This is a genomic window from Alcanivorax sp. P2S70, assembly GCF_000475295.1.
Lineage (GTDB): Bacteria > Pseudomonadota > Gammaproteobacteria > Pseudomonadales > Alcanivoracaceae > Alcanivorax > Alcanivorax profundi.
The window spans coordinates 115,344-173,014 of the sequence record NZ_AXBZ01000076.1 but is presented as its reverse complement, the minus strand read 5'-3'; the positions used below and the strand labels follow the sequence as shown (position 1 = coordinate 173,014).

Sequence of the window (57,671 nt, the reverse complement as noted above, 5' to 3'; positions counted from 1 at the left end):
CTGCTCACGATCCGGAAGCCGTCTCAGCGGCCCCGAATTCCGGGAAGGCTGCGTATTTTAAGCAAATCCGCTTGTTTTTCAAGCAGCAAAACGGCCTGACCGCCAACAAAAAAGGCGGCCACAGGCCGCCCTTTTCGCTGATCCGGCCTTACTCCCACTCAATCGTGGCTGGCGGCTTGGACGAAATATCGTAGGTCACCCGGCTGATGCCAGGGATTTCATTGATAATGCGGCTGGAGACCAGCTCCAGGAATTCGTAGGGCAGGTGTGCCCAGCGAGCGGTCATGAAGTCGATGGTTTCCACCGCACGCAGCGCGACCACGTATTCGTAGCGGCGGGCGTCGCCCACCACGCCCACGGATTTGACTGGCAAAAACACCGCAAAAGCCTGGCTGGTCTTGTGGTACAGCCCCGCCGCTCTCAGCTCTTCAATGAAGATATGGTCCGCCAGACGCAAGGTGTCGGCGTATTCCTTCTTCACTTCACCAAGGATACGAACCCCAAGGCCCGGACCCGGGAAGGGGTGGCGATAGACCATGTCGTAGGGCAGGCCCAATTCCAGACCGATCTTGCGCACCTCATCCTTGAACAGCTCACGCAGAGGCTCCACCAGCTTGAGCTTCATGTCTTCCGGCAGGCCGCCCACATTGTGGTGGCTCTTGATCACGTGCGCCTTGCCTGTCTTGCTGGCGGCGGACTCGATCACATCCGGGTAGATGGTGCCCTGGGCCAGCCAGTTGGCGTTCTTCAGCTTGCCCGCTTCTTCATCGAAGATGTCGATAAAGGTATTACCAATGATCTTGCGCTTCTTCTCCGGGTCGGCCTCTCCGGCCAGCTTGCCGAGGAAATTGTCTTCCGCGTCCACACGGATCACTTTCACGCCCATGTTGTCGGCAAACATTTCCATCACCTGGTCACCTTCCTGGTGACGCAGCAGGCCGTTGTCCACAAACACACAGGTAAGCTGCTCACCAATGGCCTTGTGCAGCAGCGCCGCCACCACTGAGGAATCCACGCCACCGGACAGACCGAGGATCACCTCGTCGCTACCCACCTGCTCGCGGATGGTCTCGATAGCGTCGTTGATGATATTGCTGGGGGTCCACAGGGCTTCACAGTCACACAACTCGCGAACAAAACGCTCGAGCAGCCGACCACCCTGCAGGGTATGTGTCACTTCGGGGTGGAACTGGATGCCATAGAACCGCTTTTCATCGTTGGCCATGCCGGCAATCGGGCAGCTGCCGGTAGTGGCGATCACCTTGAAGCCGTCCGGTGTCGCACCGACACGGTCCCCGTGGCTCATCCACACATCCAGAAATTCACTGGCATGCTCTTCATGGTCGACAATGCCATCGAGAAGGCGGTTACTTTCTGCCTTTTCCACCCGGGCGTAACCAAACTCGTGTTTCTCACCCGCGACCACCTTGCCACCCAACTGCTCGGCCATGGTCTGCATGCCGTAGCAGATACCCAACACCGGCACGCCAGCATCAAACACCGCCTGCGGTGCACGCGGGGTTTCAGCCGCTGTCACCGACTCAGGGCCACCCGACAGGATAATGCCCTTGGGCGCAAACTCGCTGATCTCTTCTGCGGTCATGTCAAAGGCACGAATTTCACAGTAGACCCCGATTTCACGCACACGACGGGCGATCAGCTGGGTGTACTGGGAACCGAAGTCCAGAATAAGGATGCGCTGGGCATGAATGTCTTGCATGGGGTTCTATCCCGCGGTGGTTGCCGGCGGCTGGCACCGGGCCTTGTTGGTTACGGGTCGGACGTCGGATGTCTGACGTCGGACGCTTTAAAAAAACAAAACGGCCGGAGATGCCTCCGACCGATTCTGGCGCCAGACGTCCAACCTCAGACGTCCGACCCCTTTCAAGTCACGATAGACCTCGAATCACCCAACCGGATAATTCGGAGCTTCCTTCGTAATCGTCACGTCATGCACGTGGGACTCTTTCATCCCGGCGGCAGACACTTTCACGAACTCGGGCTTGGTGCGCATTTCATCGACAGTGGCGCAGCCGGTGTAGCCCATGGAGGCACGCAGGCCACCCATCAGTTGGTGAACGATGGCGCTCATCGGCCCCTTGTAGGGCACCCGGCCTTCGATACCTTCTGGCACCAGCTTTTCAATACCGGCCGCCGCATCCTGGAAATAGCGGTCGGATGAGCCAGTCTTGCCCGACATGGCACCCAACGAGCCCATGCCACGGTAGGCCTTGTAGTAGCCCCCCTGGTACAGCTCGACTTCACCCGGGGCTTCTTCCGTTCCTGCCAACAGGGAACCGATCATGATGGCGCTGGCACCCGCCGCCACAGCCTTGGCAATATCACCGGAGAAACGAATACCGCCATCGGCAATCAGCGGCACGCCGGTACCGTCGAGGGCAGCCGCCACGTCAGAAATGGCAGAAATCTGTGGCACGCCGATACCCGCAACAATACGGGTGGTACAAATGGAACCCGGGCCGATACCGACTTTCACCGCATCGGCACCCGCCGCCACCAGGTCTTTTGCCGCTGCCGCGGTGGCAATGTTGCCGCCAATAACCTGCACATCCGGGAAGTTTTTCTTGACCCAGGCGACACGGTCGATAACGCCCTGGGAATGACCGTGAGCGGTATCCACAACGATAACGTCGACACCGGCTTCAACCAGTGCAGCCACACGCTCATCCGTACCGGCGCCCGTGCCCACTGCGGCCCCCACGCGCAAGCGGCCCTGAGAGTCCTTGCAGGCATTGGGATATTTGCGGGCCTTCTCGATGTCCTTCACGGTGATCATGCCGCGCAATTCACCCGCATCATTGACCACCAGCACTTTCTCGATACGGTTCTTGTGCAGCAGCAGCTGGACTTCGTCCGCACCGGCACCTTCCTGCACGGTCACCAGCCGGTCCTTGCCGGTCATGATGTCTTCAACGTGCTGGTCGTAGTTGGTGACGAATCGGGTATCACGGCTGGTGACAATGCCTACTACCTTATCGCCTTCGACCACCGGTACCCCGGAGATATTGTTGGCTTCGGTCAGGCGCAGCAGCTCGGCCACGGTGGCCTTCGGACCAATGGTGATCGGGTCTTTAACAACACCGGATTCGTATTTTTTCACCATGCGCACATTTCGCGCCTGGTCTTCCTGATCCATGCTCTTGTGGAGAATGCCGATGCCGCCTTCCTGGGCCATGGTAATGGCCAGGCGGTGCTCGGTGACCGTATCCATGGCTGCAGAGACCAGAGGAATGTTCAAAGAGATGTCCCGCGTCAATTTGCTTTTCAGGGACACATCCTTGGGCAGCACATTGGAATGGGCGGGTACAAGCAGAACGTCGTCGAACGTCAATGCTTCTTGCACGATTCTGAGCATATTGCACCGTAGGAAGTGAGAGGGTTTCCGACTCGAACCGCTGATTGGGGTTCTGTCAGACGCACCCGGAGTTAAGGAGGGGACCCGGGTGCCGCCGGTCAAGGCGGCCAAACCTAGGCCACCCCCGGAAATTAAGCGGGCGATTATACGTCATTTCAGCCCTTGTACACAATCCGGACAGTAGCGGGCGGCGGCGAAAGTCGCTACTCTCCCGCGATGAGTTTTTCATCGCGCACCGACCCCCTTTCCATCAGCCAGCTGAACCTGGAAGCCCAGGGACTGCTGGAAGGCTCCTTTCCGCTGATATGGCTGCAGGGGGAATTGTCCAACTTCTCCCGGCCGGCTTCGGGTCACTGGTACTTCAGCCTCAAGGATGCCCGCGCCCAGATTAACGGGGCCATGTTTCGAAACCGTAACAGGCTGCTGGATTTCCAGCCGCAAAATGGCCAGCAAGTGCTGGTACGGGCCAAAGTCACCCTGTATGTCCCGCGCGGTAATTTCCAGATTGTGGTGGAACACATGGAGCCCGCCGGGGAAGGCGCGCTCAAGGCCCGCTTTGACGCCCTCAAGGCCCAGCTGCAGGCAGAAGGCCTGTTTGCCCAGGAGCGCAAGCAGGGCCTGCCGGACTGGCCACGACAGATTGGCGTGATCACCTCCCCGTCCGGCGCTGCCATCCGCGATATTCTTCAGGTCCTCAAGCGGCGTTGCCCTTCGATCCCGGTGGTCATCTATCCCGCCGCTGTCCAGGGAGCCGATGCCCCTGCCCAGCTGACACAGGCGCTCAACACCGCGGTCGCGCGCAATGAGTGCGACGTACTGATCATCGGCCGTGGTGGCGGCTCCCTGGAAGACCTTTGGGCGTTCAACGACGAAACCCTGACCCGGGCCGTGGCCGCTTGTCCAATTCCCATCGTCTCGGCGGTTGGCCACGAAGTGGACACCGGGCTGACGGACTTTGCTGCTGACCTGCGCGCCCCGACCCCATCCGCTGCCGCGGAGCTGGTGAGCCCGGACCTGTCTGTGGTCAGCCAGCGGTTTAACGCCCTGCAACGTCGCCTCAAATGGGTCATGGCCCAGCAATTGCGTACACCCGGCGATCGCCTGCGGCACCTGCGCCAGCGGTTGCGTTCCCCGCGCCACTCGCTGGAGCAAAGCAGTCAGCGCCTGGACGAACTCCACGCTCGCCTGCAGCGCCAGATGCAACATCGTCTGGACCTGCTTGGCAGTCGCCTGAAACCCAGCCAGCAACGACTGGCAAGACTGTCCCCTCAGCGAGTGCTGGCCGAGCGACAGCAACGGCTGGACAGCCTGAATAAACGGTTACCCGCCCCGCTGTTGCGACAGTTGCAGCAGGAGCAAGTCCGGCTGGGAGGCCTGGGAAAACGGCTGGATACTGCGAGTCCGCTGCGAACGCTGGCGCGGGGCTACAGCATTACCTTCAAAGGGGAAGAAGCCGTGCGCTCCGCCGCACAGCTGCAACCCGGCGACACCATCACCACACGTCTGACAGACGGAGAGTTCAGCGCCCGGATTGAGTACGTTCAAGGGTCAGATACGGGGTCAGCACACGACTGAGTTGCTGACGGCGGAACGGCTTGGCCAGATGGTCGTCCATGCCTGCAGAAAAGCACCTCTCGCGCTCTTCTTCCATGGCGTTGGCGGTCAAGGCAATGACCGGAATAGGCGCCCGGCCCTGCTCCCGCTCCCACTGCCTGAGCTGGCGAGTTGCCTCCATGCCGTCGAGCACCGGCATCTGCACATCCATGAGGATGCAGTCGAAATCCCGTTGCTTGACCCTGTCCAGCGCCTCTTTACCATTGAGGGCCGTAACCACCGTGACCCCCATCTGCTCAAGAATGCGGCGAGCGACCATCAGATTCACTTCGTTATCTTCGACCAGCAACACCAGGCCGCTTAGAGTGCGCGGCTCGGCTTCACCGCTGATCAATACCACTTCATTCTGCTCAGGCATGTCTTGGCGGAATAGCAACCGCAGTGACAATGTGAATGTGCTACCACCGCCATCCGGACTTTCGACAGTCAATTGCCCTCCCAGCATCTCGCTGAGCCGACGGGCGATGGCCAGCCCCAGCCCCGTCCCACCAAAACGTCTGGAGGTAGAGGAATCCAGCTGGGAAAATGCCTTGAACAATTGCGCCTGTTTTTCCTGTGGAATCCCAATACCGGTATCTTCCACTGAAAGCTTCAGATCCAGCCAGTCTGGCTCCACCAGCGCCCCTTTCACCCTTACTGTCACCCCACCTTCACTGGTGAACTTGATGGCATTGGAGATAAGGTTATTAAGCACCTGGCGCAACCGGGTCGGATCGGTACGTACCACCCGTCGCTTGATCAGATCAGCGGTCTCGAGATGCAAATAAATACCTTTTTTCTCAGCCAGATACCGAAAGGTTGAAAGACAATTTTGTAGCAGCGGCATCAATTCGAAGTACATTGGATCAAGATCCATGCGCCCCGCTTCAATACGCGAAAAATCGAGAATATCGTTGATTACGTCCAGCAAATGCCCCGTGGACTCAAGCGCGACCTGGGTGTATTCATGCTGTTCCTCACTCTGGCGAGTTTCTTCCAGTAATTGCAGCATTCCCAACACGCCATTCATGGGGGTGCGAAGTTCGTGACTCATCATCGCCAGAAAATCACTTTTCGCCTGACTGGCACTTTGTGCCTGCTGGTGAGCCGCCTTTAACTCCTCAATAGCCAGCTGCTGATCGTCTCGTGCCGTTTCCAAACTGCCGGCCAGTTGATTGATATCATCCTGCAGCTCACCAAGCTCGCCATGCAGTCGGCTGGTGCCCCGGACGTGATAATCCCCGTGACGCAGGGTTCGCAGCAACCCTGAAAGGTAGTTGATTGGAGAGGCGATCTGGCGCGCAAGATACTGGGCAATCCACAGACCGAGCAAGGTCGCTGAAAGAGCGGGGATCAGACTCGCCAACAGAATTTCTTTTTGTCGTGCCAGCAGGCGGGCATTGGACATACCAAGTACCACAGAGCCTATCCGCACAGGTTCCAGGCTATCATCCAGTGCCAACCTCAACGTGTCGGTTTCCGCCACAGGTTGTTGGTAGATGCCAGACTGGAACTCCATGATTCCCTGGGTCCGGGGCTGATCATTTCGCCCTTCGTAAAGCAGCACTTTGCCCTTTTCGTCACGAAAGACCACGTACTGAAGATCCGCTTGCTGCATTGCCAGCTGTGCCTGACGGCGCAGGTCTCCATAGTTTCCCGCCAGCACCCCATATTCAGATGAGGAAGCGATTTGCTGGGCCATAAAGCTGCCCAACGCTTGCAAGTCCCGATCTGCATCTTCGAAACGCTGCCAGGTCAGGGCGACCAGCAGCAAACCCAGCATAAACAGCGCAGGGACGACCCCCAGGATCTGTAACTGCTTACGGATACCAGCCTGCGTCTTCATGGCAGCATCTCCTGGGCATCACGCAAGGCTTCGGTGTTGCTGTACCGCATATCAAAGCTGCCAGCCACGTGTTCATTAACAATCACCGAAGGGGTATGCACAAAACCCGATCGCCGGAACCGCTTACGCTGTCGAAATGACTCCAGATGAACCAGTGCTTCCGCCACCAGATCACCCCCGCTCGCGTAAAGACTGGCCACACTTCCCGCCTGGACATAGCTTTGCTCCGGGCCAAAAACCGGACGGCGCAAACGGTAACTGGTCAACAGGATCAGTTTGGCAGCTGCTGGCCCAAAGAGATCCTCGTCCACCGGCAACAACAGAACATCCAGTTCCGGAAGTGTCTCGCGCAACAAGTCGCCCAACTCATTTTCCGGAGACACCAACATGGGGAAAAGACTTAATCTGCCGCTGTAATCCTGCAGCGCGCCTTGTGACCACGCGCTGTTGGGCCCAAGAACCACCCCAACCTTGCGAGCCAGAGGCATCATCACTTCCAGCATTGCAAGCTGGTCATCAAGTGCCACGCCCGCCCAGATCGCAGCACAATGGCACCCCTTGCGTTCGACTTTTTCTGCCAGCGCACGGCTGACAAACACACCCAGGACGGGCTTCCCCTGCTCCAGCGCACGCGAGAAAGCCTCATCGCCCAAGGCAATGAGCATGTCACTGTCTTGCTCGGAGGCGACCAGAACGAGAGGTTGTCCAGCCGCCTGAAGGGCCTGAATAAAGCCAGAGCGGAAATGCCCTTGCGCTCCTTCGACATACACCGCCAGCGGGGGCGTTTGGGCAAACAGGGACGAGGGCGCCAGCACCAGCAGTAGCGCTATCAGCCAATCACGTCCCTGCCGCATCAGATCTTCATCTCCAGCTCCAGCCACATCCTGTCTTCCTGGTACTGGTTTTCCTCGAAGACGATCGGCTCCTTGTTCAGCGCATGCTGAATCACCGCCCGCCACTCCAGCTCCGCCGGACCGGCGCGGTGGCGAAAGCGGATTTGCAAATCCGCCCGTTCGTACCGATAGTCATTATAATCATTGGCGAAATAGTAAGCTGTTGACACCCCCCACTGAGACGCCAGCTGCCACGCCCATAAAGCGCTGCCGGAATCCCTTGCCGCAATTCGGGTTTCTGTCTTCTTGTTGGTATGGGTATGAATGTGCGCCCCGGTCAGCCGGAGTAGATGGTTTACCGTGGGCCGAAAAGTCAACTGAGCCTCGGTGCCCTGATGTTTTACCCAGCCTTCATTATTGGGTTCAAACTCAAACGGGTTCAGGGCGTGACTGAGCAGGTCGGTGAGTTCTTCCTGAAAATAGCGAACGTCCAGCTCCAGAAACCGGAACTGTCCGTAGTATCCGATTTCCTCCGAGCGAATTTTCTCCGGTTTGAGGGTGCCAGGGCTGCTCTGGGTGATGAAGAAGTAGGAGGGGGACCAGCCCAAAAGGGCCTCCGGATTACTGGCAAACGGCTCGGACATATCCAGAGCCTGAATATTGGTGATTGCCTGATCTTCATAGATATCCGGTGTACGTACCGCCCGGGAATAGACATATCGCAAGGTATGGCCCGGTGCCACTCGCCAGCTGACCCCTCCTCGGGGACTGAAATGCTCACCATTGATCTGGTCTCTTTCCCAATACCCCCCAAGATTTAGCGTCAAGGGACTGAGCACATCCACAGCCAGATTGCCAAACAGCCGGTAGCTGACATTATCTTCCGTTCCCGAAAGATAGGCCTGTGAACTCACCCGGTCATGGCGGACATTGGCACCACTCACCAGGCGCATTCGATCGTTGATTTGCCAGGTATCCTGCACTTCCAGATCGTAGCGTTCTTCCTGCAGGTCCAACTCACTGTCGGCACAGAAATTCACCCCCGCGACCCCCTGCAGCGAACCATAGCGGGACAACACCGGGCCACTGGTGGGCACCGCCGCAAAAGTTGCCGCTGTATCCCCCCCGTTCTGCGAATACAGCTCACGTAATTCCTGGGAGAACAATAGTGCCCCGCCAGGCCCTTGCTGACCGGTAAACGGATCCAGATAACAGACCCCGAAATCCGTGACTTCCTTGTTGTATTGGCCGTAGGTGCTGATCTTTAACTGATGTGTGGCAGAAAACACATGCTGCCACTCCAATCCGAGAAAGGCCCGCTCACCCTTTTGAACCGGTTCCCGTGTATAGCGCCCGATATCAGCGACGCCGCTCTCCTGCTGACGCTCGAGGCGACTCTGGCTCCCCCCGACCTGCAGTGCAAAGGTATTGTGCGAATCAGACTCCCAGACCCATTCTGTATTCAGCGTTTCAATCCGCTTGCGGTCCGGACGCGTTTCCCCTTCAAAGGGTTCATCGTAGCCATCATCTGCCCGACGTGACACAGAGGCTCGCCAGGCAGTGTTGTCGCCATGCCCTACAGCAGCAGCACGGCCATCCAGGATGCCATTATTCCCTCCCCGGACAGAGACCGTATGCTTGCTGATATCCCGCGGATCACGGGTAATGATATTCACCACCGCCGTGAAGGCATTGGCGCCATAGGCCGCCGCTGCCGGGCCCCGTGTTACCTCAATGCGCTCCACGTCCCGGATATCAACCGGCATGTCATTCCAGTTAACACGGGAAAGCCCCGGCTGATACTGACTGCGTCCATCCAGCAACACCAGCATGCGCCGCGAATCCCGGGCCTGGGTACCGTGGTATGCCACTGTGGGCACATTGCCATCCACTTTGATGGCCGTCATGCCGGGCACCAGCTTCAGCACTTCATAGAGTTCACGGGCACCACTGGCCTCAATCAGGTTGCGGTCAATGACCGTCACGCTGGCCGGGGCTTCGGACTGAGGCTGGCTGACCCGCGCTGGCGTCAGCACCATGGCAGGCATGTCGGCAAGAGGCATCATAGGCTCCATGGCCCAGAGACTAACCGGCATCAACATGCCAGTTGCGACGAACAGCCCCTTCCCCCAACGTTTGATGATCAGCCCTCCACTGGCCTGCCGGTCACTTCTTCATGCGTTTTATCATGCGGCGACGTTTATGCACCTGACGCTCGGTGAGCTCATTCTTGCGCCCCTCGTAGGGGTTAGATCCAGACTTGAATTCCAGCCGGATGGGGGTACCTTCCAGTTGCAGGGCTTCACGGAAGCGGTTTTCCAGGAAGCGCTTGTAACTGTGGGGCAGCGACTCGGTCCGGTTACCGTGCAGCACAATGGTGGGCGGGTTATTGCCCCCCATGTGGGCAAAACGCAGCTTGGCCCGGAAACGACCATTGCGTGGCGGTGGGTGCCCTGCCGTAATGGACTCCATGATCCGTGTCATTTCATTGGTACCCACCTTGATAAAGGCACTATCCCAGGCTTTTTCCACCATGCCCCAGAGGTCACCCACTCCGGTGCCATGCAACGCTGAGATGAACTTGATTTTGACCCAGGGAGCAAATTCCAGCCGGCGCGCAAGCTCGACGCGCACCCGCTCCTTATGATCCGCATCAAGGCCATCCCATTTGTTCACTGCAATCATAAGCGCACGACCGCTATCGAGAACATAGCCCAAAAGGTGAAGATCCTGGTCGGTAATCCCCTCCCGGGCATCAATGACAATGACCACCACCTGCGCCGCCTCCACCGCTTGCAACGCCTTGATGACGGAAAATTTTTCCACCATCTCGTAGACCTTGCCCCGGCGGCGCACACCGGCCGTATCAATCAGCGTGTAGGGCTTGCCCATGCGCTCAAAGGGAATTTCGATCGAGTCACGGGTGGTCCCCGCGTGGTCAAACACGACGACCCGCTCTTCGCCAAGCATACGGTTGATCAGGGTGGACTTACCCACATTGGGTCGCCCCAGCACCGCAACACGGATGCTGTCATCCTGCCGGGGCCTCTCGGCTTCCTGCTCAGGATCAAGCGGCTCCAGATCCGGAAACGCCTCCATGACGGTTTCAATCATGCTGCGTACACCACGCCCATGAGCGGCAGCAATAGGCAGGACATCACTCATGCCCAAGGCATAAAAATCTGCCATGGCAGTATCGGCATCAATGCCATCCGTCTTGTTGACTACCAAATAGGTCGGTTTCGGCAGCTTGCGTAGCTCTGCAGCAATCTGCTCGTCCGCCGCCGTCAGCCCGGCCCGGCCATCCACCATAAACAGCACCAGATCCGCTTCCCCTACCGCTCGCAGGGACTGGTCTGTCATGGGGGCATCAATGCCATCCTCGTTCTCACCAATACCCCCGGTGTCTACCACGGTATAAGGGTAGTCGCCCATGCGCCCGTCACCGTACTTGCGGTCGCGGGTCAGCCCCGGGAAGTCCGCCACAAGGGCATCACGGGTACGGGTGAGTCGATTAAACAGGGTGGATTTGCCCACATTGGGCCGCCCCACCAGGGCGATGACCGGTTTCATAGGTGTCTCTGCAAGGGTATTTGGGCGCTATGGTAACGCGAAACGTGTCTGTACGCTTTACGCAAAACGCCCCGCAGGAGCAATCCAGCGGGGCGCTTTGCGAATGTTGACCGGTAAGAGCCTAACGGGGTGTCAGCTGATAGGCGGACAGTTTGCCATCGTAGCCCAGCACATAAAGGATGTCGTCATAACTGACAGGGGTGCCGGCAAAGCCATCACCGTCATGACGTTTACGCGCTACAATGCTGCCATCATCTGCGTTCAACCAGTGGATGTATCCTTCGTAATCTCCCACAGCCACCAGCCCATCCTGGAAAGCGGTACCGGTAAGACGACGGCCATACAGCCCGTCCTGCTTCCATAGCACCGTTCCACCGCGCTGATCTACCGCACGCACGACCCCTACGTCATCGGCTACAAACAGGCTACCGCTACCACTGGTACTGATGTTCAGGGCACTGGACATGTCCTTGTCCCAGTATTGGCGGCCATTATCCTGATCCATCACGCTAATGCGTCCCTGGAAGGTAACAGCAAATACGCCCCCTCCTTCCACAATCAGGTTGCTGTCCACATCGATCAGGCGATCCAACTCGGAGCGGCCGGTCGCCTCAGCAATCCGCTGCTCCCAGACCGGCGCACCAGAGGCAAGATCCAGCGCCGCGACCTTGGCGTTGGCAAAGCCGGCATACACCCTGTCATTCGCAATAGTAGGCTGCGCCAGCCCACGCAAGGTGAGCGTCGGGACCGGGGTTTCAAAATCCCAGCGCTGCTCACCGGTAGCTGCATCCAGCGCGACCACATGGCCATCCTGGGTCTGGAAAATCGTCAGACTGCCATCGCTGACAGGAATGGCCAGCACTTCGCCAGACAGCTGGGTGCGCCACAGCTCCTCACCGGTTTCGGCATCCAGTGCAACCGCCATCCCTTCTCGGGTACCGTAAAGCACCATGCCGTAGCCGGCATAGAAGCCACCGGCAATACGATCACCGGTTTTCTTACGCCACTGACGCTTGCCTTTATCCCGGCTTACCGCATAAACATCGCCAAAGACATCGCCGGCAATGACCTGCAGCGCAGTCACCGCCGGACGCAGCGAAAGCTGGCTATCTTCAACACCATCTCCTACCCCCTCACTCCACAGCCGCTTGACCTTGTAGCTGGCCTCGAAGTCAGGCAAATCGTTGGGTTCAATGGCATTGGGGTTAGAGCTGCAACCAGCCAGCACAAGGCTGGCCAGCATCAGGGGAAGAAGGAAGTATTTCATTTAGCTCTTCAGGTCATCCAGTTTCATTTGCACACGGTCTTTTTCACCACCATCCTGGAGCACAGCCAGCGCTTCCTGGTAACGCTGTATGGCCACCTCAGTTTCACCCTGGCCCTTGGCCAGATCACCCCGAAGTTCAAGTGCCATACCGTTAAAGGCCTCAGGGAAGCGCTTGTCCAGTTGAGCCTGCGCCTTGTCCCACGCTTGCTGGTGAAGATGGACACGGGCGAGGCGCAGGGAAGCCGTGTACTCAATAGCATCCGTAGCACCGTTGTCAGCAACCGCTTGCAGCAGTTCAACCGCCTGCTCGAATTCACTGGACTGCACCGAAAGCGCGGCTTTAGCCAGACGGGCATAGTCTGCGTAAGCGGTCTTCGGATAAGCGTCAATCAACGCATCAGCCTTGGTGACGATGGCTGCGCTATCCTGCTGTGGCGCGACCAGCTCCTGGAGCATTTCCTGATATTGAGCAGACGCCTCAGCGGACTGCCCTGCACTGTGGTCCTGCCACTCCCGCCAGCCAATCAAAGCGGCCACAGCCAACACGATTGTGATGATGGCCGCGGTACCATTTTGCTGCCACCAGTTCTTGAGCAGTTCCGCCTGCTCTTCTTCGTCACGGATGTAATCTACCACCCTGATCTCCTTTCGTTTTTATTGCCCGGAAGCATTCTTCCCGGCGCTTGTTTATTTCATTTCGTCTGACGTTCACATCAACGCAAGAGGCTTCAAGCAGCCGGTTTATGCGACGAGGCGGCAGAAACCCTGTTTTGCAAGCACCGCCAAGGTACCGGATTGGCGATGTAAACACCCCGACCGACCATCGCGCCCTGCTGTCCGCTGCCGTTGTCTATGCCAGAAACGATGTGACTGCGTTGGCCACATCGCCTTGAGCAACCTGTACCTGCTCACCCTGACCTCGCAACGGCTTCACCGTCACCACGCCATCAGCGAGCTCATTTTCACCAATAATCAAGGCGACCGCTGCACCGCTGCGATCCGCTTTTTTCATCTGGCTTTTGAAGCTGCCACCACCGCAGTGGAGCTGCACCCCATGGTCTGGCAAAGCATCACGCAGCGCCTCAGCCAGCATCATGGTCGGGGCGAGCACATCGCCCATCGGCATCACATAGACGCCAACCGGCGCCGACAGTTCCGGGCGGTTCTGCTCAATCAGCAGAATGAGTCGTTCTACACCCATGGCAAAACCTACCGCCGGGGTCGGTTTGCCGCCCAGCTGAGCAACCAGCCCGTCGTAACGCCCCCCCGCACACACGGTACCCTGGGCACCGAGTGCATCGGTAACCCACTCGAACACAGTCTTGCCGTAATAATCCAGGCCACGCACCAGATACGGGTTCACTTTATAAGCAATGCCGTTGGCATCGAGCAAGGATTTCAGGCTGTCAAAGTGGGCTCGGGCATCGTCATTGAGGTAATCCGCCAGCTGCGGAGCCCCTTCCAGGACCTTGCGGGTGCCAGAATCCTTGCTGTCCAGTACCCGAAGCGGGCTTCTTTCGATACGCTTGCGAGAGTCCTCGTCAATCTCAGCCACGTGTTCCTTCAGGTAGGCCACCAGGGCATCCCGGTAGCGGGCCCGGTCACCCGCATCACCCAGTGAGTTCAGCTCCAGAGTGACCTTGTCAGCAAGGCCCAGAACTTTCCACAACCGCGCGGTCATCAGGATCACTTCAACGTCGATGTCCGGCCCGTCCATCCCGAAGGTTTCCACTCCGATCTGGTGGAACTGGCGATAGCGTCCAGCCTGCGGGCGCTCGTGACGAAACATGGGGCCGGTATACCACAGCCGCTGAACCTGATTGTAAAGCAAACCATGCTCTTCGCAGGCCCGCACGCAGCTGGCAGTACCTTCCGGGCGAAGGGTCAAACTGTCACCGTTGCGATCGTCGAAGGTGTACATTTCTTTTTCGACAATATCGGTTACTTCACCGATGCTGCGCTTGAACAGGTCTGTCTGTTCCACAATAGGCATGCGAATTTCCTGGTAGCCATAACTGGCCAGCACATCTCGCACCTTGCCTTCCAGCCACTGCCACAGGGCTGTCTGCTCCGGAAGGATATCGTTCATGCCTCGTATGGAGGTGACTTTCTTACTCACAACATGTCCTTAACACTTGCTGCCAGAACCCCTTCGCAGCCATGCACTGAAGCGCACCTTTTACAATGAGAGCGATCGCGTAACCGCGAGGTCCTTCGGCGTTTGTCATTCACTACGCGCAATGATGCCTTTGGCGTCATCCTCACGCTGTTTTTTCACCTTGGCACGAACCATGCGTTCCAGCTCATCCACCAGGTCTTCTTTGCTGACATGATGGCTCTTCTTGCCATCCTCATAGGAGAGATTATTCGGTGTACCGCCGGTCAGGCCCACATCGGCTTCGCGGGCTTCGCCCGGTCCGTTCACCAGGCACCCGATCACGGCCAGATCCACAGATTCGTTGATGTCTTCCAGCCGTGCTTCCAGTTCGTTCACGGTTTTAATGACATCAAAGTTCTGTCGTGAGCAGCTGGGGCAAGCAATGATGTTTACGCCTTTCTTGCGCAGGTTCAGGCTCTTGAGAATATCGAAACCCACTCGAACCTCTTCCACCGGATCTGCCGCCAGCGAAATTCGGATGGTATCTCCGATACCTTCCATAAGCAGGGATCCCAGCGCAACAGCTGATTTAACTGTACCGGAACGGAAAGTCCCTGCTTCTGTCACCCCAAGATGCAAAGGCTGTTCAATCTGAGCAGAAAGCTTGCGATAAGCCTGCAACGTCATGAAGACGTTAGACGCCTTAACACTGACTTTGAAGTCCTGGAAATCGTGACGGTCGAGAATGTCTACATGCCTCAGAGCAGACTCCACCAGGGCATCCGACGTAGGCTCGCCATACTTGCGCTGAAGCTCTTTTTCCAGTGAGCCCGCATTCACACCAATACGGATCGGTAACCCCTTGTCCTTGGCACACTGAATCACGGCCTTGATACGGTCTTCCCGGCCAATATTACCCGGGTTGATGCGCAGGCAGTCGACCCCCTTTTCTGCCACTGCCAATGCGATTTTGTAGTCGTAGTGGATATCCGCCACCAGCGGCACATCCACTTGTGCACGAATTTTACCAAAGGCGTCGGCCGCTTCCATACTGGGCACGGATACCCTGACAATGTCCACCCCCGCATCCTGCAGCCGACGAATCTGGCCAACCGTGGCGTCCACGTCACAGGTTTCGGTATTGGTCATGCTTTGCACAGAGATGGGGGCGTCACCACCTACCGGCACCTTGCCGACAAAAATCTGCCGGGTCTTGCGGCGCTCAATTTTGACTTCGGGTTCCATGATGTTTCCTGGTCTCGCGAATCAGGGAAGAGTGATGCGGACAACCTTACCGGGTGAATCCGTCGGCAAGGTGACAGCCTCGCCATTGAGGTACATATCCGAAACGGCGCCGGCATTGCCCAGCGTCACGTTGAACGGCGCCTGGCCATCCAGCTGCAAGGTCCCACCTCCCAGCTGCTCACCCTGTCTCAGGGTGCGCCCGGACGCGTCCTTGATTTGCACCCAACAATTGGTCGAAAAGGCCAGAATCAGGCGATCGAGGCCGCTCTCGGCCAGCATGGAATCGTCTACCGCCTCGGTTTCTGCCTCGGGCTCAGGCTGTGCCCCTTCCTCGGTGTCATCAACCGGAGAAAGCGCCTCGCCAAGATCAGGATTCGTATCGCCAGCACCGGCATTGCTGCTGTCCACACCCTGCAGGCTATCGCCATCCGCATCCAGATCCAGTGACGAGGATTCCGCCGTTTCCTGCAGAGCCGTTGGCTCAGGTGGCACTACATCATCCGCACCTTCCGGCCAGGCAAGCAGGCCGGCCACAATCACCATCAACAGCAGCACAAGCCAGACCCAGGGCCGCGCCAGCAACGCCGGCTTGCGAGGCATGGATGGCAACTCCAGCGGCTTGTTGAAAGCATCTTCGTTAATCATTTGCTGGAAGGTATTGGCCACCTCATCTGCCGGCAACCCCAACAGACGAGCATAGTTTTTCAGGTAACCCTTAACAAAAGTTGCCTCTGGAAGACGCTCGTAATCATCCGCCTCCAGCGCCAGCAGATAAGTCTGCGAAAGATGCATGCGCTTGGCGGCTTCCGCCGTAGTCCAGCCCATGGCTTCGCGAGCCTTGCGGCAACGTTCACCAGGAAGCACAACCATGTCTTCGCTCATTGTTCACCCTCCGCTTTGGCTTGCTTCCAGTTCTGCCACTCACGATACTCCGGTGAGCGGCGATAGAGGTTTTCAAGCGCCAGCTCGTAGCTGGATTGCTGATCCTTGAGGCCGCGGGCACTGGCAAGCTGAATGCCCAGCCACAACGATCGGGCCGTCTGACGGTTGGTCCGCTGCAGATACTGCTTGTAGTAATCCCAGGCCAAACGGGCATTGCCTTCACTGTAATAAAGGTCAGCCAGCTCCAGATTAGGCACCACGGCACGAGGGTTCAGGCGAATCGCCTTGATGAAGGCCTGTTGCGCTTCCTCATCACGGCCCAATTCACGATAACAGCGCCCCATGTTCTCCCAGGCACTGGCTCGGCCATCGTAACCGGGATCATTGGCAGCCTTCTCGAACTTGTCGAGTGCATCCTTGAACTCACCGCGGGAAAACAACAACGTGCCGTAATTATTCAATGTCGGTGAATATTTGCGATTGGCACTGAGCGCTTTTTTATAGTGGTATTCTTCCCGCTCAGGATCCTGTTCATACTTGTACAGCAACCCCATGGCGTTATGTGCGATCGCACTGTCGTCATCAAGATCTATCGCCCGGGAGAAGTGCCGGCGCGCCTCAGCGGGGTTGCCTTGCTGAAGATACTGAAAACCCGCGGCCACCCGACTGGTCACCGCTTCGTCAATGTTGACATCCTGCTTGCCCGTTTCCACCGTTACACAACCGGTGTTCAAAAGGCCTGCCAGAAGCAGACCCGCAAAACCACGAAGATAGAGAGTCATTAGGCTTGCGCTGTATTGTTATCCGAGTTTTCGGAGCGGTGAAATATGGATTCTTTCCAGCGCTCACTGCGCCGGGTCCGGTCTTGCACCTGCCCCACCAGCTGACCACAGGCGGCATCAATATCATCGCCACGAGTCGTCCGTACCGTCGTCAACAATCCATTGTCATTCAGATACTTATGGAATTCCAGAATATCGCTCTTGCGTGAACGCTCGTACCCGGCATGCGGGAACGGGTTAAAAGGAATCAGATTCACCTTCACCGGAATACCGTTAAGCAGTTTAACCAACTGGCGGGCATGTTCCGGTTTGTCGTTCACATCCCGGAGCATCACGTATTCCATGGTAATGGTGTTGTGCTTGTGGGAAATGTTCTTGGTGTAACGCTTGCAGGCCGCCATCAGCTCCTTGAGCGGATACTTGCGATTCAGCGGTACCAGTTCGTTACGCAGCTCATCATTGGGGGCGTGCAGGCTTACCGCCAGCGCCACATCCAGATCCTGACTGAGCTGATCCATCTTCGGAATCACCCCGGAGGTAGACAGCGTAATGCGTTTCTTGCCGATGCCGTAACCAAGGTCATCCTTCATGATGCGCATGGCGGTCAGCACGCGGTCGTAATTCAGCAGCGGTTCACCCATGCCCATCATCACCACATTGGTAATGGGGTGCTCACCCAGGTTACGACGCGGGCCGAAAGAACGGGCGGCCTGCCACACCTGACCGATAATCTCGGCGCTGGTCATGTCTCGCTGAAAGCCCTGCTTGCCCGTGGAGCAGAAGCTGCAATCCACGGCACAGCCCACCTGGGACGACACGCACAGGGTGCCGCGACGACCATCGGGAATAAAAACGGTTTCCACGGCACCGCCGTTGTCCAGTGCAAACACCCACTTGCGGGTGCCATCACGGCTGATGCTTTCGTGGCTCACTTCCGGGCCGCGAATTTCGGCGACCTCGGCGAGTTTCTGGCGCAACGCCTTGCCCACATCGGTCATTTGCTCGAAGGAATCCGCCTGATGGTGGTGGATCCATTTCAGCACCTGCTGGGCACGAAACTTCTTCTCACCCATATTCAGGAAGAACTCTTCCATTTGCGGGCGATCAAGACCGAGCAGATTGACTTTCTGTTGGACAGTCATGGCATTCTCCAGTCAGGCAATTTCCAGTGCCTGTATACAAGTCTGCCACGGCCGGGGCCGTGGCAGACAGAGCTACACCGCTGAAATTAGCGGGTGCGCGGGCACAGTTCTTCGTCGGAGAAGAAGTAGGCCACTTCACGGGCGGCAGACTCGGTAGAGTCAGAGCCGTGTACCGCGTTCTCGTCAATGGTCTGAGCGAAATCAGCGCGAATGGTTCCAGCCGCAGCGTCTGCCGGGTTGGTAGCGCCCATCAGGTCACGATTCTTGGTTACAGCGTCTTCGCCTTCCAGAACCTGAACAACCACAGGGCCGCTGGTCATGAAGGACACCAGATCCTTGAAGAACGGGCGCTCCTTGTGCTCGGCGTAGAAACCGCCCGCCTGCTCGTCGCTCAGGTGTACCATTTTCATGGCAACCACTTTCAGGTCAGCCTTTTCGAAACGGGCAACGATGTCGCCGATTACGTTCTTGGCCACGGCATCAGGCTTGATGATAGAGAGGGTGCGCTCAACAGCCATCAGTCTGTTCACTCCAGATTTGCGTTAAATGGTCCTCGGAAACCCAAACGGCTCCCCGGGGCAATGACAGGGGTGATCGGCAGACTGGCAAAGCAGCCCACGCAGCAACCCCCTGGAACCGGCGGATTATACGCAAGCAGGGCGAATTATGATACCGTTGCCGCCCGTCGGACACGCACCGCCCCGCCGTCACCGGGCCACGGCCTTTCAGCCCCGCCTCCATTCGACAGCGCCCGCGAAAGGCGTATAATACCCGACTAAATTACTCTGGTATTCACTTACACTTCTGGACCGCAGGCGCTGATCTATGAGCCAAGCCGAACTGGACAAGCTGATTCGCTCCAATTACGAGGCCGGTTTCACCACCCAGGTGGACACCGAGACCCTGCCCCCGGGCCTGAGCGAGGATGTCATCCGCTTTCTGTCTGCCAAGAAAGGCGAGCCGGAATGGATGCTGGAATGGCGGCTGGACAGCTACCGCAAATGGCAGGAAATGCCCTCCCCGAGCTGGGCACACCTGAAGCACCCGCCCATCGATTTCAACGAGGTGTCCTACTACTCCAAGCCGAAAAGCCTGGATGACGCCCCGAAGAGCCTGGACGAAGTGGATCCTGAGCTGCTTGCCACTTATGAAAAACTTGGCATTCCTCTGCATGAGCAGGAAATGCTGGCCGGGGTTGCTGTGGACGTGGTATTCGATTCCTCCTCGGTATTCACCACCTTCAAAGAGAAGCTGGCCGAGGCCGGGGTGATCTTTTGCTCCATTTCCGAAGCTATCAAGGAACACCCGGAGCTGGTGAAGAAGTATTTGGGCTCTGTGGTTCCCCAGGGCGACAATTTCTATGCTGCCCTGAACAGTGCGGTGTTCTCCGACGGCTCCTTTGTGTACATCCCCAAAGGCGTACGCTGCCCCATGGAGCTGTCTACCTACTTCCGCATCAACGAAGCCAACACCGGCCAGTTCGAACGTACGCTGATCATTGCCGACGAAGGCAGCTATGTGAGCTACCTGGAAGGCTGCACCGCCCCCCAGCGAGACGAAAACCAGCTGCACGCAGCCGTAGTGGAACTGGTTGCCCTGCCCGGTGCCGAGATCAAATACTCCACTGTGCAGAACTGGTACCCCGGCGATGAAAATGGCAAGGGCGGCATCTACAACTTCGTGACCAAGCGCGGTGTGGCCCACGACAACAGCAAGATCAGCTGGACCCAGGTGGAAACCGGCTCTGCCATCACCTGGAAGTACCCTTCCGTTATCCTGCGTGGCGACAACAGCATCGGCGAGTTCTACTCCGTGGCCCTGACCCGCCACATGCAGCAGGCGGACACCGGCACCAAAATGATCCACCTGGGCAAGAACACCAAGAGCACCATCATCTCCAAGGGCATCTCTGCCTCGCGCAGCCAGAACGCCTACCGGGGCCTGGTGCGCATCAGCCCCCGTGCAGACAACGCCCGCAACTTCACCCAGTGCGATTCCTTGCTGCTGGGCGATCAGTGTGGCGCACACACCTTCCCCTATATCGAGTCGAAAAACCCCACGGCCACCATCGAACACGAGGCCACCACCTCCAAGGTGAGTGATGACCAGATGTTCCTGTGTCGCCAACGCGGTATCGACCCGGAAAAAGCAGTCTCCATGATCGTGAATGGCTTCTGCAAGGAAGTCTTCAAGGAACTGCCCATGGAGTTTGCGGTAGAAGCCGGCAAGCTGCTTGAAGTCAGCCTGGAAGGCGCAGTGGGCTAAGCCCCGACACTAATACGCCGTAGGAGCTTGCCTGTAAGCGAAACTGCATTGGCCAAGGCCAAATCGTCTGCAGGCAAGCTCCCACAGAACCCTGAATCAACCCGGAGCCGGGAAACCCGGCCCAACCGAAAGGCGCATCGAAACATGCTGGAAATTCGTGATCTGCACGCCTCCGTGGCGGACAAGCCGATTCTTAAAGGCCTGAACCTGACCGTTAATCCGGGCGAGGTCCACGCCATCATGGGCCCCAATGGCTCCGGCAAGTCTACCCTCGCCAATGTGCTGTCAGGCCGTGACAATTACGAGATCACCGGTGGCGAAGCCCTGTTCGAAGGCAACAGCCTGGCGGAGATGGAGCCGGAAGAACGCGCCCAGGCCGGTCTGTTCCTGGCCTTCCAATACCCGGTCGAGATCCCCGGGGTCTCCAATATGGAATTCCTCAAGGCCGCCCTGGAATCCGTGCGTGGCGCCCAGGGCAAGGAAGAGTGGGACTCCGTGACCCTGCTTCGCCAGGCTCGTGCCGCTTGCAAACAGGTCAACCTGGACGCCAGCTTCCTCAAGCGAGGGGTTAACGAAGGCTTTTCCGGCGGCGAAAAGAAACGCAACGAAATCATGCAGATGATGCTGATGGAGCCCAAGCTGGCGCTGCTTGACGAGACCGACTCCGGCCTCGACATCGACGCGCTGCAGGTGGTCGCCAAAGGCGTCAACTCCCTGCGCAGCCCGGAACGCGGCATCGTGCTGGTTACCCACTATCAGCGCCTGCTGGACTACATCGTCCCGGACTTCGTACACGTGCTGTACAACGGCCAGATCATCAAGTCCGGTGGCAAGGAACTGGCCCTGGAACTGGAACAGAAAGGCTATGGCTGGCTCACCGGAGAAGAGGAGTCCGCATGACCGTCTCCGCCAATGAACTGGCGCTGGAACTGAAAACCCAGGCGCTGGCAAACGCCCGTCGCAACGGCAGCGAAGGTGTGGTGCTGGATGCCCTCGAAGGCGCCAGCTTCCCGCAGCGCAAATCCGAACGCTGGAAATACACCTCGCTGCAAGCACTGGCCGATGGCCACCTTAATGGCGTCGCCGCTGGCGACATTGCCCAGCCGCTACCGGCGCTGAGTGAGTGCGTGGTCTCCATTACCAATGGCGCCCTGACCGGCAGCACCCTGCCCGACGGTGTCAGCCTGCATCACGAAAGCCCCGAGGTGAACGGCCTGGAAACCCCGTTTGCCCTGTACAACAGTGCAGTGGCACGCGCCGTGGTCCTGGAAGTCGCCGCCAACACCCGCGTTGCGCAGCCCATCCATGTGCAGATCCAGTCCGCCAGCGATGCGCCGGCACACTGCAACCCCCGCGTGATCGTCAAGCTCAACACCGGTGCCGAAGCCACCGTTATCGAGCACTACCACGCCGAGGGTCAGGCACTGACCAATGCCGTGACCGCCCTGATCACGGCTGACAATGCCAAACTGACCCATTACCGCCTTCAGGGTGAGCATGCTTCCACCCTGCACATCGGCACCCTGGTCATTGATCAGCAGGGCGTCAGCACCGTGGACAGCTATCAGCTGATGACCGGTAACCGTCTGCGCCGCAACGACGTGCACGCACTGGTGAACAAGAGTGGTGCCGAGCTGAACATGAAGGGCATCTTCGTGGTCCGCAACAAGGGCCACGTGGACAACCAGATGTGCGTGGAACACGCCGTGCCCAACTGCGAGTCCGACCAGAACTTCAAAGGTCTGGCAGGTGAAAGCGGCAAGGCCGTATTCAACGGTCGCATCCATATTCATCCGGGTGCCAGCGGCACCAACGCCGAACTGTCCAACAAGAACCTGCTACTCAACGCCGGGGCGGAAATTAACACCAAGCCGGAGCTGGAAATCTACAACGACGATGTGAAATGTGCCCACGGCACCACCGTCGGCCAGCTCGATGCCATGCAGCAGTTCTACCTGCAATCCCGGGGCATCGCCGCTGCCGAAGCCAAGCGCATGCTGAGCCTGGGTTTCGTCAACGAACTGTTGATGGCCCTGCCCCACGAAAAAGTGGCCGAGTGGGCCACCCCGTGGCTGGAAGCCGAGCTGACCCAGGCCAGCCCGGCGGGAGCTGATGCCGCGTGACCGCCAAGGCACTGGATATCCACGCCCTGCGCGCCCAGTTCCCGATTCTGGACCAGCAGGTCAACGGCAAACCGCTGGTCTATCTGGACAATGGCGCCACCACCCAGAAGCCGGTGGCGGTGCTCGACGCCCTGCAGAACTACTATCGCGGGGTGAACTCCAATGTGCACCGGGGCGCCCATTACCTGAGTGACGAGGCCACCGGCCAGTTCGAAGGTGCGCGCCAGACCGTGGCGAATTTCCTTAACGCCAGTCGCGAAGAGATCCTCTGGACCAAAGGCACCACCGAGTCCATCAACATCGTTGCCCAGTGTGTGGCCCGCGAGCAGCTACAGCCCGGTGACGAAGTGCTGATCAGCACCAGCGAACACCACGCCAACATTGTGCCCTGGCAGCAGGCCTGCCTGGCCACAGGCGCCACCCTCAAGGTGATCCCGCTACACGACGACTGCAGCCTGGATCTGGACGCCTTTGATTCACTGCTCAGCGACAAGACCAAAATCGTGGCCATCGGCCATGCCAGCAATGCACTGGGCACGCTGAACCCGGTGAAACACATGGTAGCCAAGGCAAAAGCCGCAGGCGCCATCACCCTGGTAGATGGCGCCCAGGCAGTGGCCCACTTCCCGGTCGATGTGCAAGATCTGGGGGCCGATTTCTACGCCTTCTCCGGTCACAAGCTGTTTGGCCCCACCGGCATTGGCGTGCTGTACGGCCGCCGCGAGCTGCTGGACGCCATGCCGCCCTACCAGACCGGCGGCGAGATGATCGAAGTGGTCACCTTCGAGAAAAGCACCTGGAATCAGCTACCCTACAAATTCGAGGCCGGCACCCCGAATATTGCTGGCGCTATCGGGCTGGGCGCAGCGATCAACTGGCTCAACGGCCAGGACCGTGCCGCACTGGAAGCCCACGAAAACGCTTTGCTGGCCTACGCCACCGAGCAGGCAAACGCCTTTGATGGCTTGAAAATCATTGGTACCGCCGCCAGTAAAGTGAGTGTGCTGTCGTTCCTGCTGGACGGTGGTCACCCGGCTGATGTGGGCATGCTGCTGGACAAACAAGGCGTCGCCGTCCGTACCGGGCACCACTGCACCATGCCGCTGATGGACAGCCTCGGGATTCCCGGCACTGTTCGAGCCTCGTTCTCGATCTATAATACGCTTGATGAGGTGGACCGCCTGTTTGCGGCGCTTGAGAAGGTGAAAACCTTTCTCTAACCCTGGCACCCACCTTCACTGTAGGAGCGTCGCTGGCGGCGCGATCAGCAAGCGCAGTTTATCGCGCCGCCAGCGACGCTCCTACGGAAGCTCAACCATGCATTACGCAAGGTAGGTAACACCCATGACGGTTCAGACCTTTACCCCCGGTCAGATCACGCTCCACCTGACCGACGCTGCCAACAAACAGGCGCTGCGTGAAATCGCCCGCGCCAATGCCGCCGGCATCCGTCTGGATCTGGATGAGTCCGGCTGCTCCGGTTTCATGTATGTGCTGGACTTCGTTGAAGACGCCAAAGACGGCGACACACTCTTCCAGATTGACGGGGTCAACCTGTACGTGCCGGAAAAGTGGCTGCCCATGCTCAATGGCCTCGTCATCGACTACGTCACCGAGGGCGTCAACAGCCTGTTCAAGTTTCGCAATCCCAATGCCACCGGCGAATGTGGCTGCGGCGAAAGCTTTACTGTCGACGAGGTCTGACCCTTGTTTGAAACAAACAAGTCACAGGAACAACGCACGGTCATCGTTCAACGTGATGTCCCGGCCCGCAAAGTCCCGGATGGCACCCGCATTACCATCCCCAAAAACAGCTTCGTCAACCTGCGCCAGGCGTTGGGCGGCACCTATACCGTGACCATCAACGGCAACATGGCCCGCATTGATGGCACCGATGCCGATGCTATCGGCCAGGAACCGCTGGAGCTGAATTTTGCGCCCGCCAACGAAGACGGCAGCGTGCGTCAGGACGACCTGGACAATACCCTGCAAACCATCTTCGACCCGGAGATTCCGGTCAGCATCAAGGAACTGGGGCTGGTCTACGGCTGCGATGTGATCCAGCGGGATGGCCAGAACGTGGTACAAATCCGCATGACCCTCACCGCACCCAACTGTGGTATGGGCCCCGTACTGGTCGGGGACGTGGAAGACCGTCTTGGCAAGGTCCCCAATGTGGACAAGGTGGAAGTGGCCCTGGTATTTGATCCCCCCTGGAGCCGCGACATGATCAGCGAAGAAGCCCAACTGGAACTGGGCATTTTTTGAAGAAAGCCTGGCGCCCCCTTCTCATTCTTGCGCCAGACGCCGGACTAACGGCGTCAGACCACGGAGCTCAACAACGTGTCTTTTGATATCCGCAGCATCACCCTCGGCAGTGATATCACCGCTGACGACATTGCCGAAGATCTGGAATTTCTTGACGACTGGGAAGAGCGTTACCGCTATATCATTGACCTGGGCAAGCAACTTCCCGGCCTGCCCGACGAACTAAAAACTGAAGACCGTTTTGTGCGCGGCTGCCAAAGCCAGGTGTGGCTGGAAACCGACTACGACAGCGACGCCGGCAAGCTGTATCTGGCGGTCGATTCCGATGCGCTGATCGTGAAAGGCCTGGCCGCCATTGTGCTCTCGGCGCTCAACCGTCAAGCCCCCAAGGCCATTCAGCAATACGACATGGACGGCTTCTTCGACCGCATCGACCTGCTTAGTCATCTCAGCCCCACCCGTGGCAACGGCCTGCGCGCCATGGTGGCCAAGATCCGTCATCAGGCCGAGCAACTTGACGGCTAAATCCTCTCCGGGGTGGATTGAACGTTAACGTTTATACCGCCTGGCGGGCGCTGGAGTGCGCCTCGCTGAACTGGAACACGAAGCGTACTTCCTCCCCGTCCCCAGGTTCACAGGCCAGCAATGCGGCTTCCTCCTCAAACCAGGCCGCCACGCCCTTCACCGCCCCGGGCACCATCGCCCCCATATTGCGCTGCGAGGCATAACGAATTTCCACCAGATCGCTACCACAGCGATTGACCACAATGGCCGGCGCACTGGCGGAAGGGTCTTTCATGTGCACGATACGTTCGTGGGTTTGCTGAAGATTGAGCAGAAAATCGATGGCATTGGCGCCGGCAGGAATGGCCGCCTGATACATTTGCATCATGGGGGCGATAACCCATTCCCCGAAGTCTGCCAACAGATCATCACGGCGCAGCCCGGTTGCCCTTTCCGCTGCCGCCAACAACGCCTCCATTTCACCATCGGGGTACAGCGCAACAGGAAGATAGGTTTTCCCTTTTAGCCCTGCGTCGTTGATCACCTCTCCCCAGGTCCCTTCCCCGAGAAACTCGTCCAGGTAACGCTTGAAATTGGATACGATAGCCCCGTGCATGACAGCCACCCTGTTTGCCGGTTAATACCTATATCCAGCAAAACGCATACCCAAATGGCTACCATTCGGCCCGACAATCACACCGCCCAGCCTGGAAAAGAGACCCCCGTCACGCAGGGGTGACAATCAGGGTCACATTGTGTGATGGCAGGTCGCTTACGCCACCTGCCGCAGGCGCCCCACTGCCTCCAGCACATTGGCCACGGCCCGCTGGATATCCTCTTCTGTGGTAAAACGCCCGACTGAAAAGCGGATGGAACCATGGGCCAAGGCATCCGCAATGCCCATCGCCTTGAGAACATAGGAAGGCTCCAGAGATGCCGAGGTACACGCCGAGCCAGAAGACACCGCCACCTGATTCAGGGCGGTCATCAACATTTCGCCATCCACACCCGCAAAGGCCACATTCAGATGGCCAGGCAGACGCGGCGCTCCGGCACCGTTGATGCTGAGGCCCGGCAATCCAGCAATACCCTCCCACAGCTGGTCACGCAATGCAGCAATGCGTGGCCCCTCTTCCGTCATCAAACGGCCAGCCAACGCAAACGCCTCGCCCATACCCACAATCTGATGAGTCGCCAGGGTGCCAGAACGCATGCCGCGCTCATGGCCACCACCGTGGATCTGGGCCATCACCCTAACGTCAGGAGAGCGGCGCACATAGAGGGCGCCAATACCCTTGGGACCATAAATCTTGTGCGCACACACAGACACCAGATCCACCGGCAATGCGCGGACATCCAAGGGCAACTTGCCAACAGTTTGGGCGGCATCGGTATGGAACAACACCCCCTTCTCCCGGCACAGCGCGCCTATTGCCGCGACATCGTTGATCACCCCGGTCTCGTTGTTGGCATGCATCACCGACACCAGCACCGTGTCTTCGCGCATCGCCTCACGCACCGCATCGACCGACACCTGGCCGTCGCTGGACGGCTTGAGGTAGCTCACCGGGTGCCCCTGCTGCTCCAGCCACCGGCAGGCGTCGAGAACCGCCTTGTGTTCGGTAGCAGAGGTAATCACATGGCCACCACCACGGGCATCGATCACCCCCTTGATGGCCAGGTTATTGGCCTCAGTGGCACCACTGGTCCACACCACCTCACGGGGGTCGGCATTAAGAAGATCGGCGACCTGGCGGCGGGCGTTTTCCACAGCCTCTTCTGCCAGCCAACCGTACAGGTGACTTCGAGACGCGGGATTGGCAAAAGTCCCCTCGGGACCAAGATGGCGGACCATCACGTCAACCACCGCCGGATCGACCGGGGTGGTTGCCGCGTAGTCCAGATAAACGGCTTGGCTCATGGCTGACTACAAGGAATGGTTGGCTGTGAGGCGCGAATTATAGACTACTGACGGGCAAGCGCTGCTGCTGTCGATCCTGACGCATGGAAATCTGCCGCACTTCCTGGCGAGCCACCAGCTCACCCAGTGAAATACCGGTCAGGAAAGCCTGGATCTGGTCTGACAGATCGCACCAGAGGTGGTGGGTCAAACAGGTATCGCCTTCCTGGCAATCACCGTTGCCACCGCAACGGGTCGCATCCACGGACTCGTCCACCGCAGCAATAACGGCAGCCACATCAATATCCTCACTGGAGCGGCTCAGCTGATAGCCGCCACCGGGACCGCGCACACTGCTGACCAATCCATTGCGGCGCAGCTTGGCAAACAACTGCTCCAGGTAAGAAATGGATATACCCTGACGCTCGGAAATGTCCGCCAGTGACACCGGGCCGGCGGCAGCGTGCAATGACAGATCCAGCATGGCGGTCACGGCATAGCGGCCTTTTGTGGTTAGACGCATATCCACACCTTTTTTGCGTGTATTTAACGAAAGAGACTAATAATCCCGACCGTTTTGGTCAAGTATTTAACGGATAATAAACAAGAATCATTATCGTTTAAAGTGCCACTATGGCAGAATTTCCTCCCGCTTGCCAGCAACTGTCTAAACATTGTGCAGCCGCCACCGGGAAGGCTTGACACCCGCACCTGCCTCACGGAGAATTCGCGGCCTCGAATGGCAAGGTAGCTCAGCTGGTTAGAGCACAGCACTCATAATGCTGGGGTCGGCGGTTCAAGTCCGCCCCTTGCTACCAAACGATGAAAAAGGGCTGGAGAGTGATCTCCAGCCCTTTTTGTTTTACTTGTGCTTGAACCGCCCCCTGTCACGGCCATCCGCCAGTCCAAACCTAATAGAGTACTCATGCGCATCCGAGAAGCTTCTGCGGAAGATTTTGATGACATCTGGCCCATTTTCTGCGAGATCGCCGCAGCGGGAGAGACCTACGCGTACCCTCGAGACATCACCAAAGACGAGGCCCGGGAGCTTTGGCTGGCGGCACCACGCAAGACCTTCGTGTTCGAGGACGATGGGAGAATTCTGGGCACTTATTACATCAAGACCAATCAAGCAGGACCGGGTCAGCATGTCTGTAATTGCGGCTATATGGTGTCTTCCGCTGCAAGAGGAAAAGGACTTGCCACTGCCATGTGTGAGCATTCGCAAACCCTTGCACGACAGCTAGGGTATAAAGCCATGCAATTCAATTTTGTAGCGTCCAGCAACCAAGGCGCTGTAAGACTCTGGAACAAGCTCGGCTTCGACACCGTCGGCACTTTGCCCAGCGCATTCCTTCATCCAACACAGGGGTATGTGGATGCGCTGGTGATGTATAAGTGGCTGGGCGAGTAGCGATCCCGCCTTCTCTGGCCACTGCTGCATGGGCCCCTTCCTCCCCCTCAGCTTGTCGCGCTGTAAATACAGGACAGCAGCACGGTGCGAACTGGACACCTGTCACAGTGCTGTTGTATGTTTTTCCTTCCCCCCAATGGATGCCAATCCCGGTTTCAGGACAAGTCCGTCAAAGACGGGTGTCTGGCGTGGTCTGGCAGCCAACAATCTTCAAGTCTTTCGGCCTTGGCCAAACCTCGTTAGGAATTGGTCTTCGCCTTGAGCTTGGCAAAGTCCACCGGGCAACATCTGCGCAGCCGCCGCCTGCCCAACAATAACGCCATCGCACACGCAATCCTTTGAGAGCAATCCGCGTGTCTGATGCTGGGGGAAAGAATGAATCGGTTTCTGATCTGTATCCTGCCTGCCACTGTGCTCACCCTCACAACGACTGCCAGCGCGCAAACGCCCGTCACACAGAACAAATGGAGTCCCAGAATCGGGGTGGAAGGCAAACCCGGCACCGATCGCAGTCTCGGCGAAGCCGATCTGTTCTTTCCTGTATGGCAGAACAACGACACCCTCCTGTTCGCCAATCTGCGTGGACGCTTCGATAATCAGGACAGCCTCGAAGGCAATGCGGGCCTGGGCCTGCGGCACATGCTGGACACGGGCTGGAACCTGGGTGGCTACGGCTATTTCGACCGTCGCAGAACTCCCGGCGACAACCACTTCAACCAGGCCACATTCGGCGTGGAAGCCCTGTCCCTGAACTGGGACGTCCGGGCCAATGGCTATATTCCTGTCGGCACCACCGAGCACGAAGCGGACAGCGCCAGCGTCACGCAATTCACTGGTACCGGTTTCACCTATCGTGCCGGTGAAGAACGCAGCATGAGTGGCTTCGATGCAGAGATAGGCTGGCGACTCCCGCTATTCAAGCGCGATGCCGCCCACCAACTACGGCTATACGCAGGTGGCTATCGTTTCACTGACAGCAAGGCAGAAACGATAGCGGGGCCGCGCACCCGGCTGGACATGAATTTCAATGACGTTCCGTTTTTAGGGCAAGGGGCGCGGTTATCCCTGGGGCTGGAGCACCAGCACGATGATCCCCGTGGCAGCCAGACGTTTGGGCTGGTTCGCCTGAGCATCCCCCTCGGTGGGCCAGAACGCGGCAACAGGCAGCCAACGCCCATGGAACGCAGAATGACCGACCCGGTGATCCGTGATGTGGATGTGGTCAGCCAGGCCGGGGCCTACGGTCGAACAGAGCACATCACCGAAACAGCCGAAGGCAAACACATTACGGTGCTAGACAGCACCAGCATCAGTAATGGCACAGATTTGGCCACCGCGATTAATGCCGCCGGGGCCAACACGGCCGTCATTCTCAATGGGGACTACACCGACATCAATCAGGTCGCGGTACTGCTGGATGGTCAGGACATTCTGGGGAAATCGACCCTGTTGGCCAAAACCCCCTCGGGGAAAATCGTCAACCTCACGACACCATCCGCCAGCATTACCGGCGAAGGCGATAATGGCAGCGGTGGCGCCAACCGTTTTTTTGAGATGGCCAACAACAGCAGCCTGGTGGGCGTCCAGGCGAGCATCAGCCGAAGCGGCTCCGCTTTGATCGCCCAAATGGATAACGTGTCCGATGTTCAGATCCACGACAATGTGTTGCACTCACAGGTGTCTGCCAGCACCGCTGCGCTCTTTCTGATAAAGAACAGCCACCATATTTCCATCCGCAACAACAACGCCACGGTCGTGGCCAATGGCAGCACGGGGCAGGCGCTCGCCTTTACCGACAACAACAGCTATATCGACTTTTCCGACAACACCCTGTTCCTTTCGGGGACCATTCTAACCACAGATATCCATACCTATCTGCTTGCCGGGGGCGTCACGATTAACCATCTTTCAGGCACCGGTAATACCGCCAATATCGCCCGCTGCTATATCGTCAGCACCTACACGATCACGGGTACTATCAAAACCAACGGTACCGACATGTGTCCATGAGTTTATGAGCTCAGGCACGACAAAAGCGAGGGCGGTAAAGGTAACGCGAGCGGAGCCAGGGCTAACGCCTGAACCGGACAAGCGGCCAGAGGGGAGGCTCTTACTCCCTTCTGCTCGCCGTTGACGACGAACGTGGGTTACCCGCAGTCTCAGGGCCGGATAACGAAATAGTAGTCGTCGCTGAGCCGCAGTCTCAGGCAATCCGCAGCACCACCCGTTTCCCGCTCCCACTCCACAGACTGCACACCCAGATCGAATGCAGCAGTATTTCGTGCAATGTGCTTTAGGCGTTCAATATCGGTGGATTCGGTAATCAATACCGGAGGCGTTGGCGCACTAGTGGCGCCGCTTTTTTCGCGGAACAGTTTCATCGTCTCTCTCCTTGCGCCTTCAAAGCGACAGCCTGGCTGCTTTGAGATGACGTCCGCCGCATCCACCACAGAGGGCGGGAAGGCGGTTATCGTTATTCGTGTTCCTTAACAGACCCTATTGTTGTTACCCGAATTCAGGAAAAGACGCAATTATCCCGTTTTCTCATATTCCAGATATTGCAGTGACCGGGAAGCCGTGGCCGGGACGGCACTGACGCCCGGACCGACTCCTGAAGAATCATGGTCTAGAGAATGACGAGATGATTGGGCAGCTCGTTCTTCTGGCGGGTTGCGGGTACATGGGCAGCCAGCTTGTCAACGCAGGCCGTTACCGTTTCCTGAAAGCCCTGTGCCGTCTGCCCGGCTTTGACCCGGGAAATGAAGGTATCCACTATCGCCTGCCATTCGTCATCACCGACATGCTGGGCAATCCCCTGGTCCGCCAGGATTTCCACATAATGTTCGGCTTCGCTGACGAAAATCAGCACGCCGGTGGCATCCCGGGTACGATGCAACCCCTGTTGCAAAAACGCGTTGCGCGCCAGGCTGGCAGCCCGCAAATGCTGCAGGCGACGCGGCACCAAACGGAACTGCAGGGGCTTCCAGCGGAACAGCACCGCCAGCACCAGCAGCATACCCCATTGCAGCAGCAGCGCCTCAAAGGCAGTCAGCCAGTGTGGCAAAAACAGCAGCGCCGCAGGGACCAGCAGAGACAGCAGCGCCGCCCACAACAAAGTGACATAACGGTAATCATCTGCCTGCGTGGCCAACACGGTGACCAGCTCGGCATCGGTGCGTTTTTCCTGTTCGTTGATGGCCTCGGCCAATGCCGCCTGGGCGGCTTTATCCAGTAACACTACCTGTCTCCCTTACCAGCCACCGGAGGCGCCACCGCCACCGAAACCACCACCGCCGCCGCCGAAGCCGCCGCCACCAAAACCACCACCGCCGAAACCTCCTCCCCCCATGGGCATGGGCAGGAACATGAAGCCACCGCGGCGACCACCCCGGCCGCCACCGCCCCCGAAGGAGAGCAGGAAGGTCAACACGATCATCACTGCCAGGATGCCCAGCGCCTTGAGCCCGGACACTTTCTGTCGTGGCTGCCGGGTGCCGGCATACTCACCCTTGATGGCAGCCAGAATCGCCGTGACACCAGCCTGGATGCCGCCATAAAACTGCCCCTGACGAAAGGCGGGCAGAATTTCCTGCTGGATGATCACGCTGGCCAGCGCATCGGTGAGCGAACCTTCCAGGCCATAGCCCACCTCGATACGCACCTTGCGGTCGTTGGGAGCCACAATCAGCAGAACACCGTTATCGTTATCCTTGCTGCCGATGCCCCAGTGACGGCCCAGCTGATAACCGTAGTCGGCGATGTCATAGCCCTGCAGATCCGACAGGGTGACCACCACCACCTGATTCGAGGTATTCTGCTCGGCCCCCGCCAGCGCCTGGGTCAGGCTCTGCGTCTGGGCCGGGGTTAACAGGCCTGCCTCATCGACCACACGGCCGCTAAGCTCGGGGAACGTCGGCGCCGCCCACAGGGGGGACGCCAACAGCAGACTGAGAAGCAGGAAAACGCGCATCAGTCGAAGCTGACCGCCGGTGCCTGGTCGGCCCCTTCCGAGGTCGCCTCATAGGTCTCGCGGATGTCCATGTCGCTGTACAGGAAGCTGTGCCACAGCCGGCCCGGGAAAGTACGAATCTCGGTGTTGTACTGCTGAACCGCCGCAATATAGTCCCGGCGAGCCACACTGATGCGGTTCTCGGTGCCCTCCAGCTGCGACTGCAACGCCAGGAAGTTCTGGTTGGCTTTCAGATCCGGATAACGCTCGGCTACCACCATCAGGCGCTGCAAGGCAGAGCCAAGCTGGCGTTGCGCCTGCTCAAACTGCTGCAGTTTTTCCGGGTTGTCCAGCAGGTTGCCATCCACCTGAATAGACCCCACCTTGGCCCGCGCCTGGGTCACATCCACCAGCACTTCCTGCTCATGACTGGCATAGCCCTTGACCGTGTTCACCAGATTGGGAATCAGATCGGCACGACGCTGGTACTGGTTTTCCACCTGGCTCCAGGCCGCTTTTACTTGCTCATCATAGGTGGGGATATTGTTGATCCCGCAGCCACTCAACCAACCCGCCAGCATTACCAGCACCACACTACGCCACAAGGTCATTACTGTGTTCTCCATTCATGTTGAATTCAGGCATCGTCCAACCAGATCGACAGCGGGGCACGACGCTTCTCCTCACGCAACGCGGCCAGCAAGCGGTCTTTGCCAGCCCGATTCAGCCGTTTGAGTCTCGCCTCCAGCTGCGAGGCCGACGAGCGATCCCCGCCGGGTACCAGCAGTACCGGCACCACAGGACGTCGCACCCGCGTGTAGCGAGCCCCTTTCGGGCTATGGTTGTGCTCATGGAAACGGCGAGCGGGTTCGGTACAGATCCCCGTGTACAGGGACTGGTCGGCACAACGCACCATATACACCCACCACTGTTGCATGCTTTTACATCTGCCCGCGAAATCATTGCTATGATGCCAGAGACGTTACAGACAACAAGGATGAAAAATGATTACGTATCTCTACTGGTTTCTTGTCGCCGCTCTGGTCATCGCCGCCCTGGTCGGTATCGGCGCTCGCGCCGGCAAGTGGAAGCCGGCCATCATCATCGCCGTGATCATCTGGCTGGTCTCCACCCTCGCCTACTATTTCTGGCTCCAGCAAGTGTTCGTCAAGCGCTTTGGCGGCACCATGAGCATCACCATCCCTGAGGAACACTACCACCTCAATGCCACCTGGAAAGATGACAACCTGTGGATCGAGGACTACGACCCTGCCACCAACGAATGCATCTTCCGTGAGTATTCCCGCGGCAACATGCTGCAGGGCCGGGTGGTACTGAAAAACTGTAATCCGCTGGGCGCCCGCAACCTGCCTGCAGCCCCTGCCGCCGGCCAATAAAGCGCCGCCGGCCTTCCCCTGTTCCGGGGATAGCGCTACCCTTCTGCGTTTTGAACCGGAACAGGAATCCCCATGAGCAATTCCGTCGAAACCCTGCTGTTTGCCCTGAACCTGATGCCTGAAGTGGTGGCATTTGAGCAGGTCCAGGCCGCCATTGACGAGCACTATGACTACACCCCGACCCGCTTCACCAATGGCAGCGGTGACGACATGGTGATCAATGAAGCAGGGACCAATGAGGGCTCCTGCAAGATCTTCGCGTTCGCCAAGCTGCACAACCTGAACGACGAGCAGACCCTGGCCTGCTTTGGGCATTTCTTCCGCGACCATGTGCTGAGCAACCCGGAAGGCGACGACCATGCCAACATTCGCACCTTCATGCGTCATAGCCTCAAAGACGTCCACTTCGACGGCGAAGCCCTGAAGCCACGATAATGTGAAACTCTTCGCGCTATCTTTACTGGAATTCCGCGAAGCTCAGTGCATCCCGAATGGAGACGATCAATGATGATGCGATGGATCCCCGCCCTGTTCAGCCTGTTTCTGCTTAGCCCCGCCAGCCACGCGGAGCAAAGCTGCGCCGCGGCACTGGATGTCACGGTGCGCAAGCTGCACTCGGACAAGCAGCTTGATCTGTGCGAAATGACCCGCAACCGCACCACACTGGTCGTCAATACCGCCAGCCAATGTGGCTACACCGGGCAATTCAAAGGGCTGGAAGCCCTTTACAAGGCCTACAAGGAAGATGGCCTGGTGATCGTCGGTTTTCCGTCCAACGACTTTAACCAGGAGCTGGGCAGCGAATCCGCCGTCGCCGACATTTGCTACATCAACTACGGTGTCACCTTCCCCATGGCCGCCACCAGCTCGGTGAGAGGCGATCAGGCCAACGCCGTGTTCCAGGTACTCAATGCCGCCACGCAAGCGCCGGGCTGGAACTTCAACAAGTATCTGGTTTCTGCCAACGGTGACGTCATCACACACTTCCCCTCCTCTGCCCAACCCCGCGGAGGAGAGCTGGAAACCGCCATTCGCCAGGCACTCGGCAAACCACCCGAGGGCCAGTAGCCGCCTGCGGCGGACCCTGATATGGTGGATAATTCCACTCACAACCTGGGATCAGTCCCGTGAAGGTTCGTAATAGCAAGGAAATACAGCGTCATCGCCTGGAACGCGATATGCAACGATTCCTGGCAGAAGGTGGATCCATTCAGGAGGTCGCCTCCGGCGTCAGTGGTGCCGACCCCATCAGCGGCAAGGGCCACCAGACGGTGCTGTTCAACGGCCCCAAAGAGCCTCGTCGCACCGACCTGACCCAGGTTGCAGCCACCATTGATTCACGCAAGGAAGCGAGAAAACACAAGCCAAAACGCCAGCGTCTGGCCCCCCGGCCACGTCGCAAGCTGGTCTACGATGATTTTGGCGAACCCCTGCGCTGGGTATGGCAGGAAAACTGATTCAACCACTTTGTTAATCTTTAAAGAGGACAGGCAATGAAACGGCTAGGGCTGTGGTTCGTGCTATTGGTCTTGGGGCAAACCGTGCAGGCGGACATCATCGAAACGCAAATCACCCTCCCCGACAATCTGGGCACCGGGGTGATGTACCTGAACGACAAACAGAAAAACCCCTCCGCAGGCGTGATCGTTATCCACGAATGGTGGGGGCTGAACGACTACGCCCGTGCCCGTGCCCGCATGCTCGCCAAACAGGGCTATGCTGCGTTGGCCATCGACATGTATGGCACCGGCAAGGTGGCCACCCACCCCAAAGACGCCAAGGCCTTCATGGAAGCCGCCATGGCGGACCCTGAAAAGATGAACCAACGTTTCCAGGCCGCCCGCACCCTGATGCTTAAACAACAGCAGGTCGATCCGGCACGGCTGTATGCCATTGGCTACTGTTTTGGCGGAGGGGTGGTTCTGCATCAGGCGCGCAGGGGCACAGACCTGGCGGGTGTCGCCAGTTTCCACGGCAGCCTCGGCACAGAACAGCCCGCCAAGGCCGGCGAGGTCAAAGCCCGGGTGCTGGTGGCCACCGGTCAGGCCGATCCCATGGTGCCTGCCGAGCAGGTCAGTGGTTTTGTCTCCGAGATGACCGCCGCGGGCGTCGACCTGCAACTGCTCAGTTTTCCCGGCGTGAAGCACAGCTTTACCAACCCCGGCGCCGACGCAGTAGCAGAACGCTTTGACATGCCGGTGGGCTATGACGCCCATGCCGACCAGGCCAGCTGGGAGGCCCTGATGAACTTCCTTGCCGCCACTCCGGAATAAAGCACCAACACGGGGCATCGCCAACCCGAATGCCCCATTTTAAATCGCGCCTTCCCCTCAAACCTGACACCCCCACCAGGCCCCAACAGCTAACCCGCTGAATTCCTTGGCAATGAAAAGGTTGGCACCCCACTTGCACCACATTCCGTCGAGGAATCGAATGGCCACGCTGCCATCACGCACTCAATACAATTTGCACCAATAGACAGCTAGGGTTCCGGTCACCTGCTTCAGGGTGATGCCTGGTCCGAGAGCTGGCGACCTTCACAGACTGACTTGGCAGAAGGTTACACGGCGGGACAAAAGCCCGGGAGAGCACGATGACAGCAGTGTCATTGGATTCCTCTCCGTCCGTAGCCAAGGAGGTCTGAAATGACCCGTTCCGTACGCAACACCGCTGCCGCCGCAGCACTTTCCCTGTTTGCCGTCCTGACCCCGGCCAGTGCCATGGCCAAAGACTCCTTCAGCATTTGCTGGTCCATCTATGTGGGCTGGATGCCCTGGGACTTCGGTGCCCAGCAGAAAATCGTCGACAAATGGGCTGACAAGTACGACATCGAGATCGACGTGGTGCAGATCAATGACTACGTGGAATCCATCAACCAGTACACCGCCGGAGCCTATGACGGCTGCGCCATGACCAACATGGACGCCCTCACCATTCCGGCTGCCGGCGGCGTGGATTCCACCGCCCTGATCGTGGGGGACTTCTCCAACGGCAACGACGGTGTGGTACTGAAAGGCACCGACGAGCTGGCCGATATCAAGGGCCAGAACGTGAACCTGGTAGAGCTGTCCGTTTCCCATTACCTGCTGGCCCGTGCCCTCGATACGGTTGGCCTGAGCGAGAAAGACCTGACGGTGGTGAACACCTCAGACGCCGATATGGTTTCTGCCTTCACCACGGACGATGTCACAGCGGTCGCTACCTGGAACCCGCTGCTCAGCGAAATCACGGCCATGCCTGACAGTCACAAGGTGTTCGACTCGTCGGAGATTCCCGGTGAAATCATCGACCTGATGGTAGTCAACACCGACACCCTCAACGCCAACCCGGACTTCGGCAAGGCACTGACCGGTGCCTGGTACGAAATCATGGCCACCATGTCCGCCGACAACGAGGCAGGCAAGGCCGCCCGTACCTTCATGGCCAAAGCCTCTGGCACCGACCTGGCCGGCTATGAGGCGCAACTGGCCTCCACCCGCATGTTCTATCAGCCCAGCGAGGCCGTCGCCTTCGTCAACAGTGCTGAGCTGAAAGACACCATGCAGAAAGTCGCGGAGTTCTCGTTTGAGCACGGCCTGCTCGGCGAAGGCGCACCGGATGCGGGTTTTGTGGGCATCGAAACCCCGGCCGGGGTATTCGGTAGCGACAGCAACATCCAGCTGCGTTTCATCCCGGACTACATGGCCATGGCGGCCGACGGAACGCTGTAAGAGAAAAACGTCAGACGTCTGAAGCCGGGCGTCTGACGTCTAACTGGCTGTTAAACCACACCGGGATTCATCATGAAGAAACTGATCAACCGCCGACCCGGCAACGCCTTGAGCTGGGCGTTGGGGCTACTGCCATTCCTGCTGCTGATGATCGCCTACATGGTGGCGTCTGATGCACGCCTGGCGGAGAACCCCAACGACAAGCTGCTGCCCGCACTGGACAGTTTTGTTCAGGCCATCGACCGTATGGCATTCGAACCCAGCAAACGCAGTGGTGAATATCTGCTTTGGGCCGATACGCTCGCCAGCCTGCAACGGCTCGGCATCGGTGTTGCCATTAGTGCCCTGGTAGCGGTGGTGGTTGGTATTGGCAATGGCACTATTCCGCTGGTGCGTTCCACCTTTTCGCCACTGGTAACCGGCCTCTCGCTGGTCCCACCCATGGCGATCCTGCCGGTGTTGTTCATTATTTTCGGTCTGGGCGAACTGGCCAAGGTCATGCTGATCATTATCGGGATTACCCCCTTCATGATCCGGGACCTGCAACAGCGAGCACGGGAAATTCCCGCCGAACAAATCATCAAGATGCAAACGCTGGGCGCCAATACCTGGCAGATCATCACCCGACTGGTGTGGCCCCAACTGATGCCGCGACTGATCAGTGCGGTGCGCCTGTCACTGGGCCCGGCATGGCTGTTCCTGATTGCCGCAGAAGCCATCGCCGCGACGGAAGGGCTTGGCTACCGGATTTTTCTGGTTCGCCGGTATCTGGCCATGGATGTGATCTTGCCTTACGTGGTGTGGATCACTTTTCTGGCGTTTGTCATCGACTTTTTACTCAGCCGCTATTCGCAATGGCGCTACCCCTGGTTCCACCAGAAAGGGCACTAAGGAGCGAGACCCATGGCGATTATCGAAATGAAAAACCTGTGGAAGGAATACGGCGATCAGGTAGTTCTGGAACGTCTTAACGCCACTGTCGAGGAGGGCGAGTTTATTACCATTGTCGGCGCCTCCGGCTGTGGCAAGACCACCTTCCTCAAACTCTTGCTCGGCACCGAAGACGCCACCCGCGGCGAACTGCTGTTGGATGGCCAGCCCCTCCCGGCCGAACCTGACGCCAGCCGGGGCATCGTGTTCCAGCGTTACTCCGTGCTCAACCATCTGACCGCAGTGGAAAACGTGATGCTGGGAGGCGAGCTGGAAAGCAGTCGCTGGTTCGGTATCAGCGTAGGGAAAAAACGCAAACAGCTACGCAAGGATGCCCTGGAGATGCTCGAGTCCGTGGGACTCGGCCCGGCTGCCGACAAGTACCCTCATGAATTGTCCGGGGGCATGCAGCAACGTCTGGCGCTGGCCCAGGCACTGATCAAGCGTCCACGCATCCTGCTGCTGGACGAACCTTTTGGCGCACTGGATCCGGGTATTCGTGCCGACATGCACAAGCTGGTGCTGTCCCTGTGGAAATCCCAGCGCCTCACGGTATTCATGATCACCCATGACATCACCGAAGGGTTTTATCTGGGCACCCGCCTGTGGGTCTTCGACAAACCCCGGCTGGATCCGCAAGCCCCCGGGGCCTATGGCGCCCGTGTGACTTATGACCTGCCGGTAGGCGATTGTGAGAACGGCACCCTGACCAGCATCAACCAGCGCGTGACCCGCACCAGTCGCGTGCTTAACGACACCCTCTGAAAGGCCAAGGAATTCATCATGAGCGACAGCCTTTACACCACCACCCTGCCCGGCAGCGCCCACTGGTCGCTGCGGGTGCGTCGCGGCATGCAGCTGCGCTTCACCGATCTGCAAGGCGGCGCCAATCTGGCCGTACTGATGTACAACCCGGAAGCCCTGCTGGAACGCTACAACGCACCGGATACCCTCAAGGGCCAACACACTTTCAAACTGACACGGGGCAACTGCCTGTATTCCGATATGGGTCGGGTGTTCGCTTCTATTGTTGAGGATGATTTCGGTTGGCATGAAACCGTCTGCGGCACCCTCAGCGAAAAAACCTTACAGCAGAAGTACCCGGTGCGCTCCTACCAGGACCATCACAATCAATGGACCCTGAGCGGTGAACACAGCTTCCTCACCGAGCTGGCCAAGTACGGCCTGACCGAGCGCGACATGGCAGCCAATTTGAATCTTTTTTCAAAAGTGGCCGCCGCCGATGACGGCAGTTTGCAGTTTGATCCTGAAGCAGCCAGCCCCGGAGCCAGCGTCACCCTGCGGTTTGAAATGGATACGCTGGTGATCCTGCACACCTGCCCACACCCGCTCAACCCGGCAACAGACTATCCCATGAAGCCGGTGCAGATCGACATGCTGAAAGCCGATCCAGTCAGCGACGATGACTACTGCAAAAATTTCCGCCCGGAAAATGGCAGAGCCTTCGAAAACAACCGCCTGTATCACCTCGGTTTGTAATTCGCGGCACCTGACAAGGAACGAAACATGATCAAAGAAAGTTCACGACAACCGGAACAGGCCAGCTTTCGCGAAACCGTTGCGGCGGGTGATTATTTCATTCGCACCGTGAAAGCAGGGCAAACCGTCCGACTGCTGGACCTTGAGGGAAACCAGGCTGCCGATACGCTGTTCTACAGTGCCGCAGACCCGGCCGAGCGCTACAGCGCCATGGACACCCTTCGCGAACAGGGCAATGTGTACCTGACGGCGGGCACCGTGCTGATGACCAACCGCATGAACCCATTACTGGAAATCGTAGCCGATACCTGCGGTCGACATGACACCCTTGGCGGCGCCTGTGCCACCGAAAGCAACACGGTCCGCTACGATCTGGAAAAGCGTTGCATGCATGCCTGCCGGGATAGCTGGATGTTGGCAATCAACGCCCACCCGGAATTCCATCTGGCCAAACAGGACATCACTCACAACATCAATTTCTTCATGAATGTGCCGGTCACTGCAGAAGGCGGGTTGACCTTCGCCGACGGCATTTCAGCACCGGGAAAATACGTGGAACTGACCGCCTGCATGGATACCGTGATGCTGATTTCCAACTGCCCACAGCTGAACAATCCCTGTAACGGCTACAACCCGACCCCGATTGAAGTACTGATTTGGGATTAACCCTGGCGCGGTATTCCCTGGGGACGACCTCAGCGGCCAAAGGATTCAATAACGGGACGACCCGTTACCTGTCGAAGAGACCATGCCATGTTCAAGACTGTTCTGATTGCTAACCGCGGAGCCATCGCCACCCGGGTAACGCGCACACTACGCACCCTGGGCGTGAAAGCCATTGCCGTATTCGCTGAAGCTGACCGTGATTCCCTGCATGTGAGCCAGGCTGACGAAGCCTACTGTCTGGGTGACGGCAGTGCCCGCGACACCTATCTCAATCAGGACAAACTGTTTGCCCTGATGGAAAAACATGGCATTGATGCCGTCCACCCCGGCTACGGTTTTCTCAGTGAGAACCCGGATTTTGTCAAAGGGTGTGAAGCGCGAGGCATTGCCTTTATCGGGCCCACGCCAGAGCAGATGAATACCTTTGGCCTCAAACACACCGCCCGCGCCCTGGCAGAAAAAACCGGCGTTCCACTCCTGCCCGGCACCGGTCTGCTGACCGACAAAGAAGCCGCCCTCAACGCTGCCGAAGAGATCGGCTATCCGGTCATGCTGAAAAGCACCGCCGGCGGTGGCGGCATCGGGATGCAGGTATGTGACAGCGCCGAAAGCCTGAACAAGGCCTGGGATACCGTGCGCCGTCTCAGCGCCAACAACTTCTCCAACGACGGCGTTTTTATCGAGAAATACATCGCCCGCGCCCGCCACATTGAAGTGCAGGTGTTTGGCGACGGCAACGGCAAGGCCGTAACACTGGGCGAGCGTGACTGTTCCGCCCAGCGCCGCCACCAGAAAGTTCTGGAAGAAACCCCCGCCCCCAATTTGCCCGACCCAGTGCGCAATGATCTTCAAAACACGGCCCGCACCCTCATGGAAGCCGTTAAGTACCGCAACGCGGGCACCGTGGAATTCATTCTCGATCAGGACACCAATGCCTTTTATTTCCTGGAGGTGAACACTCGCCTGCAGGTAGAACACGGTGTGACCGAACAAATCTTCGGCGTAGATCTGGTGGAGTGGATGGTCAAGCTCGCCGCAGGCGACCTGCCGGCACTGGACAGCCTCGGTCCGTTCCAGCCTCAGGGCCATGCCATCCAGGCAAGGGTTTATGCCGAAGACCCCAACAAGGATTTTCAGCCCAGCGCGGGATTGCTTACTGCCGTTACGTTCCCCGACACAGATGGCAAACAGTGCCGCATTGACCACTGGATTGAAGCCGGATTGACGGTTTCGCCGCTGTTCGATCCCATGCTGGCCAAGGTCATCGTCCACGAGGACAACCGCGAGTCCGCGCTCGCCGCACTGAGCAAAACACTGGATGCCATCACGCTGGAAGGCATCGAAACCAACCGTGAGTATGTGCGCACCATTCTGGCAGAACCGGTGTTTGCAGACGGTCGCATGACCACGCGGTACCTGAACGACTATCTCTATCAGCCCCATACTCTGGATGTGCTGGCAGGCGGCACACTTACCACCGTGCAAGACTACCCCGGTCGCAGCGGCTACTGGCCAGTGGGCGTCCCCCCATCAGGGCCGTTTGACAGCCTCAGCTTCCGTCTCGGCAACCGCCTGCTGGGCAATGACGAAGAGGCTGCCGGCCTTGAGTTCACCCTTAACGGCCCGACACTCAGGTTCAACCAGGCCACCCGCATCGCCCTCACCGGCGCGGACATGCAGGCCACTCTGGATGGAGACGCCGTTGCCTGCTATCAGGCCATTACCGTGCACCCTGGCCAGGTGTTGAAACTGGGCAAGGTTCGCGGTGAAGGCGCACGTGCCTATCTGAGTCTTGCAGGCGGCATTCAATGCACGCGCTATCTGGGCTCCCGCAGCACCTTTACCCTCGGGCAGTTCGGCGGCCATGGCGGCCGTGCCCTGCGCACCGGCGATGTATTGCACTACGCTGCCGATACCGGCGAAACCCCTGTGCTGAGCGTCCCTGAAACGCTCAAGCCCGGCCTGGGCAAACACTGGACCTTGCGAGTCATCTACGGCCCCCACGGCGCGCCGGATTTTTTCACCGACGACGACATGGCCATGTTTTTCTCCACCGACTGGCAGGTGCATTACAATTCCAGCCGGACCGGCATTCGACTGGTTGGCCCCAAGCCTCAGTGGGCACGCAGTGATGGCGGTGAAGCGGGTATGCACCCGTCCAACATCCACGACAATGCCTACGCCGTCGGCACCGTAGACTTCACCGGCGACATGCCTGTCATCCTTGGACCGGACGGGCCATCCCTGGGTGGCTTTGTTTGCCCCGCTACCGTGGTGCTGGCTGATCGCTGGAAACTGGGACAATTAAAAGCCGGCGACACCCTGCGGTTTGAGGCCATTACTCTCGAAGACGCAGACGCCCTGGCCGCGGAGCAAACTGCCTGCATTACCGACCTGACGGCGCCGATCCATACCACGACAGGCAGCACCATTACCACACCGGTACTGGCATCCCTGAGCGAAAGTGACGTCGGGGTAGAGGTCGTCTACCGGGCCGCCGGTGACCGTTATCTGCTGGTGGAATACGGGCCGCTGGTCCTGGATCTGCGTCTTCGCTTCCGCGCCCATGCATTGATGTTGTGGCTGGAAGAACAGCAACTGGACGGGGTGATAGAACTCACACCCGGTATCCGCTCCCTGCAGATTCATTTCGATCCGCTCGCACTGCCACGGCAACAACTCCTGGCGCTCCTTGCTCGCGCTGAACGGGAACTGGAAAAGCAGGACGACCTGGAAGTGCCCTCGCGTATCGTGCATATCCCTCTGAGCTGGGATGACGAGGCCTGCCATCAGGCCATCGAAAAGTACATGCAGTCAGTGCGCAAGGATGCCCCCTGGTGCCCCTCCAATCTGGAATTTATTCGTCGTATCAACGGGCTCGACAGCATTGCCGATGTCAAAGAGATCCTGTTCAGTGCCCGCTATGTGGTGATGGGGCTCGGTGACGTCTATCTGGGTGCCCCCGTCGCCACGCCCTACGACCCGCGCCATCGTCTGGTCACCACCAAGTACAACCCCGCCCGTACCTGGACCGCCGAAAACTCGGTGGGTATCGGCGGTGCCTACCTGTGTGTCTACGGCATGGAAGGGCCAGGGGGGTACCAGTTCGTCGGACGTACCCTGCAGATGTGGAATCGCTACCGGAAGACCGAGGCCTTCGAACAACCCTGGTTACTGCGCTTCTTCGATCAGATTCGTTTTTACGAAGTCAGCCACGACGAACTCAACCAGATTCGTCGGGACTTCCCCAAAGGCGAATACCCGATCAAGGTGGAAGAGACCACCTTCAGCCTGAGTGCCTACCAGCAATTTCTGGATGACAACCAGCAAGACATTGCCAGCTTTACCGATGCACGCAACCAGGCCTTTGACGAAGAGCTGCAGCGCTGGGTGGAAAGCGGCCAGATCAACTTCCAGTCTGAACAGGATCTCGATGCAGACAATGGCACTGACGAAGTGGAAGGCACCCCGGTGGAATCCCCCACCGCGGGGAATATCTGGAAGCTGAATGTGGCCGAGGGCGACACCGTGAACGAAGGCGACGTGGTGGCCGTACTGGAATCCATGAAGATGGAAATCGAAATCTACGCCCCCGCTTCCGGAAAGGTTGTGGCCATTGCACGCCAGGAGGGCCAGCAAATCAATGCGGGACAGGCAATCATGGTGTTGGATTGAAGAACAGGGTCGAGCTGCGAGCTGCCAACTACGAGTGAAAAGCATTGGGCTTATCTTTTACTCGAAGCTGGAAGCTCGTAGCTCGCAGCTGCTTTAAGGCACAACCGTGCAGCTTGCCGGCCGGCTACGCTGGTCGAAGATCCAAAAGCGGTTGGTGTTCATATCATCACATGCCCAGCGCTCACCACTGGGCCAGCTGACAGTCAGGTCCGCACTCATGGCCGAGCCCACGCCAAAATGCATATCTGGCGGATTCTGGCCATTGAAGTTGGTATTGGCCATGGCGAAACGGGTCTGGGTTTGCATACCGAACTCACCACCGACATTCGCCGACACCTGCACTTTGGCTCCGAGGGCTTCAGTATTGGGGGCCTCTCCAACCAGCCGAACGGACAGGAATCGTTTACTGATACCGTGACCGGTCTGATTACTGAAGAATTGCAATCCCTTGGAATGGTCCAGAAGTGCCACATCGATATCGCCATCCCGATCATAATCGAAGCAGGTGATGCCTCGGCCATCACTGGGCAGTAGCAAGCCCCACTGTGGGGCTTGATCCACAAAGGTGCCGTCGCCCTGATTGATGAAGAGGCGGGGAAGCGCGCCGAAATATTCCTGGGCTATTTCCTGATAACGCGTCCTGAGGTCCTGTGCTTTCTCCGAGGTCACGGCATCCGCAGGGATGCTCCCGAAGCCGTTAACATGGAAAATATCCAGGAACCCATCATTATTGAAGTCCGCAAAACAGGCACCCCACCCCCAACTACCATCAGCGATGCCAGCGTTTTCTGTCACATTGGCAAAGGCAATGCCGGCAGGGCTGCTTTCATTACGGTATAGACGGTTTCCGGTGACACCCCAATTGGCCTCAGCCTCACCGTTCGGATCGAAAATAGACGTCACAAACCAGTCCAGATCACCGTCATTGTCATAATCGCCAAGCGCTGAACCCATACCATTTTCGTCAGAGATCGTATTGCGATCAGTGATATTGGTAAACGTGCCTCCGGCTTCACCTTGCATAACCACACTGGTACCAAAATCCGAAGCCAGCAACAGATCAGTCTCGCCATCACTATCTACATCGGCAAATTGCGGTGAGAAATTCCATGCCTGGGAGATTGCACCATCATACAACCCGGATTCCTGATCAAAGTGCTCGATTTCAACCCCGGCATTATTTCTCCAGAACACAGGAGCAGTGAGTACATTTCCCGGTAACCAGTGGGCAAGAAACAGCTCGGGGTAGCCATCATGGTTAGTATCAGCAAACGACATTCCATAGGTATGGCGACTCAGGGACAGTGCCGCTACCTGATAATAACTGCCGCTGTCATTGCTGGAATATATCGGCAAATTTTTCTGCTTGAGATTTCCGAACAGCATCTCCCGCCGGTAGTCCCCATTGAGATCAGCGAAAGCGATACCTGTGAACTGCCCACCCGGGTCGTCATCAAGCATATCCTGGGCATCAAAACCCAATTGCTGCCCCCTGTTTCGGTAAAAGACCATCCCTGACAAATCGCCACCGGAATAAGCCAGATCAAGCCAGCAATCATCATCAAGGTAAGCCGCACTGACCCCTCCCGCAATCATGGTAGGCTCGAGAGTCAGCAGATTCTCCAGATCCCAGGTTTGCGCTGCATAACCGTGGGGATGTTTGGGTACACCCGGCGCCCAGTAAAGCCCGGCAAGCAAACCCGAAGACACGAACGAAGGAATTCCGGTATTGAGCGACAGCAGAGAAGGCGTCCCATCGCAATCCCCAAGCTCCGCAAAAGTGGCCCTTGCAGAGGAGGTAAACTCCAACGCGACGGTTTTAGGGTAATCGGATGGATCCGTAGGAGGGTCACCCTCGTTGGGATCAGGATCAGTGGGGCCTTCGTCGGTCACCGTCGGATTCACATTGACCACTAACAGATTCCCGTCAGGATCCTCAGCCATATCCGGGGTCCACTGGCTCCTGCACACAGGGTTCTTTACGCAATCATCTGTCAATGTCTGTAAAAATGACGACAGTCGAGTCACTTCTTGCTGGGACAGGTCCCGACCGGGGAGCAAAGCTTCCCCAATCGAGAAGCTCGAGGCACTTTGCACTGATTGGCTGTGCCCAAGGGCATAATCATATCCAGGCAGACCCACAAACTGTGAGAGCTGCTGGAGAGAAAAGTCATAATTGGCCAGCCCGGATCTGGGATTGGCGTGATAGCGCAACAACTCGTCAAGAGAATCAAAGGTACCAGCATGCCCGTAGGGCATACTGACCCCGATATTCAACAGACTGGGAACCCGGAATGCGTAACGGTCTTCTTCCCTGCGAGTGCTGTTCCAGCGGCCAATATCATCTCTCTCTGCCCGCATGAAGCCCCGGCCTATTTGAGGAAAGCCAACGTTATAAAATTTCTCATTGGTGAAGAAATCGCCGCTGTGACAGGAAACACAGCCCAATCCGCCCTCTTGCGATGAAGCAAAGAACAATCTAGCCCCCTGTTTGGCAGTGACAGAAATCGCCGCTTCATTACCCTCAACATAGCGCTTCCATGGAGATTCAATGAAGATCATGGATTTCATGTAGGCCGCAAGAGCACGCTGCAGATTGGCAAGGGTAATAATGTCCGCTGCATTGGCAGAAGGTGCATCAAACGCGCTTCTGAACAACTGAAGCCAGTTATCACCGGCCTGCGCCGACAGGAGAGAGACATCTACCTCTCCACGTAATCGGGCAACAAGATGCTCACGGTATCCCTCCTGGGACAAGGCACTAAAAAGGTAACCGCGCATTTCGTTGTGGTTGGTAAGCGGGAACTTCGAGAAGACTTCCAGTAAACCATCCGCCTCCGAGCCGTCCGTCAAATTACCGCTTTCAGGGGTCCTGATGGATTGACCTCGTCCTCCGGGAATGGTCTGCGATTCCAGAACAAATACACGCCCATCAAATGTCATGCTGCGGTCAAACAGCGCACTGTTGAAAACGGTCTGGCTGTTGCGGTGCATATTTGGCATACCGTCTGCTGCAGGATCGAGATCCTTGCTGACGTTAAGCCGGCGGGCGGGGCCAACCGTGGCCGGATCGGTGGGAGCAACCCCAATGCCGATCGAGAGAGCGTCTCCCCCACCCAAATCAGGCTGATGACACGTTGCACAGGATACCGACAGGTCGCCGGACAGGGTGTGGGAGAAAAACAGTAGCTGGCCCAGTTTGACCAGAGAATCCTGGTCAGGTGTCACCTGGGTTAGCTGACGCGGCGTAGCCGGATCCCCAGTAAGGCCTTGTTCAACAATGGCCGCTCTAAGCCATTCATCCAGGGTCGGTTCCGAGGGTTGCGGGTCGCCGGGAGGCGTAGACCCGGAGCCAGAACCCGAGCCGCCTGAGGAGCCACCGCCACCGCCACCGCATGCCGCCACATGGATGATGAGCCAGACAAGTAACAGAACCCTGTAGCGGCGAGCCAGGCAGAGTATTCCGTGAGTCATAACAGATCCGTCGTTATTCTTCTTGATGTGCAAAATGTGCACTATGTCTCAGCATTATGACCCACGATTATCGTACGAAAATTCACCCAAACACCAACAAAATGTTCCCGTCTCGCTAAAGTGGTGATTTGGGAAGATTAGCGGCAGCCAGCCGGTAATAGGGGGGGGACGAGCGCAGCTAATGCGCTTTGACTTTCTGTTTGCCGCAGCGCTCACACCGGTAAACCGTGACCAGCCGCCCTTGTCTCACATCAAACTGCTTCTCATTCCATACTTTCCACTTGTGAAAACCATGCTGACACATGCCTTTTCCGGACTTTTTCGGTAACGGCTTCTTGAAAGGAAGAACGTCTCCCATCACACCCTCAACCCCTGTTTTCGACGCTCATACCGCACTCTTTAACCCCGTCCCCTGGCCTCTATCCGTTGCTTCGTACCGGGTTGGCACATCGCCGGAATCCGTCGCTGGTCCAGTATGAAAAACTGGTTGGGGCTCACCCCCTCACAAACCCATTTTTCACCATCCGGCCAGTCAACGGTCATGTCGGCAACAGCGGCATCGGCCAGACCAAAGTGGAGATCGGGTGGGTTCTGGCCGTTGAAATTTGTGTTCGCCAGGCTGAACCGCGTCTGGGTCTGAAGCCCGGCGCTCTCACCCAGATCAGCCCGCACCTGTACTTTCGCGCCGAGCGCCTCTGTATTAGGCGCCTTGCCGACCAGACGGACGGAAAGAAAGCGTTTGCCCTCTCCATATCCGGTCTGATTACTGAAGAATTGCAATCCCCTGGAATGATCAACCAGGGCGATATCCATATCACCATCACGATCGTAGTCCAGACAGGTTATCCCCCGGCCATCGCTGGGCAACAAATCCCATTCCCGAGCTTCTTCCCTGAAAGTGCCATTGCCCTGATTGATGAAAAGACGGGGGTGCGACTTATGGTACTCCTTTGCGATCCCCAAATAGCGGTTCCGCATTTTTTCCCCTTCCTCGCTCTGGGCCGCACTTTCGGGAATATTCCCGAAGCCATTCACATGGAAAATATCCAGGAACCCATCATTGTTGAAGTCGGCAAAGCAGGCAGCCCAACCCCAGTTTCCGTCAGCCACGCCACTCGCGTCGGTGACGTCTTCAAGGGAAATACCCTCGCCCGAACTGGTATTGCGATAGAGTCGGTTACCCGTAACCCCCCAGCTCGACTCCGCTTCGCCACTGGGGTCAAAGATGGAAGTGACAAACCAGTCCAGGTCGCCATCATTGTCATAATCGCCAAGCGCCGCCCCCATACCATTTTCGTCACTGATAATGTTTCGATCAGTGATATTGGTAAAGTGGCCCTCGGGGTGTCCTTGCATCACAACACTGGTCCCGAAATCCGACGCAAGCAACAAATCCATCTGCCCGTCGCTGTCGATATCGGCAAATTGGGGAGAGAAATTCCAGACTTGGGAAAGCGACCCATCAAACAGACCCGAGGCCTGATCATGGTGTTCCAGCTCAACCCCGCTGTTATTCTTCCAGAATACTGGCGCAGTCAGGACATTACCCGGCGACCAGTGCGCCAGAAAGATTTCTGGATAGCCATCATGGTTGGTATCTGCAAAGGAAATACCATAGGTATGCCGGCTCAATGAAAGCGCACCTGCCCGATAGAACGTTCCCGAATCGCCACTTGAATAAATCGGCAGAACTTTCTGCTTGAGATTGCCGAACAGCATTTCCCGGCGGTAGTCACCGTTAAGGTCGGCAAAGGCGACACCGGTAAACTTTCCACCAGGATCATCCTCAAGAAGTGCCTTCGCCTCGAACCCCGACTGGCTGCCCTTGTTTCGATAGAAGACCATTCCTGATTCATCCCCACCGGCATAGGCCAGATCCAGCCAGCAATCACCATCCAGGTAGGTAGAGCTGACACCGCCAGCAATCATGGTCGGCTCGATGGTCAGAAAATCTTCCAGATCCCAGGTCTGTGCATCGAAGCCATGTTTCGCTTTGGCCTCCCCTTCTGCGGAGTGCAGACCGGAGGAAACGGCCGCAGAGTGAAAGACCGTTGCACCAGTATTTTTTGCGCTTTCCGACGGCTGCGATGTACAACCTTCGATATCCGCAAATGTCGTCAAACCCGGCGCCTTGTAAGTTAATGCGAAAGTTTTCGGGTAATCACCCGGATTGGTGGGCGGCTCCCCTTCTGCTCTCCCCGCCTGTCCGGGAATTGACGCCTCGGGTTCGGGATTAACATCGACGACCAACAGATTGCCATCCGGGTCTTCTTCCAGGACCGGCACCCACTGGCTTCGACAATCGGCTTCCATGATACAGCGGTCAGTCAGGGTCAGCAGAAAGGCCTTAAGATCCGACACTTCCTGTTCACCAAGGTCGCGCCCAGGAAGAAGCGATTCTGCCATTTTAAAACTGGACGCAGCCTGAACGGTTCGAGTATGGGACTCAGCATATTCATAACCACCTGTCTCAGCATATTGAGACAACTGCTTGAGTGAGAAATCGAACGCGTCCAGACCAGACACCGGATTTGAGTGATAGCGAAGCAACGCTTCGAGGGTATCAAATGTTCCAGCATGACCATACGGCATGGACTGGGAAATATTCAGCAGTGTCGGAACCCGGAATGCGTATTTATCTTCTTCCTTTCGAGTACTGTTCCAGCGGCCGATATCGTCTCTCTCGGCGCGCATGAACCCTCTTCCGATTTGAGGAAAGCCGGTGTTATAGAATTTTTCATTTGTGAAGAAATCACCGCTATGACAATGGGAACATCCCAGGCCACCCTGTTCCTTGCTGCCATAAAAGAGCTTTGCTCCGCGCTTTGCCGCGATCGATATTGCAGCGCTATCGCCATCAACATACTGCTTCCAGGGCGAGTCGATAAAGATCATCGACTTCATATACGCGGCCATGGCGCGCTGCACATTTACCAGCGTAATCAGGCTTTGCGCATCATCATGCTCGTCGCCAAAGGCATCCCTGAACAGCCTCAACCAGTTCCGGGATCCCTGATCGTTCAACATGTCGCTATCGACCTCTCCTCGCAATCTGGCGACAAGGTGCTCACGATACGCCTCTTGTGACAGCGAGCTGAACAGATAAGCGCGCATCTCATTGTGGTTGGTCAACGGAAACTTGGAGAACACCTCCATCAATCCGTCAGCCGCTGATCCATCGCTAAGATTCCCGGACTCGGGAGTTCGAATGGATTGACCAAGCCCCCCAGGCACAGTGTCTTTATCCAGAACGAAGATTCGGCCATCAAAGGTCATGCTTCTGTCGAACATCGCGCTATTGAAAACCGTCTGGCTATTGCGATGCATATTCGGCTTGCCGTCGGCTGCAGGGTCGAGATCCTTGGAGGGATCCAGGATTCGGGAAGGACCGACTTTTGCAGCATCATTAGGCGCCACACCAACGCCGATCGACAGCTCATCACTGCCCCCAAAATCCGGGTGGTGACAGGTCGCACAGGAAACCGTGAGATCCCCTGACAAGGTATGAGAGAAGAATAATAGTTGCCCAAGTTTGATCTTGGGGTCAGCTGCAGGAACGGTCTGCTTCAACTCCCGGGGCGTGGCCGGGTCGCCGGTAAGACCGTGATCCGTGATCATCTGACGCAACCAGGCATCCAGATCAGTCTTTGCTGAAGCCGCTGCTACCGTTGCATTCGCTGACTCACCCGACGGGTTACTGTCCCCGCTATCACAACCCGATAGCATGAACACCAGCAGGGAGAAGAGCACCCAACCACCCGCCTTAACGGTAGCCAGGAACCTTCCTTCAGCCGGTCTATCCTTTTTTGCCGTCATATCCATAAACAAATAAACGCGCATTGCCAATTATTCTTCTTTGCCACCTGACAAACCCTAGCAGCGATATTCTAGCCTGTGCTGACCGGGCTTGCTCCAGCCCCCGGACCAGTGTGTCGTTATAGCGGTCTACCGGCTTGCTCGCACCGTCGTGCCAGCAGGGTTCCCGCTCCAGTGTGGACACAATGTGTTCTCAGGCATCGAAGGCGTAACCCTAAACCCGTATAATTCGCCTCCCCCAGGAATCAACCGGCAGTGAGTATGAGTGACTTTACCCCCGGCCAGCGCTGGCTGAGCGAATCCGAAACCGAACTGGGTCTCGGTATCATCAAGGAGCTGGATTACCGGCTTGTCACCGTGGAATACCCGGCGGTTGAAGAAGAGCGGACCTACGCCATCAATAATGCCCCCTTGTCCCGGGTGACCTTTGATGTGGGCGACACCATCCGTACCGGGGATGAGCTGGAACTGACCGTTGCCGAGGTCAATGAGCTGAACGGCCTGAAGGTCTACATGGCCCACCCGGCCGGCGAGACAGACAACGTACAGCCGGTACCCGAGACCCTGCTGGGTCATACCCTGAAACTGAATTCGGCCCTGGACAGACTACTTTCCAACCAGCTGGCCTCCAACCGCTGGTACGAACTGCGTGTGGATGCCCTCAATGCCCACTGCCAGCAGCAGCAATCACGCATCCAGGGGCTGCGGGGCCCGCGAATCGATCATATTGGTCATCAGCTATACATTGCCGATCAGGTCGCCAGCCGTTATGCCCCGCGGGTATTGCTGGCCGATGAAGTCGGGCTCGGCAAAACCATTGAGGCGGGCCTGATTCTTCATCAGCAATTGCTCACCGGCCGCGCCAGCCGGGTGCTGGTAGTGGTGCCATCACCGCTGGTGCACCAGTGGTTTGTGGAAATGGTGCGCCGCTTCAACCTGCACTTTTCCATCTTCGATGCGGAACGTCTGGAGGCCCTGCAGCCGGAAACCAGCATTAAGGACATGCTGGCGCAGATTATTGAGGAAGAGCGCCTCGGCGAGGAACAAGGCGAAGCGCCAGCCAACAATGATAATCCCTTCCTGTCGGAACAACTGATCCTGTGCAGCACAGACTTCCTGAGCGAATGCGATATCGACCAGCTGGCCAGCGCTGACTGGGACCTGCTGGTGGTGGACGAGGCCCATCACCTGGCGTGGTCGGAACAACACCCCAGTGACTCCTATCTACGGGTGGAAACCATTGCCCAACAGGCTCGCGGCCTGCTGCTGCTCACCGCCACCCCAGAACAGCTGGGATTGGAAAGCCACTTCGCCCGTCTGCGACTGCTGGACCCGGACCGCTACCCCAGCCTTGAGGCCTTCCGGGAAGAACAGAGCCATTATCAGGAGATCGCCCAACTGGCCGGCGAGCTGCACGACCAGCCAGACTGGGACTCCGCCCTGGTGGAAAAAGCCAAGGCCCTGCTGCCCGACATGGAGATTACACCCGATGCCCGCGACAGTGTGCTCGCCGAGCTGCTGGACCGCTCTGGCCCGGGCCGGGTCATGTTCCGCAATACCCGCCACAATATTGCCGGTTTCCCGCTGCGGCACGTCCACGGCAGTCCTCTGCCACTCCCTGATGAGTATCGCTACGATCAGGACGAAGAACTGGAAGGCCACCTTCACCCGGAAACCCTGTACCACGATGATCGCTGGTGCACGCTGGACCCACGGGTAACGTGGCTGGAGCAGTTCTTCAAACAGCACCGCCACGACAAGGTGCTGGTGATTTGCGCCAGCCGCCATACCGCCAGCGACCTGCATGCCCATTGCAACTACAAACTCGGCATGAACATCGCCATGTTCCATGAAGACATGGACCTGATTGAACGGGACCGCGCTGCGGCCTTCTTTGCCGATGACGTGGATGGCGCCCAGGCGCTGATCTGCTCTGAGATCGGCTCTGAAGGGCGTAACTTCCAGTTTGCCCATCACCTTGTATTACTGGACCTGCCACTGAACCCGGATCTGCTGGAGCAGCGCATTGGCCGACTGGACCGTATCGGGCAGCGCGAAGATATCCAGATTCATGTCCCCTACTTTGAAGGGCACGCCCAGGAAGTGCTGTTCCGTTGGTACCACGAGGGCATGAATGCCTTTGAGCACACCAACCCGGCCGGCCACGATATCTACCTGCGCAGCCGCGATGCGCTCGAGCCGCTGCTGAGCAGCGACCCGGAATACACCGCCATTGATGCGCTGGTCGCCGACACCCGTGTGATCGCGGATGAACTGCACACCCTGATGGAAACCGGTCGCGACCGTTTGCTGGAACTCAGTTCCTGCGATACAGATCGTGCCGATGCACTGCGGGACGAGCTGGCGCAAGCCGATGCCCAGTCTCCCCTTCCCTTCATGCAACGTGTCTTCGATCGTTACGGTGTGGATCAGGAAGAACATTCCGATACCGCCGTGATCCTCAAGCCTGGCCCGCACATGCGCGACGCCTTCCCCGGTCTGCCGGACGAAGGGATTACCATGACCGACGACCGTGCCACCGCGCTGGCCCGGGACGACATGCAATTCATGACCTGGGAACATCCCATGGTCACAGGCAGCCTGGAAATGATCCTTGGCGAAAACCGCGGCAAGGCCGCCGTCAGCCTGCTGAAGAATCCCCGCATCAAACCCGGCACCCTGCTGATCGAAGCTATCTACACGGTGGAATCCATGGCCCCCCGTTACCTGCAGGCAGACCGCTTTCTGCCCTGCACCGTGATCCGTCACCTGCTCGATGCCAACGGCAAGAACATCAGCCAGGCGATCAGCCATGAGGGGCTCAGCCAGCAGTGCCACAAGATGGACAAGGCCCTCAGCCGCAAGATTGTCTCTAGCCAGAAAACGCTGCTGGAAAAACTGCTCAAGGCCAATGACGTGGCTGCGCGCAAGGAAGCTGACGACGTGGTGGCAGCCGCACTCATTGCCATGCGCGAAGAGCAGAACCATGAACTTACCCGTTTGAAGGCCCTGCAGGCCAAGAATCCGGCGGTGCGTGATGAAGAAATCACCGCACTGGAACAGCAGACCGCGCAACTGGAAAAGCTGATTGGCGATGCCCAGTGTCAGCTCAATGCTGTCCGCGTCATTGTTGCCGCAGGAGAATAATCATGACCGCACGACTCAACTGCATCGAAATCGAACCGACCCAGCCTGCCGTGGCCAGTGTTATCTGGCTGCACGGCCTGGGCGCCAGTGGCCACGACTTCGAGCCCATCGTGCCAGAGCTGCAGCTACCTGCAGATCTGCCTGTGCGGTTTCTCTTCCCTCATGCTCCCAACATCCCGGTCACCGTCAACGGCGGCATGGTGATGCCCGCCTGGTACGATATTCTCGCCATGGACATCGACCGCAAGGTGGATGAAAACGGAGTACTCGCTTCAGCTGACGCCGTGGACGCCCTGATCGCGCGGGAAATCGAACGGGGCATTGCCAGCAATCGCATTGTTATCGCCGGCTTTTCCCAGGGCGGCGCGGTGGCTTATCAGTGTGCGCTACGCCACCCGAGCCCCTTGGCAGGGCTACTCACCCTCTCCACCTATATGGCCATGCCGGTCACGCCCAGCGAAGCCAATCGCCAACTGCCAGTCATGGTCAGCCACGGCAGCATGGACCCGGTGGTCCCGGAACAGCTCGGCCGGCGCGCCGTCGCAAGCCTGCAAGACATGGGCCTTGAGCCGGAATATCACCACTACCCCATGGAACATATGGTGTGTCTGGAGCAAATTCGGGATATTGGCCAATGGCTTAACCGCCAGCTCCGCCGGAAGTAATCGACGACCACCGCCCCGCGACCGGTGCGCCAATCACTTCGGGGATCACCCCTGCAAACGCCGGCATGGTTTGTCCTGCCAGAGCGCCAATGTAGGTCGGGTCCGCGACCAGCCAGGCACTCCGCCCCACAGTCTGGCGGTCACCCTCACCGGGCATATCGACGGCAACGGCAACATGCCCTGGATAGAGCAGCCCCACTGCGTTGACCTTGAGCAGCAGGCGTAACACCTGTACCAGAAAGATCGATCGGTCTTCACAATCCGCCGCCGGATGGAACAGTAACTCGTCCGGCAGTTGATAGTACTCCCGACCAAACTGCTCCTGATCCGTTTCATAGGGCAGCCCGAACTGGACCAACCGCATCAGCGCATTCAGCTTGTCCAGCGGCCGGGTATAGTGTCCCTCCAGCCTCGCCCACGAAGCACGCAATGATTGCGCCACGTGCTCACTCAGGGGGGCGGCAAAATAGAATGCCAGATCCACCGTCGGGTGCCCTTGATAATAGCGAACCAGCTCACGATCAAACTCTAGGGACAACATCTCATCGCCATGGCGCAACTGCCTTTCCTGTAGATCGGGAACGGTGACCGGATGGCGATAGAACGCAAAGTCCACGGGCTGTGAATCGCTGACCTGACCGTGGATCAATAATGACTCACCAGCCGAAATCACATCCGCCAGGTCGTAGTAGGCCAGCCCGTCAACCGGGTAGTAGGCCAACCCGTACACTGGCTGGGCGGTTCGGGCCAGTAACACCACTTTGCTCTGTCTATAGCCCAGGCGCACATCCCAACCCAGCTCAGACAACAAGAACCATTGCCGCACGGTTGCCTGCATCCCATCGGTACTGTGCCCGCTCTCACTGACGGCCTGCACCAATTTCCACAGCCCCCAGTCCCCTAAAGCCAACCCCTGGCGCTGCTCACGCAACCAACGGACGGTGTCCTGATACCGGGTGGCAGTCAATCGTTCGTAGCCACGCACTAATCCTTTAGGGGAGTCGTAGTCAGAAACCGTTGCCCATTCCCATTCAGGAGCAAGAAGAGAGTGACCAAGAAACACCAGCGCCTTTCCTTGCTGCGGCAATAACGGCACAGGATCTGTGAGCACCTCTGGCATGTCGTCCGCGAGAGGCACCGCCGGAGGCTTCTGCCCACCGTCTTTCACCGGAGGCCTAAACGGTTTGGGCAACGGGTCGCGCACCTGTCCCGGTTCGGCCGTAACGGCCGTCCAGTCTTCGGAAAGCATGTTGCGAAACAGCTGTTGCCGTCGCGTCATTTGATCCTGAAAGGCCCGCTGTTGGGCAGCTTTCCATTGCGAAAAACTGTCGCCCCCAGCGCTTGATGCCACACTGGCATCGATCAGGCCCACAAGCAGTAACATCCCCAACCATGCTTTCACCGTACCGCCCCCATCTTTGGCAAGGTTGTTACCATCGTGGACGCCACCCTGGGGTTAACCTGCTTCAACAGCGCCAGCAGAATGGGCAACTGGTAACTGTCTTCCCCTTCGACCAGCCCCTGCCCCAAACGCAATTGATGTAGGGTTGAAGGAGGAAGCGGCTCGTCCGATAGCACCGCCAGATAGAGATCCCGCGTCGCTTTGCCTGTTTCGGCCAGGGCCGCTTCAA

49 protein-coding genes, 1 tRNA gene and 1 riboswitch (1 of these 51 only partly in view) are annotated in these 57,671 nt (G+C 58.0%); of the genes, 24 read left to right on the top strand and 26 right to left on the bottom strand.

Going from position 1 to position 57,671, the window contains the following annotated elements:
* Positions 1-148 precede the first annotated feature (148 nt).
* A complete protein-coding gene (guaA, locus tag Q672_RS33595; protein ID WP_022986947.1) occupies positions 149-1,720 on the bottom strand; it encodes a glutamine-hydrolyzing GMP synthase in 1,572 nt (523 codons plus the stop codon).
* A 186-nt stretch (positions 1,721-1,906) separates the two neighbouring features.
* Positions 1,907-3,376, bottom strand: a complete 1,470-nt coding sequence (guaB, locus tag Q672_RS33590; RefSeq protein ID WP_022986946.1) for an IMP dehydrogenase — start codon at positions 3,374-3,376, stop codon at positions 1,907-1,909.
* Positions 3,377-3,592: 216 nt separating this feature from the next.
* On the opposite strand from guaB, the gene xseA reads away from it, so the two are divergent.
* On the top strand, positions 3,593-4,951 hold the full coding sequence (xseA, locus tag Q672_RS33585; protein ID WP_022986945.1) for an exodeoxyribonuclease VII large subunit: 1,359 nt from the start codon (positions 3,593-3,595) through the stop codon (positions 4,949-4,951).
* Here the strand turns inward: xseA and Q672_RS33580 are convergent.
* The 12 genes from Q672_RS33580 to ndk all read right to left on the bottom strand — a co-directional run bounded on the left by Q672_RS33580 (position 4,896) and on the right by ndk (position 19,155).
* Complete coding sequence (locus Q672_RS33580; RefSeq protein ID WP_022986944.1) at positions 4,896-6,815, bottom strand: ATP-binding protein; 1,920 nt, start codon at positions 6,813-6,815, stop codon at positions 4,896-4,898. The two genes, xseA and Q672_RS33580, sit on opposite strands and share 56 nt — an antisense overlap.
* The gene (locus Q672_RS33575; RefSeq protein ID WP_147393911.1) at positions 6,812-7,696 is read right to left on the bottom strand and encodes a hypothetical protein; all 885 of its coding nucleotides are present in this window, start codon (positions 7,694-7,696) and stop codon (positions 6,812-6,814) included. Before Q672_RS33575 ends, Q672_RS33580 begins: the two co-directional genes overlap by 4 nt.
* Positions 7,669-9,711 (bottom strand): TonB-dependent receptor plug domain-containing protein, encoded by a 2,043-nt coding sequence (locus Q672_RS33570; RefSeq protein ID WP_022986942.1) that lies wholly within the window; start codon positions 9,709-9,711, stop codon positions 7,669-7,671. The genes Q672_RS33575 and Q672_RS33570 overlap by 28 nt, the downstream gene beginning before the upstream one ends.
* Positions 9,712-9,814: 103 nt before the next feature.
* Entirely contained in the window at positions 9,815-11,221 is a 1,407-nt protein-coding gene (der, locus tag Q672_RS33565; RefSeq protein ID WP_022986941.1) for a ribosome biogenesis GTPase Der, read from the bottom strand.
* A 121-nt stretch (positions 11,222-11,342) separates the two neighbouring features.
* Positions 11,343-12,488, bottom strand: coding sequence for an outer membrane protein assembly factor BamB (bamB, locus tag Q672_RS33560; protein ID WP_022986940.1), 1,146 nt, complete (start codon positions 12,486-12,488; stop codon positions 11,343-11,345).
* On the bottom strand, positions 12,489-13,124 hold the full coding sequence (locus Q672_RS33555; RefSeq protein ID WP_022986939.1) for a YfgM family protein: 636 nt from the start codon (positions 13,122-13,124) through the stop codon (positions 12,489-12,491).
* A gap of 214 nt (positions 13,125-13,338) precedes the next feature.
* Positions 13,339-14,607, bottom strand: coding sequence for a histidine--tRNA ligase (hisS, locus tag Q672_RS33550; RefSeq protein WP_022986938.1), 1,269 nt, complete (start codon positions 14,605-14,607; stop codon positions 13,339-13,341).
* Between the two features lie 105 nt (positions 14,608-14,712).
* Positions 14,713-15,831, bottom strand: a complete 1,119-nt coding sequence (gene ispG / locus Q672_RS33545) for a flavodoxin-dependent (E)-4-hydroxy-3-methylbut-2-enyl-diphosphate synthase (protein WP_022986937.1) — start codon at positions 15,829-15,831, stop codon at positions 14,713-14,715.
* A gap of 21 nt (positions 15,832-15,852) precedes the next feature.
* A complete protein-coding gene (locus tag Q672_RS33540; protein WP_022986936.1) occupies positions 15,853-16,713 on the bottom strand; it encodes a RodZ domain-containing protein in 861 nt (286 codons plus the stop codon).
* Complete coding sequence (gene pilW, locus Q672_RS33535; protein ID WP_022986935.1) at positions 16,710-17,495, bottom strand: type IV pilus biogenesis/stability protein PilW; 786 nt, start codon at positions 17,493-17,495, stop codon at positions 16,710-16,712. Before pilW ends, Q672_RS33540 begins: the two co-directional genes overlap by 4 nt.
* Entirely contained in the window at positions 17,495-18,637 is a 1,143-nt protein-coding gene (gene rlmN, locus Q672_RS33530) for a 23S rRNA (adenine(2503)-C(2))-methyltransferase RlmN (RefSeq protein WP_022986934.1), read from the bottom strand. The genes pilW and rlmN overlap by 1 nt, the downstream gene beginning before the upstream one ends.
* Positions 18,638-18,723: 86 nt before the next feature.
* Entirely contained in the window at positions 18,724-19,155 is a 432-nt protein-coding gene (gene ndk / locus Q672_RS33525; protein ID WP_022986933.1) for a nucleoside-diphosphate kinase, read from the bottom strand.
* 307 nt (positions 19,156-19,462) lie between these two features.
* Here ndk and sufB point away from each other — a divergent pair, with 307 nt between their 5' ends.
* From sufB to Q672_RS33490, 7 genes are all read left to right on the top strand, one after another.
* The gene (gene sufB / locus Q672_RS33520) at positions 19,463-20,902 is read left to right on the top strand and encodes a Fe-S cluster assembly protein SufB (protein WP_022986932.1); all 1,440 of its coding nucleotides are present in this window, start codon (positions 19,463-19,465) and stop codon (positions 20,900-20,902) included.
* A 144-nt stretch (positions 20,903-21,046) separates the two neighbouring features.
* Entirely contained in the window at positions 21,047-21,802 is a 756-nt protein-coding gene (gene sufC, locus Q672_RS33515; RefSeq protein ID WP_022986931.1) for a Fe-S cluster assembly ATPase SufC, read from the top strand.
* Positions 21,799-23,025, top strand: a complete 1,227-nt coding sequence (gene sufD / locus Q672_RS33510; RefSeq protein ID WP_022986930.1) for a Fe-S cluster assembly protein SufD — start codon at positions 21,799-21,801, stop codon at positions 23,023-23,025. Before sufC ends, sufD begins: the two co-directional genes overlap by 4 nt.
* Entirely contained in the window at positions 23,022-24,245 is a 1,224-nt protein-coding gene (locus tag Q672_RS33505; RefSeq protein ID WP_022986929.1) for an aminotransferase class V-fold PLP-dependent enzyme, read from the top strand. The genes sufD and Q672_RS33505 overlap by 4 nt, the downstream gene beginning before the upstream one ends.
* A 124-nt stretch (positions 24,246-24,369) precedes the next feature.
* On the top strand, positions 24,370-24,729 hold the full coding sequence (locus Q672_RS33500; RefSeq protein ID WP_022986928.1) for a HesB/IscA family protein: 360 nt from the start codon (positions 24,370-24,372) through the stop codon (positions 24,727-24,729).
* 3 nt (positions 24,730-24,732) lie between these two features.
* A complete protein-coding gene (sufT, locus tag Q672_RS33495) occupies positions 24,733-25,293 on the top strand; it encodes a putative Fe-S cluster assembly protein SufT (RefSeq protein WP_022986927.1) in 561 nt (186 codons plus the stop codon).
* Between the two features lie 75 nt (positions 25,294-25,368).
* On the top strand, positions 25,369-25,818 hold the full coding sequence (locus tag Q672_RS33490; protein WP_022986926.1) for a SufE family protein: 450 nt from the start codon (positions 25,369-25,371) through the stop codon (positions 25,816-25,818).
* Between the two features lie 31 nt (positions 25,819-25,849).
* Here the strand turns inward: Q672_RS33490 and Q672_RS33485 are convergent, their stop codons facing one another.
* From Q672_RS33485 to iscR, 3 genes are all read right to left on the bottom strand, one after another.
* Positions 25,850-26,413, bottom strand: coding sequence for a heme NO-binding domain-containing protein (locus Q672_RS33485; RefSeq protein ID WP_022986925.1), 564 nt, complete (start codon positions 26,411-26,413; stop codon positions 25,850-25,852).
* 156 nt (positions 26,414-26,569) lie between these two features.
* Positions 26,570-27,718 carry an IscS subfamily cysteine desulfurase gene (locus Q672_RS33480; RefSeq protein ID WP_022986924.1) on the bottom strand — a complete coding sequence of 383 codons (1,149 nt, stop codon included), beginning with the start codon at positions 27,716-27,718 and terminating at the stop codon, positions 26,570-26,572.
* 37 nt (positions 27,719-27,755) lie between these two features.
* Positions 27,756-28,220: a Fe-S cluster assembly transcriptional regulator IscR gene (gene iscR, locus Q672_RS33475; RefSeq protein ID WP_022986923.1), complete on the bottom strand. Its 465-nt coding sequence runs from the start codon at positions 28,218-28,220 to the stop codon at positions 27,756-27,758.
* Between the two features lie 218 nt (positions 28,221-28,438).
* On the opposite strand from iscR, the gene Q672_RS33470 reads away from it, so the two are divergent.
* The 3 genes from Q672_RS33470 to Q672_RS33460 all read left to right on the top strand — a co-directional run bounded on the left by Q672_RS33470 (position 28,439) and on the right by Q672_RS33460 (position 31,121).
* Positions 28,439-28,515, top strand: a tRNA-Met gene (locus tag Q672_RS33470).
* A gap of 107 nt (positions 28,516-28,622) precedes the next feature.
* Positions 28,623-29,111 (top strand): GNAT family N-acetyltransferase, encoded by a 489-nt coding sequence (locus Q672_RS33465; protein WP_022986922.1) that lies wholly within the window; start codon positions 28,623-28,625, stop codon positions 29,109-29,111.
* Between the two features lie 375 nt (positions 29,112-29,486).
* Positions 29,487-31,121: an inverse autotransporter beta domain-containing protein gene (locus tag Q672_RS33460; protein WP_022986921.1), complete on the top strand. Its 1,635-nt coding sequence runs from the start codon at positions 29,487-29,489 to the stop codon at positions 31,119-31,121.
* A 149-nt stretch (positions 31,122-31,270) separates the two neighbouring features.
* Here the strand turns inward: Q672_RS33460 and Q672_RS33455 are convergent, their stop codons facing one another.
* From Q672_RS33455 to Q672_RS33435, 5 genes are all read right to left on the bottom strand, one after another.
* Positions 31,271-31,492 carry a hypothetical protein gene (locus Q672_RS33455; RefSeq protein WP_022986920.1) on the bottom strand — a complete coding sequence of 74 codons (222 nt, stop codon included), beginning with the start codon at positions 31,490-31,492 and terminating at the stop codon, positions 31,271-31,273.
* A 245-nt stretch (positions 31,493-31,737) separates the two neighbouring features.
* On the bottom strand, positions 31,738-32,349 hold the full coding sequence (locus Q672_RS33450; protein ID WP_022986919.1) for a TPM domain-containing protein: 612 nt from the start codon (positions 32,347-32,349) through the stop codon (positions 31,738-31,740).
* A 12-nt stretch (positions 32,350-32,361) separates the two neighbouring features.
* Positions 32,362-33,081, bottom strand: coding sequence for a TPM domain-containing protein (locus tag Q672_RS33445; RefSeq protein ID WP_022986918.1), 720 nt, complete (start codon positions 33,079-33,081; stop codon positions 32,362-32,364).
* Complete coding sequence (locus Q672_RS33440; protein WP_022986917.1) at positions 33,081-33,671, bottom strand: LemA family protein; 591 nt, start codon at positions 33,669-33,671, stop codon at positions 33,081-33,083. Before Q672_RS33440 ends, Q672_RS33445 begins: the two co-directional genes overlap by 1 nt.
* A 26-nt stretch (positions 33,672-33,697) precedes the next feature.
* Entirely contained in the window at positions 33,698-33,997 is a 300-nt protein-coding gene (locus Q672_RS33435; protein WP_022986916.1) for a GIY-YIG nuclease family protein, read from the bottom strand.
* 67 nt (positions 33,998-34,064) lie between these two features.
* Between Q672_RS33435 and Q672_RS33430 the strand changes: the two genes are divergently transcribed.
* The 11 genes from Q672_RS33430 (at position 34,065) to uca (ending at position 44,938) form a co-directional block, all read left to right on the top strand.
* Complete coding sequence (locus Q672_RS33430; RefSeq protein WP_022986915.1) at positions 34,065-34,457, top strand: hypothetical protein; 393 nt, start codon at positions 34,065-34,067, stop codon at positions 34,455-34,457.
* A 72-nt stretch (positions 34,458-34,529) separates the two neighbouring features.
* A complete protein-coding gene (locus Q672_RS33425) occupies positions 34,530-34,892 on the top strand; it encodes a HopJ type III effector protein (protein WP_022986914.1) in 363 nt (120 codons plus the stop codon).
* Positions 34,893-34,961: 69 nt separating this feature from the next.
* Positions 34,962-35,525 carry a glutathione peroxidase gene (locus tag Q672_RS33420; RefSeq protein ID WP_022986913.1) on the top strand — a complete coding sequence of 188 codons (564 nt, stop codon included), beginning with the start codon at positions 34,962-34,964 and terminating at the stop codon, positions 35,523-35,525.
* Between the two features lie 59 nt (positions 35,526-35,584).
* Positions 35,585-35,914 carry a hypothetical protein gene (locus tag Q672_RS33415; protein ID WP_031227189.1) on the top strand — a complete coding sequence of 110 codons (330 nt, stop codon included), beginning with the start codon at positions 35,585-35,587 and terminating at the stop codon, positions 35,912-35,914.
* 36 nt (positions 35,915-35,950) lie between these two features.
* Positions 35,951-36,730: a dienelactone hydrolase family protein gene (locus tag Q672_RS33410; RefSeq protein ID WP_022986911.1), complete on the top strand. Its 780-nt coding sequence runs from the start codon at positions 35,951-35,953 to the stop codon at positions 36,728-36,730.
* A gap of 198 nt (positions 36,731-36,928) precedes the next feature.
* Positions 36,929-37,046: riboswitch (guanidine-I (ykkC/yxkD leader) on the top strand.
* A gap of 56 nt (positions 37,047-37,102) precedes the next feature.
* A complete protein-coding gene (locus tag Q672_RS33405; protein WP_022986910.1) occupies positions 37,103-38,167 on the top strand; it encodes a putative urea ABC transporter substrate-binding protein in 1,065 nt (354 codons plus the stop codon).
* A gap of 72 nt (positions 38,168-38,239) precedes the next feature.
* The gene (locus Q672_RS33400; RefSeq protein ID WP_022986909.1) at positions 38,240-39,058 is read left to right on the top strand and encodes an ABC transporter permease; all 819 of its coding nucleotides are present in this window, start codon (positions 38,240-38,242) and stop codon (positions 39,056-39,058) included.
* 12 nt (positions 39,059-39,070) lie between these two features.
* Complete coding sequence (locus Q672_RS33395) at positions 39,071-39,862, top strand: ABC transporter ATP-binding protein (protein ID WP_022986908.1); 792 nt, start codon at positions 39,071-39,073, stop codon at positions 39,860-39,862.
* Between the two features lie 18 nt (positions 39,863-39,880).
* Positions 39,881-40,597, top strand: coding sequence for an urea amidolyase associated protein UAAP1 (locus Q672_RS33390; RefSeq protein WP_022986907.1), 717 nt, complete (start codon positions 39,881-39,883; stop codon positions 40,595-40,597).
* A gap of 27 nt (positions 40,598-40,624) precedes the next feature.
* Positions 40,625-41,263, top strand: coding sequence for an urea amidolyase associated protein UAAP2 (locus tag Q672_RS33385; RefSeq protein WP_022986906.1), 639 nt, complete (start codon positions 40,625-40,627; stop codon positions 41,261-41,263).
* Positions 41,264-41,350: 87 nt separating this feature from the next.
* A complete protein-coding gene (gene uca, locus Q672_RS33380) occupies positions 41,351-44,938 on the top strand; it encodes an urea carboxylase (RefSeq protein ID WP_022986905.1) in 3,588 nt (1,195 codons plus the stop codon).
* 93 nt (positions 44,939-45,031) lie between these two features.
* Here the strand turns inward: uca and Q672_RS33890 are convergent, their stop codons facing one another.
* Together Q672_RS33890 and Q672_RS33885 are read right to left on the bottom strand one after the other, a co-directional pair.
* On the bottom strand, positions 45,032-48,412 hold the full coding sequence (locus Q672_RS33890) for an FG-GAP-like repeat-containing protein (RefSeq protein ID WP_022986904.1): 3,381 nt from the start codon (positions 48,410-48,412) through the stop codon (positions 45,032-45,034).
* Between the two features lie 399 nt (positions 48,413-48,811).
* The gene (locus Q672_RS33885) at positions 48,812-52,252 is read right to left on the bottom strand and encodes an FG-GAP-like repeat-containing protein (RefSeq protein WP_052017548.1); all 3,441 of its coding nucleotides are present in this window, start codon (positions 52,250-52,252) and stop codon (positions 48,812-48,814) included.
* Positions 52,253-52,489: 237 nt separating this feature from the next.
* On the opposite strand from Q672_RS33885, the gene rapA reads away from it, so the two are divergent.
* Complete coding sequence (gene rapA, locus Q672_RS33375; protein ID WP_022986901.1) at positions 52,490-55,375, top strand: RNA polymerase-associated protein RapA; 2,886 nt, start codon at positions 52,490-52,492, stop codon at positions 55,373-55,375.
* 2 nt (positions 55,376-55,377) lie between these two features.
* Positions 55,378-56,040 carry an alpha/beta hydrolase gene (locus Q672_RS33370; RefSeq protein ID WP_022986900.1) on the top strand — a complete coding sequence of 221 codons (663 nt, stop codon included), beginning with the start codon at positions 55,378-55,380 and terminating at the stop codon, positions 56,038-56,040.
* On the opposite strand, the gene Q672_RS33365 is transcribed toward Q672_RS33370, so the two are convergent.
* Together Q672_RS33365 and Q672_RS33360 are read right to left on the bottom strand one after the other, a co-directional pair.
* The gene (locus Q672_RS33365) at positions 56,015-57,442 is read right to left on the bottom strand and encodes a hypothetical protein (protein ID WP_152521853.1); all 1,428 of its coding nucleotides are present in this window, start codon (positions 57,440-57,442) and stop codon (positions 56,015-56,017) included. The two genes, Q672_RS33370 and Q672_RS33365, sit on opposite strands and share 26 nt — an antisense overlap.
* Positions 57,439-57,671 carry the final stretch of a hypothetical protein gene (locus tag Q672_RS33360; RefSeq protein ID WP_152521852.1) on the bottom strand. Its footprint extends 907 nt past the window's final position, so the window shows 233 of its 1,140 coding nt (coding positions 908-1,140); the start codon falls outside the window, past its right edge — the gene reads right to left on this strand; it ends in the stop codon at positions 57,439-57,441. Before Q672_RS33360 ends, Q672_RS33365 begins: the two co-directional genes overlap by 4 nt.

Excerpts from the sequence above, each read along its gene's own strand:
- guaB (WP_022986946.1), bottom strand. The coding sequence starts at position 3,376 with ATGCTCAGAATCGTGCAAGAAGCATTGACGTTCGACGACGTTCTGCTT.
- Q672_RS33460 (WP_022986921.1), top strand. The coding sequence starts at position 29,487 with ATGAATCGGTTTCTGATCTGTATCCTGCCTGCCACTGTGCTCACCCTC.
- Q672_RS33440 (WP_022986917.1), bottom strand. The coding sequence starts at position 33,671 with ATGACCTTGTGGCGTAGTGTGGTGCTGGTAATGCTGGCGGGTTGGTTG.
- pilW (WP_022986935.1), bottom strand. The coding sequence starts at position 17,495 with ATGACTCTCTATCTTCGTGGTTTTGCGGGTCTGCTTCTGGCAGGCCTT.
- bamB (WP_022986940.1), bottom strand. The coding sequence starts at position 12,488 with ATGAAATACTTCCTTCTTCCCCTGATGCTGGCCAGCCTTGTGCTGGCT.
- Q672_RS33400 (WP_022986909.1), top strand. The coding sequence starts at position 38,240 with ATGAAGAAACTGATCAACCGCCGACCCGGCAACGCCTTGAGCTGGGCG.
- Q672_RS33425 (WP_022986914.1), top strand. The coding sequence starts at position 34,530 with ATGAGCAATTCCGTCGAAACCCTGCTGTTTGCCCTGAACCTGATGCCT.
- der (WP_022986941.1), bottom strand. The coding sequence starts at position 11,221 with ATGAAACCGGTCATCGCCCTGGTGGGGCGGCCCAATGTGGGCAAATCC.
- Q672_RS33405 (WP_022986910.1), top strand. The coding sequence starts at position 37,103 with ATGACCCGTTCCGTACGCAACACCGCTGCCGCCGCAGCACTTTCCCTG.
- Q672_RS33430 (WP_022986915.1), top strand. The coding sequence starts at position 34,065 with ATGATTACGTATCTCTACTGGTTTCTTGTCGCCGCTCTGGTCATCGCC.
- Q672_RS33385 (WP_022986906.1), top strand. The coding sequence starts at position 40,625 with ATGATCAAAGAAAGTTCACGACAACCGGAACAGGCCAGCTTTCGCGAA.
- rlmN (WP_022986934.1), bottom strand. The coding sequence starts at position 18,637 with ATGACTGTCCAACAGAAAGTCAATCTGCTCGGTCTTGATCGCCCGCAA.
- Q672_RS33435 (WP_022986916.1), bottom strand. The coding sequence starts at position 33,997 with ATGCAACAGTGGTGGGTGTATATGGTGCGTTGTGCCGACCAGTCCCTG.
- Q672_RS33420 (WP_022986913.1), top strand. The coding sequence starts at position 34,962 with ATGATGATGCGATGGATCCCCGCCCTGTTCAGCCTGTTTCTGCTTAGC.
- Q672_RS33455 (WP_022986920.1), bottom strand. The coding sequence starts at position 31,492 with ATGAAACTGTTCCGCGAAAAAAGCGGCGCCACTAGTGCGCCAACGCCT.
- uca (WP_022986905.1), top strand. The coding sequence starts at position 41,351 with ATGTTCAAGACTGTTCTGATTGCTAACCGCGGAGCCATCGCCACCCGG.
- Q672_RS33500 (WP_022986928.1), top strand. The coding sequence starts at position 24,370 with ATGACGGTTCAGACCTTTACCCCCGGTCAGATCACGCTCCACCTGACC.
- sufC (WP_022986931.1), top strand. The coding sequence starts at position 21,047 with ATGCTGGAAATTCGTGATCTGCACGCCTCCGTGGCGGACAAGCCGATT.
- Q672_RS33390 (WP_022986907.1), top strand. The coding sequence starts at position 39,881 with ATGAGCGACAGCCTTTACACCACCACCCTGCCCGGCAGCGCCCACTGG.
- Q672_RS33480 (WP_022986924.1), bottom strand. The coding sequence starts at position 27,718 with ATGAGCCAAGCCGTTTATCTGGACTACGCGGCAACCACCCCGGTCGAT.
- Q672_RS33370 (WP_022986900.1), top strand. The coding sequence starts at position 55,378 with ATGACCGCACGACTCAACTGCATCGAAATCGAACCGACCCAGCCTGCC.
- Q672_RS33570 (WP_022986942.1), bottom strand. The coding sequence starts at position 9,711 with ATGCCTCTTGCCGACATGCCTGCCATGGTGCTGACGCCAGCGCGGGTC.
- Q672_RS33445 (WP_022986918.1), bottom strand. The coding sequence starts at position 33,081 with ATGCGCGTTTTCCTGCTTCTCAGTCTGCTGTTGGCGTCCCCCCTGTGG.
- Q672_RS33395 (WP_022986908.1), top strand. The coding sequence starts at position 39,071 with ATGGCGATTATCGAAATGAAAAACCTGTGGAAGGAATACGGCGATCAG.
- Q672_RS33580 (WP_022986944.1), bottom strand. The coding sequence starts at position 6,815 with ATGAAGACGCAGGCTGGTATCCGTAAGCAGTTACAGATCCTGGGGGTC.
- iscR (WP_022986923.1), bottom strand. The coding sequence starts at position 28,220 with ATGCGTCTAACCACAAAAGGCCGCTATGCCGTGACCGCCATGCTGGAT.
- xseA (WP_022986945.1), top strand. The coding sequence starts at position 3,593 with ATGAGTTTTTCATCGCGCACCGACCCCCTTTCCATCAGCCAGCTGAAC.
- sufB (WP_022986932.1), top strand. The coding sequence starts at position 19,463 with ATGAGCCAAGCCGAACTGGACAAGCTGATTCGCTCCAATTACGAGGCC.
- ndk (WP_022986933.1), bottom strand. The coding sequence starts at position 19,155 with ATGGCTGTTGAGCGCACCCTCTCTATCATCAAGCCTGATGCCGTGGCC.
- Q672_RS33885 (WP_052017548.1), bottom strand. The coding sequence starts at position 52,252 with ATGCGCGTTTATTTGTTTATGGATATGACGGCAAAAAAGGATAGACCG.
- Q672_RS33410 (WP_022986911.1), top strand. The coding sequence starts at position 35,951 with ATGAAACGGCTAGGGCTGTGGTTCGTGCTATTGGTCTTGGGGCAAACC.
- Q672_RS33465 (WP_022986922.1), top strand. The coding sequence starts at position 28,623 with ATGCGCATCCGAGAAGCTTCTGCGGAAGATTTTGATGACATCTGGCCC.
- Q672_RS33485 (WP_022986925.1), bottom strand. The coding sequence starts at position 26,413 with ATGCACGGGGCTATCGTATCCAATTTCAAGCGTTACCTGGACGAGTTT.
- sufD (WP_022986930.1), top strand. The coding sequence starts at position 21,799 with ATGACCGTCTCCGCCAATGAACTGGCGCTGGAACTGAAAACCCAGGCG.
- Q672_RS33890 (WP_022986904.1), bottom strand. The coding sequence starts at position 48,412 with ATGACTCACGGAATACTCTGCCTGGCTCGCCGCTACAGGGTTCTGTTA.
- rapA (WP_022986901.1), top strand. The coding sequence starts at position 52,490 with ATGAGTGACTTTACCCCCGGCCAGCGCTGGCTGAGCGAATCCGAAACC.
- ispG (WP_022986937.1), bottom strand. The coding sequence starts at position 15,831 with ATGGAACCCGAAGTCAAAATTGAGCGCCGCAAGACCCGGCAGATTTTT.
- guaA (WP_022986947.1), bottom strand. The coding sequence starts at position 1,720 with ATGCAAGACATTCATGCCCAGCGCATCCTTATTCTGGACTTCGGTTCC.
- Q672_RS33540 (WP_022986936.1), bottom strand. The coding sequence starts at position 16,713 with ATGAGCGAAGACATGGTTGTGCTTCCTGGTGAACGTTGCCGCAAGGCT.